Below are 54,553 nucleotides of genomic sequence, written 5' to 3'. Positions count from 1 at the left end.
CTAACATTTTCGTTTAATGAGAGCGTTGAGTTCAGCAACTCAAACCCTAAACGCAACTTGGAAAAGCCGGTTAGAGAACTGATTTCGTCAGGCTTCAACCAGACGATGAACCGGGAAACTGGAAGAACAACAGTAAGTGCAAAACAAGAAAGCAGAAACCTCCGGGAAGCGAGCAAACGACGAGTAGAGCAATTGCAACAAGTTATCCTGTCTCCGGTTGTGAACTGGGCTCTACCTATGGTTGAAGGGAAATCGGTCACTCTACATAGCTTTCAAGGGATCCCCTCGTTAGTTCTCAAGGTTGATAGCATTGATGAGAATAGCATTACTGTTGATATTACCAGAGAGACCAACGCCCCTGCAGATGCCCTGCCAATGATGGGCCCCCCCCCTAACCTGAAGGTAAGATGGTCGGAAGTTAACGGCCGTATGCGCATTAGCCGCGACGACGGCTGGATTGAAAACTTAGTACTTATTACAACTCAGAAAACCGTCACAGGTACCCCCCCCAAAAGAATTGATACGACACTCGTATTAAGGCGAAAAAGCGAACTGGTCATTGGTTCCACAGATGATTTTCTGGCTCCTTTTGAAATGGCAACTTTTCTCGCTGAGAATAACGGTTCATATGAGCTGTCTATGAGCTCTGCTGGCGAGTCGCCAGATTTTGATTTTGTTGGTGACCCTGTTGCTCATACCGAAACGGCATTCGCCATTAACCCAAAGGATAACAGCTTAGAGCTTAAGCTTGAATTTGTTGGACCCGAAGGCAAGGTTATGGGCGGGCTAACTTCCATTAACTCCCTGACTCTAATGGACAATGAAGGCAATAAGCTCAATATTCCTATGATGCTTAGATCAATAGAGCCCAATTACTCCGGGGCTAGCGAAATGAACATTTACTTAGTTCCGCTTGGCTGGGAGAAGACTGACTTAAGCAAAATATCCAGCATAACGGCAGTTATGGACTACATGCCTGCGGTAGAGCCTATTCCTGTTACGCTCCCGTTAGCCAAAGACGTCACTAGTATTCAACAAGGAAATGCGCAAGCGAGCGCAACCCCAACAGATGACGGCTGGATTATTGCAACAAGAGCCAGCGATCGCTCCTATTATATTCTTGACCAATACGCCGACTACCCCGGATTATCAGGACGCTGGAGCGACAAAGCTTTTCATGACTTAAAACCGTCAGTAGAGCTACAGCTTAGCCGAGTAGACGCTCCTGAGGCCTGGTATCAGCAATTTGTCATTAAAGGTAATGCCGACGAGTTTCCTTTAACGTACTATCAGGAACCACCAGAGGCGGACGTCAGACAAGTAAAGCTTCATTTTGCGAAAAAGCCGTTTTAATCTAAGACCGTTTCGCCTTACCTCAACGGACGCCTCCAACCTCGGCTTGATGTATTTGAAGAAGCCGGGGTTGGTACAATGACTCAAAGACTCTCTGCAGTCCAGCGCAATTGAGACCACGCAAGGCGCCGACTATTTACAGGGTATTTCAAAATCTACGTGGTAATGCTCGTCATGCCTAACCCAGGAGCGCCTTTTTGAAAACTCGACATACTTTGATAAATACTCGGAATATCGAGTTTTAAGCAAGTTAGGTTGCAACTCCGGGTCAAATATTACTCGCCAAAGGTCGTGCCCACGCTTCCTTGATTCCTTATGCACCGCAACGATATGGGCTGCGAGTGCTTCATAATCTATCGTGAAATTTTCGTAGCTGCTATTTGCATCAAACTCGATATTGTAACCAAATTTATTCAGTGGATTTGTCGGTAGGTGAACCGACTCACCATTTCCGTTTACAACGGGAACCATAAAGTCTACCGACAGCCCATTTTTATGGGTTTTATGTGGTTTGAACTGCCCCCCGTCTTTGTATCCAGTTTCTGCGTATTTATACACCTTTCCCGGTTGAGTCGTTTCCAGCTCTTTATAGGCTGCTATAATTATCTCTCTTACTTCGGAATGGACATAAGTTCTGCCCGCCAGTCTGGCTATTGTACTGTACCCCTCGAAATTTTCTCCCGATGCAGGAAGCTCTACGCCCCCTTCCAGTCTTCCGTTCGCGGTAGTACCAAAACAGGTGCTTTCACCAGCCGAAGCCAAAGATGAAAAAAAAATTAAAACGCCAGAAGAAAAGTTCATTTTCTTCTGCCGCCAACCGTTCAAACCACGCCTAGAGATAGCCCTCACGCCTTGAAGGGGGGGGCTCATTTCCAACCTTGGATCCATTTATCTTCACTTTTAAGTTCAAACCAATCGATTGAATATTCATTTCTCGAAAGCACTGATTCAATTTTGCATGAAATTACTGAGCCGTCTTCATCATACTCAACTTCTGATACCAAAAAATGCTTCTCGCGATTAAGCGGCTCTACTGCAGTCCACTTACTATTACGCAGTTTGGCTGGATTAATTTGATTCATATTGACTCCGTAATTCGTATTGCCTCACTAAAAAATCACTCTCCTTGCCTAACGCTTTACTCACCGGAAAATGACGAGCTCTAGCGAGTTATTTTTCCGGTGCAGTAACTTGTTAGCTGCCCTGTGCAAGGGTCGAATCTAATAGTGATAACGACACGAGATGATCGTAATCGCTTTATCATCAACTGCGTACACCAACCTATTCGTATCATCAATACGTCGAGACCAAAAACCAGCTAAATTTTCCTTTAACGGCTCTGGTTTACCAATACCTTCAAACGGTGACCGTCTAACGTCGTTTATAAGCTTATTTATTCGTTTGAGCGTTTTTTTGTCCTGGGTTTGCCAATAAAGGTAATCGCTCCAGGATTCGTCAGTCCATGACAGTAAACGACTACTCATCAATTAAGTCTCTGCAGGTTGCCTTACCTGCTTTGAATTGTTCAATTGAGCGATTCAAATGCTCAGCATTTGCAGGTGAACGCAGTAAGTGCACCGTTTCTATCAAACTATTGTAGTAGTCTAGCGACATAACAACAGCGTCTTCCGAATCACGGCGAGTAATGACAGCTGTATCTGCGTCATTAACGACGGAATCTAAAACCGCTTTCAGACTATTTCTTGCTTCTGTAAAAGACACAATTCTCATACAACCTCCACACGTACAATTTACAGAATAAGTATAACCGCAAACCCCAACATGTACAATATGATGAACATGTCAATTATGGCGGCTAGCGCCTCAAACACCGGAACAGCTCTGCTGCGTCCGAGTGTTTTGACTTGTTAGCAGTTGCGATATACGTTCACCAAATCGTTGAATGGATGCATTTTTAACTAAGCCATTTCGATTCACCATAAATGGAATTACCGCAACAACTGATCCTTGGCTGTTTACACCCCAGAACAGGTCGCGATCATCGATGACCTCGTGCGTCAATTCAGATCCTTCGTCATAAAAGGCAGATTGAAACTCTTTGATGTAGGTCTTTCCCAGGCAAAGTATCAATTTTGGAGCGGCCTGCTCTGCCCACTTTCGCATTCGAGGAAACCGGAACGCCGAACACCATGCAAGGTAGTCTGCTTTGCTCTGGAAGCCCGTGATAGTTGAAAAATTGTCGTGCCATCGAGTATGACTGGTGTCTTTAAAGCCGATCGGGTAAAGGTTCATCTTGAAGTAACCGCGCCCACCATCAACAAACGGTTGAGCACGTTCTGCGAACTGTCTGTACTTTGATGTGATCCCGCCGTAGAGCACAGAAAGTATCTTCATTACCTGCCAGTTAAATATATAGGCAAGGTTCTCTTTCCAGTCGGCATAGCCTCTCGGCGGGTTATTTACATCCTCTTCCATGTGGGACGCTAGGGACTCTGGGGTATGGCCACCACCCCACTCTATGCCGCATACCCAAATTGCCGGGCTCGTTGGACTTCCAATATCTCCACCGTCACACCCAGAGTAACGTAGTCCCCAACTTTCAAACTCTCTGGATACTTCCATTAGCTGCCCATTCTTGTACTGCTAACGCTCGAGCACAGCGGCACGAACAAAGTGAGTGTCCAGCGCCGCAGGCGCGTGCTGATGCGCCTTGTTAACTGCCAACACCAAGGTTCCGCTTTTTCATATATGCCGACAACGCAACACCACCTGGTTGAATACTCTCACTAAGCGCTGAGAACACCCCTTTTTGGTCCTCAATGTTGCGATGCTGACCTAGCTTTTCCTTACCATGAATGTCGTCCAAAACAACTTTAAAGCCTACTACCGCCTGTCGTAGCCTTGATTGATAATCTTCGGGCATAGTTTCTGGCGCATTAAGCAGCTCAGGCTCATATTTCGCTACGAGTTGATTCATTGCCAGCTCGTTTTCTTGCTCGCTCAAGAGCTCCAAGACACCATAACAGTGAACTGCCGCATAATTCCATGTGGGTACGGCTGGCTTTGAGGTATACCATGTCGGCGATACATAAGAATGCGGCCCATTGAAAATAACCATGACGCGCTGGTTTTCCAGTACTTTCCAATGCGCGTTAGCCCTGGCGAAATGCCCATATAGGCAGCCTAGCGATCCCTCATCTGATTCATAAATCAAAGGCAAGTGCGTTGCAGTCAAATCAGCAGACACCAGAACACCGAATCCATACTCAGCAATAAACGTGTTAATCGCGTCTTCTTCAGACATTTCCATGTTTTTGGGGATGTACATATGTTCCTTATCTTTGAAGCCAGTTAACGCCGCCGTAATAGGCGCGACGCTAGGAGCGTCCTAGGCCGCGCTTTTTGCGGCCGAATTAACGGCCTTGTTAAGTTTATTTGACTCTTACTAACTTGACATTCATAAAGCCATTACCTTGTAGCAGAGTGTCTTCATCTACAATTTTCCATGCCTCTTCTGACTCACTGTCTTTAAATACAAGGTAGCTTTCCTCTCCTGATTCACGCACAAAAATATCATCAAACTCTGTACGCTGACCTTGTGACTCTATATAGTCAGAGCCGATAACGATCTTCTGGCTTCCAGCAGCACCAGCAAATGCATTCATAAACTCATTTGATGATCCGGCTTTGCTTTGATATTCCCCTTCGTAGCCATGACCACAGCCAACAAGAGTTCCGATCAGCGCCAAAATTGACGCATATTTAATCAACTTCATTAATTTCTCCTTAGGTTGAGTTGAAACTTAACGTCGCCATAAGCGGTGAGTAACAGTCTGCTACATTGTGAAACTAAGTGGAACCCGTTCCCCCCCCAAATATACACACATGTTATTGGTCAACATTACGCGGGTACATCCAGCCCACTTGATAAGCTACCACCATTTCTTTCAGACAAATAACCCAGTAAAATCCCCCTAATCACTCAACGCAGGCAATAACGAATCAGCGTATGAAAACCAATTTAATCACCCTTGGCGGTTATGAAAAGTTACAACAGGAGCTTGAACACCTTTGGCGGGTGGAGCGTCGCGAAACGGTGGAGAAGGTGTCGTGGGCGGCGAGCCTCGGCGACCGGTCTGAGAACGCCGATTATAAATACAACAAACAGAAGCTGCGTAAAATTGATGGCCGCATTCGCTACTTAACCAAGCGTCTGGAGCAGGTGAAGGTGGTGTATTATTCGCCGCAGCAGGACGGTAAGGTGTTTTTTGGTGCCTGGGTGGAAATTGAGGACGAGAAAGAGAACGTTCGCGCGTTTCAAATTGTTGGGCCGGATGAAATTTATGATCGCAAAGACGCGGTGTCTATTGATTCACCCATGGCGCGTGCCCTGCTGAAAAAGCAGGTGGACGACGAGGCGGAAGTTAACACACCTCAGGGCAGTAAAGTCTGGTTCATTAATAAGATAAGTTACCAACAGCCCGCGTAGCCAATTCGTGATAGTATTCGTCCCCATTATTTGTCGTAAAGTTTCAAAACTAAGAGATGTACTATGAGCCAGATACCGCAATTACTTGCTAATGAACTGAAGGTTGATGAACGCCAGATTTCGTCTGTTATCCAGTTGCTGGATGAAGGCTCAACGGTGCCCTTTATTGCGCGCTACCGTAAGGAAGTGACCGGCGGCCTGGACGACACGCAATTGCGTCAGCTGCATCAGCGCCTTCACTACCTGCGCGAACTGGACGACCGCCGCCAGGTAATACTCAAGTCGATTGACGAGCAAGGCAAGTTAACCGACGAACTGGCTCAGAGCATTAAAACGGCTGACTCGAAAACCGAGCTGGAAGATTTATACCTGCCCTACAAACCGAAACGCCGCACCAAAGGCCAAATTGCCATTGAAGCAGGGCTTGAGCCGCTGGCAGACTTGCTGTGGAGAGACCCAACACAAAACCCGGAACAGGTTGCAGCCGAATATATTGACGCCGACAAAGGCTTTGCCGATGCGAAAGCGGCACTCGACGGCGCTCGCGCCATTTTAATGGAGCGCTTTGCCGAGCAGGCGGAGTTACTAAAACGCTTACGTTCGCACTTATGGCAGAACGCACACTTAACCAGCACCGTTGCTGCGGGTAAGGAAAAAGAAGGCGCGAAATTCCGCGACTATTTTGAATTTTCTGAGCTGTTTAAGACCATTCCGTCACACCGCACGCTGGCATTGCTGCGCGGCCGTAACGAAGGCTTTTTGCAGTTGTCGATGGACGCTGATCCGGGCAGTGAAGATAAGACCGCCGGCTCACATTGCGAAGTGATTATTGCCGACTTCCTGAACTTTGAGCATAAAGGCCGCGCTGCCGACGACTGGTTGCGTCAGGTTATTCAATGGACCTGGCGGGTGAAGTTATCACTGCACATGGAAACCGAGCTCATGGCTCGCGTGCGCGAACGTGCCGAAGAAGCCGCGATTCAGGTATTTGCCAGTAACTTAAAAGATTTGCTGATGGCGGCACCTGCCGGTGCTAAAACCACTATGGGCTTAGACCCGGGCGTGCGTACCGGTGTTAAGGTTGCCGTGGTGGATGAAACAGGTAAAGCGGTTGCCACTAACACGGTATTCCCGTTCCAGCCGCAGAACCAAATGGACAAAGCCATGCGTACGCTGGCTACTTTGTGCAAGCAGTACAAGGTAGAACTTATCAGCATTGGCAACGGCACCCACTCGCGCGAAACCGACAAAATGGTCGGCGATATGCTCAAGCAGCACAGCGAAATTAAAGCCACTAAAGTCATTGTGAACGAAGCCGGTGCGTCGGTTTACTCGGCCTCTGAACTGGCTGCGCAGGAATTCCCGGACATGGACGTGTCACTCCGTGGCGCGGTCTCTATTGCCCGCCGCCTGCAAGATCCGCTGGCCGAGTTGGTTAAAATTGAACCCAAGTCTATTGGTGTGGGCCAGTACCAGCACGACGTTAGCCAGTCGCAACTGGCGCATAGCCTGGATGCAGTGGTTGAAGACTGTGTAAACGCTGTCGGTGTGGACGCCAACATGGCGTCTGCCGCTTTGCTGCAACGCGTGTCGGGTTTGTCGAAAACTCTGGCTAAGAATTTGGTTGAACACCGCGATGCGCACGGTGCATTCCGTAACCGCAAACAATTGCTGGATGTTTCCCGCATGGGACCAAAAGCCTTTGAACAGGCGGCAGGCTTCTTACGCATTAGTAACGGTGAGCAACCACTGGACGCCTCTTCGGTTCACCCCGAGGCTTATACTGTGGTTGAGCGCATTGCTAAAGAGAACGCGCTACCGGTACAAGAGCTTATTGGTAACCAGCAACTGATTAAAAACCTGAACGCTAAAAACTACACCGACGAGCGTTTTGGTCTGCCGACAGTGACCGACATTTTGGCGGAGCTGGAAAAACCCGGCCGCGATCCGCGTCCTGAGTTCAAAATGGCAGAATTTAAAGAAGGCGTTGAGAAAGTCAGCGATCTGAAGCCCGGCATGCTGTTAGAGGGTGTAGTGACTAACGTGGCTAACTTTGGTGCCTTTATTGATGTGGGCGTGCATCAGGACGGTCTAGTTCACATTTCAGCACTGGCGGACAAGTTTGTCAGCGACCCGCGCGAAGTGGTTAAAGCCGGCGATATCGTGAAGGTTAAGGTGCTGGAAGTAGACATTGAACGTAAGCGTATTGGCTTAACCATGCGTTTAAGCGATGAAGCCCCAGCCAATACAGCGGGCAGCGACAAGCCTAAAGCAAAAACAGGAAGCGGGCCGAAGAAAAAGCCTTCAGGTAATGGTGGTCGTGCGCCACAGCCACAAAACTCAGCAATGGGCAGTGCATTAGCAGACGCCTTTGCAAAAGCGAAGAAAGATTAAAACAGGATTGGGGTTAAGCGGTAGCGCTGAATGAGTCCACGGAAGGACGAACGCGCTTATCGTAGAAAGAAGCTATCATCTCGCCTCGTTCAGGAGACGACAACGTCTTTTTACCCTGCTCTTCAGGCGCTACGTCCGAAGACGCTGACTGGCTCTTGCCTTCGCCCTCTAAGCTTTTATTAAACGGCGCATTAATACTAATATCCGGAGTAGTGTTTTCGCCATCTTCTTCACCCGACTTTACCTGTTGCTGAGCCAGCTCTGCACGCGCCTGGGTAGCTTTATTAGCCGCTTCGGCAGCAATTGAACGATCGGCAGCCGATGGTTGTGCTGGTGCTAATGCGGCGCGTCGTACCAGTTGCATTTTTTGAATGGTAGCTTGCGGATCACCATTAACCGGGCTGACATCTATTTGAACTTCGCCGCCCACCGCATAAGACTTACCGTCAGGGCCACGTTCGTACTCATAGGAAGGAGAACCAGCATACTGACCACCAACTGCCGCGTGGGCTTGTTCGTGTACACGCACTTCCTGGTCACGGCTTTTTAGCTCATCGACTTTTTCAACTTCTTCTTCGCTGAGCTTCTGCTGATTCCTTTCAGCATTGTCAGTAACATCTTTGCTGGCTTTGTCGGTGGCTTTTTTGCTGTCCGGCTTACCATCTGCTTTCGCGTCGGGTTTTCTGTCGGTCTGGGTATCGGCTTTATTACCGGATTGCTCTGATTTGGCAGGTTCATTCACCAGCGGCCGCTGCAAATTATCCCTGTTCATCGACTCCGCAGGTGGTGCCGACGTTACAGGAATAGGCGGTAACGCTGGTGAGATATTCATACTAGAACATTAAGCGCTGGTATCAATCATTGTGCCTAGCACCTCGTCGGCAGTTTCTACCGTACGGGTGTTTGACTCAAAGTTAGTCTGCCCTTGGTTTAATGAAACCAGAGAGTCAGTCGTATTGGCAGCCGTAACACTTTGGCTGGTTTCAGACGCAGTTTCAGTTGCGGCCTGAGCCCCATTGGCAACGGCATTGCTTTGCTGCTGAACATCATTACGACCCGATGTTGAAGCAGACGCAATTTCCTGACTCGCTTGTGATACCTGCTGGTTTGCACGTTGCATACCCTGCAGGCCTGAGTTCATTGCTGCACCAATTTCCATCGTTTCCTCCCACGCGCTAAAACGCGTTACTTCGAATCTACTTATCAGTATCGGTCATATTTTAAACATTTTCAAGTACTGACAAATGCCATTCGTCGCAATTTTAATCGATACTTATGCGTGCTGCTGAATTTGGTTTAATAGCGCTTTCCAGGAGCGTTTTTGCGTTTCCAGCGAAGCCTTCATTTCATCAACCTGACGCTTCAACGCATCAAGATCGAGGTTTACATGCTCTTTTAGGGCTTTAGCTTTGGTGTCCAGAAGCTTTTTACGAGCCTGATAGTAAGCCTTCAACTGCTGGCCCATTTGGTCATAATGTTCCTGAGCCTTTTCAAACAAAGATTCCGGCGCCGCCTGAGCTTTTTGCTGAGCACGTTTTAACTGCATTTGCAGTTTCGCCCGCTCAACCTGATACGGCGAGCTGCGCTTTAAGTTTTTCGCCAGACCCAGCCATTTACTGGCCACGATAAGCCATTTAGTTGGGTCGAACTGCCACCAGCGAATACCGTTACGATAATCAGCAGCAAAAATGTGGTGGTAATTATGATAGCCCTCACCAAACGTCAGAAACGCCAGCACGCCATTGTCACGCGCAGTGTTTTTGTCGGTATAAGGCTGCTTACCCCAAATATGCGCCAGCGAGTTAATAAAGAACGTGGTGTGGTGGTTTAGCACCAGACGTAACACGCCAATAACCAATAACCCTGCCCACACATCGCCGAGCATGAAACCGGCGGCAATTGGCCAGCCAAAGTTCACAAACAGGGTTAGCGGCAGGTAATACTTATGCTGCCACATAACAATTGGGTCTTTCTGCAGGTCTTTAACGTTATCGTAGTCGGTATAACGGCTTGCCTGATATTCACGGATCATCCAGCCAATATGCGAGTACCAGAAACCGCGCTTAGCGGAATACGGGTCTTTGTCGTTGTCATCAACGTGCTTATGATGTTCACGGTGGTCAGAAGACCAGTGAAGCGCACTGTTCTGCAGCGCAACCGCACCGCCAATGGCAAAAATAAAACGAATTACGGGGTTAGCATCGTATGTACGATGCGCCCAAAGGCGATGATAGCCCGCTGTAATAGATAAGCCGGCGAAACACGCCGTGCCAAACATAACCCACCAAAACGCGGCACCAATGCCAACGTTGTAAGCGTATAAAGGTACACCAACAATGGCGACAATAAAGGTAATAGCGAACACCAGAGTGTTTAACCAGATAATGGGGGGCTTTTCAGAAATTTTTTGCATGCATATAACCTAAAACATTCAAATAAAGGCAGGCGTCTAATAGCGTACACCTGTACGCTGAATGTACGTGTTTTGTGTTCAAATTACAAGCGGTAAAAGTGTAAAAAGCTGTGTTATCATTCTTAATATACCCGCAAAGATGACTATACGACTATGGCCGGAATTCGCGCAAAGCAAAAAGAGAAAACCCGACAGGCGTTAATTAACGCGGCAATGAACCAATTAAGTGCCGAAAACGGTTTCTCCAGTTTGAGCCTGCGTGAGGTTGCGCGCGAAGCCGGTATTGCTCCCACGTCATTTTACCGACATTTTCGCGACATGGATGAGTTAGGACTCACTTTGGTCGACGAATGCGGTCTGGCTCTACGCCAACTGTTACGCCAGGCGCGTCAGCGCATTGAATCCGGCGGCTCTATTATTCGGGTATCTATAGAAACTTTTATGCAATTTGTGGCGAACAATACTGCCACCTTCAGGCTATTGCTTCAGGAACGCTCCGGTCGTTCACGCAGCTTCCGCTTAGCGGTAGTGCGCGAAATAGACCATTTTAAGGCCGAGCTGGAAGACTATTTGGTTAACGAACAATCGTTTAGCCGCGACTTGGCCGAGTTACAGTCGGACACTATTGCTAAAATCGTGTTCAGCGCCGGAGCAGACTGCTTTGACGTAGATGAAGAAGAACGAGAAATTATTACCGAGAAAACGATTCTGCAAGTTCGCTTAGTTGCCAGAGGCGCCGAAGCGACTCGCCGATTACTAAAACGAGAGTCCTAAAAAAGTAACCTTAATCAGAACAAGAAACTGGAGAACATTATGCTTTTACGTGCTGTAGGCGGTATGGCATTAGCAATCTGGGCAGCAGATATTGATGCCCGTGAGATGACGCTAATGGAAACCGTAACCACCAAAGCCATTCGTTCGGCTCAATTGTCGCCGGATGGTCGGTTCACTGCGGTTATCCGCTCAACGCCCCGTACTCCGTACGAAGACGATGACGGTTCCAGCTACAGTGAGTTAGTACTTATTAATGCTGACGGTCAGGAAACTTCATACCTAAGCAAAGATAAGAAGTTCAGCCGGGTCAGTTTTGGGCCGCAGAGCGAGTACCTTTACTTTACCGCTAAAGAAGAAGGCGATGAGTACCAGGAATTATATCGCATGCCTGTGCACGGCGGCGGCGTTCAATCGGTTTTTGAATTTGACGGTAACATTGGCAACTATGCAATTAGTGAAGACGGTCAACATTTAGCTTTTTTATCCTCAGGTAAAGACGATATCGACAAAACCAAGTTGTCGAAAAAAGGGTTTAAAGCCGAAGTTTACGAAGAAGACTTAACCTATACTCAGGTTTATCAGGTTTCGCTGGAAGACTTAAGCAAAGAAGCAACGGCTGTGACCTCTGAAGGCCAGCACGCGCTTTCGGTTAGCTTCCACCCGAATAACGAGCAGTTACTGGTTCGTACCGCACCAACTTCACTCATTGATGACAACTACATGAGCAGCCAATACCAGCTTATTAGCCTGGATGGCGAAGTGGTCACTTCTTTTGAAAGTGAAGGCAAGCTTGGTCGTGCGGAATTTTCACCGGACGGTCGTTATTTAGCTATGATCCGCGCAGCGGACTACAACGACCCTTCAGCGGGTTCTCTGTTCGTTTACGACACTCGTGAACAAGAACATCGCAACGTATTGCCTGACTACAATGGCTCTATAAAAGACTTTAGCTGGCGTACCGATGAAGAGATTATCTGGTTAGGTCACCGCGGTACCGAAACCGAAGTGCAGGCATTAACACTTAAGTTTTTAGAAAGCCGCAGCCTGCTAGATTTGGGTGAAGCCGTTTTCACCAGTCTGGACGGTGAAGCCGGTAAATCGGAATTTGTTTTAACGGGGCATCGTCCAAGCCACCCGAGCGAGGCGTTTAAATACAGCAACGGTCGTCTGGAACGTTTAACCGACTCTAACCCGTGGCTGGCTGAGATCGACATGCCTCGTCAGGAAACCATGACCTACGAAGCACGCGACGGGCTTAAGCTGGAAGGTATTGTGGTTTACCCAACCAACTACGAAGAAGGTAAAACCTATCCGTTAATGATGGTGATTCACGGTGGTCCTGAGTCGCATTACAGCAATGGCTGGTTAGATCGCTATGCATCACCAGTTAAGCATGCCGCAGCGAAGGGTTATGCCCTATTCTTCCCGAACTACCGTGGCAGTACTGGTCGTGGTGTCGAGTTCTCTAAGCTGGGTCAGAATGACTACGCGGGTAAAGAGTTCGACGACATTGTGGATGCGAAAAAACATCTGGTCGAGATTGGTTTAGCCGATGAGTCGAGCGTGGGTATTACCGGCGGTTCATACGGCGGTTACGCGTCGGCCTGGGGCGCAACAGCACAGACCGAGCACTTTGCGGCCAGTGTTATGTTTGTGGGTATCAGCGACAACTTGTCTAAGTTTGGTACTACCGACATAGCCAAAGAAATGCACGCCGTGCATGCCCGTAGCTATCCGTGGGACAAGTGGGAATGGTACTTAGAGCGCAGCCCAATTTACCACGCAGAAAAGGCACGTACGCCAATTCTTATTATGCATGGTAAAGAGGACACCCGTGTACACCCTTCACAATCTATGGAGCTTTACCGCTACCTGAAAACTCACGGCAAGGTACCAGTTCGCCTCGTGTTATACCCCGGCGAAGGCCATGGTAACCGCAAAGTGGCGGCACAGCTGGATTACAGCATGCGCTTCATGCGCTGGATGGATACCTTCCTGGTAGAAAAAGCTGAGGAAAAACCCTCGTTTGAACTGCCGCACGCTGAACAGCTTAAATAAAGCTGGCTCCTAATAAAAAGCCGGGATACTTCATTTGAAGTTCCCGGCTTTTTTGTCTCTGCAATTTTGTTATTTACCCGAAACGGCCCGCCATATTTCCTTCCAGCCCGGTTCTTTTCCGTAATACTGAATGCCCATAGCGAACAAGCGCCCCGCAACATTTCTCATCCAGTAAACAAAAACAAGCAGCAGCGCTAAACTCAGCAGCCATTCCCACACCGCAACATCAGTTTGCAGTAAGCGTGCAGGCATCATCGCAAAGGAGCTAACCGGCAGAATACTCATAACCGTGGCTAAAGTTGAGTCTGGCGCTCCAATTACGCTAAACCCTAAAAATACCGGCAGTAAAGGCACCAGCATTACCGTACTGCGAGAAGAGTGATTCGGGTCATCAATGGTTGCCGAAAAGCCCGCTAATAACGCGTTAATTAAGACCGTGCCCAATAAAACAAAGATAAGACTCAACAGGGCAGTACCAATTCCCCAGTCCAGCCCGGAGCCACTCTTATCGGAAAACGCAGCAACGACCAGGCTGACACCCAAAATCATTAAGCCAATAAAGAGCATCGCCTTAAGGCTGTGTAAGGTAATACCAATAATTTTACCATCCATCCATTGAGTGGGTGTCACAATGGTCAGCAACTGCTCGGTTACTCGCTGTTGCTTCTCGGCGGTGATGGACATCATCATTAAGCCAAAACCAGTAAAGACCCCAACCATAATCACCGCCAACAGCATTCCGGCGGAACCATCACTGGTATCATCTATAGAGGCGTCTTCACTTTCTTCAATAGAAAATGCAATTTCCGGTTTTTCATCAATTACCGCTTTTTCTTCCGGTGCCAGTGGTAACTGCTGAATGCGCAGATCCTGCAGTTGCTCCTGCAACTCAGTGCGCAACTCTTGCTGCCAGGTTTGTGATTTTTTCACCCAGACCTTAGCGGTTAGTTCCGGAGTAATAACAATCAGCGTATCCAGCTCTTCCGGTAACTGAGTTTTCCAGTTTTCTACTTCCATAGTACCGGCGCTGCGAATATTCAGAGCTTTGGGGGCATCAAACTCAAACCCCTGCGGCTGCCCTTGCTCATAGAAAATCGCGCCTTCGTATTCCTCGGAAAAAATTTGAGTAATAGCACCCCATCCGGCACTCACTGCAAAAATCCCCACCAATAACACAATGGAAAACAGTTCCTGTTTCCACTTAAAGAAACGCTTAAACTCCCACCATGAAATGGCTTTTAATTGTTTTAGATAACCTGGGCTTGTCTGCTTCATGACTGCGCCTCCCCGGTAGCGTTCTGATTACGAATGGTATTTAAGTACAAGTCATGCAGCCCCGGCTGAATTGGCGCAAAGGCTTTAATAGACGATTGCTGTGCCAGTTGTGGCCATAACTCATCTATACCGACGTCGGCGCGAAAGGTTATCTCCACTTGTTCTTCACTCACTTTACGCATGGACTCTATTTGCTCCACGCCCTGCCAGCTATCTAAAGCAAGCTGAGCGTTGGTTGTTACCCGGTACACCGGCTTGGGCAGCAAAGTATCGCGTATTTCCTGCAAGCTGCCCTGAGCTACCGCACGCCCCTTATTCATAAGCAACATGGTGTCGGCTAAACGCTCAACCAGCTCCATTTGGTGCGCACTTAACACCACAGTTTTGCCCCGCTCGCGCAACTCGTTTAATACCGTCAGCACGTGCTCCTGGTTTACCGGGTCTAAACCCGAAAAGGGTTCATCCAGAATTACCAGTTGCGGGTCGTGCAGCAGCGTGGCAATAAGTTGTACTTTTTGCTGGTTTCCCTTAGACATCTGACGCAAGGGCTCATCTTTGCGATCCGTCAGTTCGAACCGCTCCAGCCAGTTATCCATATCGCTGCGGATATCGCTCAGCTTCAATCCGCGCAAACTGGCAATATAATTCAGGTTATCCAGTATGGTTCGATCCTGGTATAAACCACGGTCTTCAGGCAGATAAGCAAAGTCGTGATAGGTCAGCTCAACACTCTCGCCGTTGTTTTCAACGAGGATTTCACCTTCGTCGGGCTGAGTCAGGCCAACCAACATACGAACCAGAGACGACTTCCCGGCACCGTTGGGGCCAAGCAAAGCTTGTATCTTGCCGGGTTGAATATCGAGGGAGATAGCGTCTACCGCCGTTACGGTGCGGTAACGCTTAGTGACATTATTAACTGAAAGGCGCATGTTATTTTTCTGTTATTTGCTTAAGAAGCGCCTATCTTAGAAAGACAAAGGGCCCGTAACAAGTGTTACGAGCCCTTTAATTTGTTTCAAACTATGAATTTACAGCTGAGGGCCTGCGGCAACCAAAGCTTTACCGTTATCGGTGTCAGTAAATTTCTCAAAGTTTGCGACAAAACGTTCTGCTAAGTCTTTCGCGCGAACGTCCCACTCACCGTCATCTTCGTAAGTTTTGCGCGGGTCAAGAATGCTACTGTCTTCAACGCCAGCCAGCTCAGTTGGCATAGCTAAGTTAAAGTGAGGCAGCTCTACAAACTCAGCGTCCTCAATTGAACCATCTAAAATAGCGTCAATAATAGCGCGCGTCGCTTTAATAGAAATGCGTTTGCCAGTGCCGTTCCAACCGGTATTAACCAGGTACGCTTCTGCGCCAGCCGCTTCCATGCGCTTAACCAAAACTTCCGCGTACTGCGTTGGGTGCAGGCTTAAGAACGCCGCGCCAAAACAGCTGGAGAAAGTTGGCGTAGGCTCAGTAACACCGCGCTCAGTACCGGCTAATTTAGCAGTAAAGCCGGACAAGAAATGATACTGCGCCTGCTCTTTAGTTAACTTAGAAACCGGAGGCAATACACCGAAAGCATCCGCGGTCAAGAAAATCACTTTTTTCGCGTGACCAGCTTTAGAAACCGGCTTCACAATATTTTCTATGTGATGAATCGGGTAAGACACGCGAGTGTTTTCAGTTTTCGAATTGTCGTCAAAATCAACGACTCCGTTGTCATCGACAGCAACGTTTTCTAATAAAGCATCGCGGCGAATCGCGTTGTAAATGTCGGGTTCGGCTTCTTTCGACAAGTTGATGGTTTTGGCATAGCAGCCACCTTCAAAGTTGAATACGCCGTCGTCATCCCAACCGTGTTCGTCGTCACCAATGAGTGCGCGTTTCGGGTCCGTTGACAGGGTAGTTTTACCGGTACCTGACAAACCGAAGAAAATAGCCACGTCGCCTTCTTTGCCTACGTTGGCAGAGCAGTGCATAGAAGCAATGCCTTTAAGCGGCAGGAAGTAGTTCATCATTGAGAACATCCCTTTTTTCATTTCGCCGCCGTACCATGTACCGCCAATTAACTGAATTTTTTCAGTTAAGTTGAACGCCACAAAGTTTTCTGAATTCAGTTCCTGTTCCTGCCACTTAGGATTAATGCACTTAGCACCATTCATAACAACGAAGTCTGGCTCAAAGTTTTCCAGCTCTTCTTCGCTTGGGCGAATGAACATATTTTTTACGAAATGCGCCTGCCATGCCACCTCGGTAATGAAGCGAACTGCAAGACGAGTGTCTTCGTTAGCGCCGCAATAGGTATCAACCACAAACAAACGCTTTTTCGAAAGCTGCTCGGTAACCAAACCTTTCAGTTCGTTCCAGGTTTCGGTCGACAGTGGTTTGTTGTCGTTCTTGCCTTGATCAGCCCACCAGACGGTATCGCGAGTTGTGTCATCGCGGACAATGTATTTGTCTTTAGGGGAACGTCCGGTGAAAATTCCGGTATCGACAGCAACCGCACCCAGGTCCGTTACCGTTCCCTTTTCATAACCTTGCAGGTCGGTGCGAGTTTCCTCTTCGAATAGCAGGTCGTAGGACGGGTTATGGACAATTTCTTCGACATCTGTGATGCCGTAGCGGCTCAGATCCAGATTAGGCATGACGTAAGGCTCCTGAGATTACGGTCTAGATTGTTAACGTTAACAGCAGTAACACAACGTAAAGCATCCTGTTTTACAGCTTGGTTACTGGCTCATTTTCAGGGCGCGAATATTAACCTGATTGTGTAAAAAAAGATAGGGCAAAATTTTGCCAGTTCGTTAGAATGCCCGCCTGACTTTTGTAAGCAGCAGCGGGTTTCTGATCATTTATGCGTGACTCCTTTCACAGCCGAATTGGCTTTATATTAGCGGCAGCGGGCTCTGCTGTTGGCCTGGGAAATATCTGGGGCTTTCCGACTCAGGTTGCGAACCACGGCGGCGGTGCCTTTCTGCTGGTGTATCTTTGCGTAATCTTTATACTTGCTATACCCGCTTTGTACAGCGAAATGCTGATAGGCCATAGTGCGCAGGCGAACCCCGTTCGCTCTTTAACACAACTGTCTGAAGGCCGCGCGCGCCCTATTGGGCGTCTAATGGGTTACCTGAATGTACTGGGCTCCTGTTTAATGCTCAGCTTTTATCATGTGGTTGCCGGCTGGATGTTAGTTCACGCTCTGGGCTTTCTTGCCCGCGGCTTTGGTATTGAAGCGGCGGCCGAATTCTTACTAAACAGCTCACTAACTCGCGACTTAATTTTCACCACTGTATTTTTACTGGCCACCGCTTACGTGGTCTTTCAGGGTGTGGAAAAAGGTATTGAGCGCTGGTCTAAACGCCTGATGCCTACCTTAGTCGTTTTACTGGTGGCGCTAATTGCCTACATGCTGACCCTACCCGGAGCCGACGAAGGCCTGAAAAAATACCTTGTTCCCGACTTCAACTTAATAACTGACACCAGCATTTTAGTGGCCGCTATGGGGCAAGCGTTCTTCTCGCTCTCTATTGGTTTGGGCGGCATGATGATATACGGTTCCTACCTGAAACCGGGTGCTAACTTAGGTCGTTTAAGCTTGTCCGTAGCCGCACTGGACACTTTTATCGCTTTCCTGGCGGGGCTGTTAATTATTCCGGCTCTGTACGCGGGCATTCACCTGGGCGTTGATGTCGGCGACGGCTCTAAACTCATTGGTGAAGGCCAACTCATTTTTGCGGTACTGCCAGAGCTATTCAATAGTATGGGCATTGCCGGGCCCTTTGTGGCGTTTGCATTTTTCATGTTGCTGAGTATTGCTGCTCTCACCTCGACCATTGCTCAGGCCGAAGTACCGGTGTCTTACTGCATAGAAGAGCGCAAACTGAAACGGCCAGTGGCAACAGCTCTGTCACTGAGCGTTATTGCAGTGTTTTCGCTGCTACTAATACTGTTCTTTGAACCGCTGTTTGGCTGGGTTGTTACGGCAGTCACACAGTTCCAGCTGCCGCTGTCAGGCTTATTCTATTTGCTGGTGGTGGGCTGGTTATGGCACCGCAGCAATCACCTGAAAGCGATTGCTGCGGGCAGTGTCGGCTTAACTTTGTTACGCTGGCACATCCGTTATCTCTGCCCGATTCTGATGAGCATTGTGTTTTATCACGTCGCCTTTAGTTAAGCAGGGTTAACTTTTGCCCGGACGCTTACCGGAAAACTTCTGTTCCAGTGCTGACGCCACCCTGGCGTCAGTAAAGCCGGAAACGTCACCGCCATGCAGCGCTACCTCTTTTACCAGAGAAGAAGAAATAAACGAGTTTTCCTCTGCTGGCGTCAGAAACACGCTTTCCAGATTCGGCGCCAAGCGTCGGTTCATGTTGGCTAGCTGAAATTCGTATTCAAAATCAGACACCGCACGTAATCCGCGAATAAGCACTGTTGCTTCGTACTCTTTGGCAAAGTTGACCAACAGTCCGGAGAAGCCAACGACAGTGACATTATCGAGGTTTTCAGTCACTTGTTGCGCCAGTAAAACCCGCTCTTCCAGACTAAACAGCGGCTTTTTACTGGGGCTTTCTGCTATACCTACTACAATTTCACTAAACAAGCTCGCGGCCCGTTCAATTAAGTCGGCGTGGCCATTTGTAATGGGATCAAAGGTTCCCGGATAAATTGCTCGACGGTGCATAGAGTCTCCTAAACCGTTATTTGTGCAAGCACTTTATTTGCACGCTTTTTATTTGGCCTAAAGAGTACACGCAAGTGCACACTAAACAAAAGCCCGATATTCAAATTAAGGATGCGAGTTGCGACTAACATCAGTAAACTAGACGGTAACTTACGTTTTCAAATAGTGGAGTAAACAATGAGCTCAGCCTTTTATCAGCAACTGGCCGATCAACTGGCCGAAACCAAAGCCGATGGCCTGTACAAGAAAGAACGTATTATCAGTTCGGACCAAAGCTCTGAAATTACGGTTAACGACCGCAAGGTACTCAACTTCTGCGCTAACAACTACCTGGGCCTGGCAAACCACCCGGACTTAATTAAAGCCGCGAAACAGGGCCTGGACGAACACGGTTTCGGTACTGCCTCTGTCCGTTTTATTTGTGGTACTCAGGACATTCACAAAACACTGGAACAAAAGCTAAGCGAATTTTTAGGCACAGAAGACACTATTTTGTATTCCTCATGTTTTGATGCGAACGGTGGCTTATTCGAAACCCTGATGGGTCCGGAGGACGCCATCATAAGTGACGAGCTCAACCACGCCAGCATTATTGATGGCATTCGCCTGAGTAAGTCCAAGCGCTACCGCTACAAAAACAACAACCTGGAAGATTTAGAAGCTCAGCTTAAACAGGCAGACGCAGACGGCGCGCGTCACAAATTAATTGCTACCGACGGCGTCTTTTCTATGGACGGCGTTATTGCGAACTTAAAAGGTATTTGCGACCTGGCCGACCAATACGGCGCGCTGGTTATGATGGACGACTGCCACGCCACTGGCTTCTTAGGTGAAAATGGTAAAGGTACGCATGAGTACTGCGATGTGATGGGTCGTGTTGATATCATCACGGGCACCTTAGGTAAAGCTTTGGGCGGTGCATCGGGTGGTTACACGTCAGGTAAGAAAGAAGTGATTGACTGGTTACGCCAGCGCTCACGACCTTACCTGTTCTCTAATTCAGTTGCACCGGCCATTGTGCAGGCTTCGATTCGTGTACTCGATATGCTGGCCGAAGGCCATGAGCTGCGCGCTCAGCTGTGGGGAAATGCCAGCTACTTCCGTGAGCAAATGACTCAAGCCGGCTTTACGTTGAGCGGCGCAGACCACGCTATTATTCCCGTCATGGTAGGCGACGCCAAACTGGCTTCAGAAATGTCAGACCGCCTGTTAGAAGAAGATATTTATGTGATCGGCTTTTCCTTCCCTGTCGTTCCTAAAGGCAAAGCTCGTATCCGCACGCAAATGTCTGCGGCACACACACGTGAACAACTGGATCGCACCATTGAAGCCTTTACCCGTATAGGTAAAGAGCTGGGTGTGATTTAAGGAGTAAAGAATGAAAGCTTTATCAAAACTGCACGCAAAACCCGGCATTTGGATGACGGACGTTGAGAAGCCTGAATGCGGCTACAACGATTTGCTGATTAAAATTAAGAAAACCGCCATTTGCGGTACCGATGTTCACATTTACAAATGGGACGACTGGTCGCAAAAAACCATTCCTGTGCCTATGGTGGTGGGTCACGAATACGTGGGGGAAATTGCCGCTATGGGCGACGGTGTTCGCGGCTTTGAAATTGGCGACCGCGTTTCCGGCGAAGGCCACATTACCTGTGGCCACTGTCGTAACTGCCGTGCCGGCCGTCGTCACTTGTGCCGCAACACCTATGGTGTGGGTGTGAATCGTCCAGGTGCTTTTGCAGAATACTTAGCACTGCCAGCTGAAAACGCTTTCAAACTGCCAGATGACGTCACTGACGAAATGGCCGCCGTATTTGACCCGTTTGGTAATGCGGTTCACACCGCACTGGCTTTTGACCTGGTGGGTGAAGACGTGCTGATTACCGGTGCGGGTCCTATTGGCATAATGGCCGCCGCCGTTGCCCGTCACGTTGGCGCACGCCACGTGGTTATTACCGACGTAAACGAATACCGCTTGGACTTAGCTCGTAAAATGGGTGTAACCCGCGCAGTGGACGTTAGCAAGGAAAAGCTCTCTGACGTTATGAACGAGTTGGGCATGAAAGAAGGCTTTGATGTGGGTCTGGAAATGTCCGGTGTTCCGTCTGCGTTTTCACAAATGCTGGAAACCATGAACCATGGCGGCAAAATTGCCATGCTGGGCATTCCGCCTGAAAACATCGCTATAGACTGGAATCAGGTTATTTTTAAAGGCTTGGTTATTAAAGGCATTTACGGCCGCGAGATGTTTGAAACCTGGTACAAAATGGCCAGTTTGCTGCAGTCCGGTCTGGATATTTCACCTATTTTAACGCACGAAATGCCTATTGATGACTATGAAAAAGGCTTTGAAACCATGATTTCAGGCCAATCCGGCAAAGTCATACTGAACTGGGATTAACGCTTAAATGAGCAATTATCAGCTAATGGACTTACCCATCGCCGTTGAGCATTGGCAAAATGGCGATGCGGTTTTTGTTGATATCCGTGACCCGCAGTCCTTTGCCGCGGGACACATCCCAGGCTCTCAACACCTGGATAACAGCAATCTGCCGCAGTTCCTCGGTTCGGTTGATAAAAACCAAAAAGTGATAGTGGTTTGCTACCATGGCATTAGCAGTCAAGGTGCCGCTGGCTACATAGCAGGCAACGGTTTTACTGATGTGCACAGCATGGACGGCGGCTATACGGCCTGGTCCATGTCTTTTCCTGAACACACTTCTCATAAAGAAACCGAAAGGGATTAAACCATGCGACGATTGCTCAGCAGCCGCGACTCAGACTGGATGCACAAGCTGTATCAGTATTTACGTCAGCAAGGCATGCCAGTCAGCGTTACCGAACGCGGTGAGCAATTGGAACTGTGGTTACACCAAAGCAGCTATGAAGCCGCTGCTAAGACATTCATTCAACAGTTTAAAGATAATCCGGAGCTAGCCGCTGAACCAATAAAAGAACAGCAAGCTTCAGAACGAGGCTCATCATCACTGTCTTTTAGTTTGTTACAGCAAAGCGGGTGGCTAACCCGAATTGTCGCTGTGTTAGCGTTGCTGGTGTTTGGGATGGTGCAAATTTATCCCGAAGCCGTGCTGGAAACATTGAGGATAAGCCAATATTTTTCAGCGCTTCCCTACGATCAGCCCTGGCGCTTTATTACCCCGGTACTGATGCACTTTACACTGCTTCACCTGGTCTTTAACATTTTCTGGTGGTGGTATCTGGGCGGCCGTATTGAACGTTCTCTGGGGATATCCTGGTTGCTGGCTCTGCTGTTATTTTGCGGTATTACTGCAAACGTTATTCAGTACCTGTTCAATGGCCCTAACTTTGGCGGGCTGTCTGGGGTGGTCTATGGCCTGCTTGGCTTCTGCTGGATATACAGCTTTAATCGCCCCACGCCGCTGTACCTGCCACCGGGGCTCATTATTTTTATGCTGCTGTGGTTAGTAATTGGCTACACCGACATGCTGTGGGTCAATGTTGCTAACGAAGCCCATCTGGCCGGACTGCTTTCCGGCTGTTTCGCAGGCTTTTTGGTGCGTTGGTTAAACCCTGAAATGCGGCAGCTTCACTGATAAATGTACTTAGTAAAAAGAACATCGCGGATAACCGGATTACCGGTTTCCTGCCGCATCAGCTCTTTTGCTCTTTCTATACATTTTAAACGAAGTTGGTCGCGTCCCGTCATGGTTCGCACCTGACGTTCAGTCGCGGTACCTAAAATTGACACAAAGGCATTACGCAGTAAAGGCGCATGATGCTCTACCACACTAACGTAACTGGGATCCGGCACCATCACTTCAATAGCAACCCGAATAAAACCCAACCGGTAATCATTACCCTCTTTCAGGTAATTTGTGGTGATATCAGGCTCAAAGCCGTAGTACGAAACGTCGTCTGCTGACGCCACTGTTACACTGCTGAACCAAAGAAAAATACTGGCAAATACTGTTATCAGAAGTTTCATAGCCCTACCCGGCCCGATTGCTGTTCAATTAAGTTCTCTCTGCTATCATAGCAACAGAGCTTAATAACGCCAACACAAATGACAACAGAGTTTTATGCTACCCCGGCTTTTCCAGTTAGCAAAGCGCTGCAATGGACATCGCCCGAACAACTTGAATTAACCCCAAAGCAAGCCGACTGGTTGCTTTACGAAGGTTCGCTTACAGAGCGTCTGAAGCAAATAAATCAGCACTTTTCTGTTAAATTACTAGGCCAGAAATTGCTTTCCCCTAACACTGAAGAAAAACAAAGGCTAAAGGGTAAAGACCAAGTCGTTATCCGTGAAGTTCTACTATACTGTAATGAAAAGCCTTGGGTTTTTGCGCGCAGCCTATTTTCACCCAGCGCCGAAAACACCAATACACTGAATTTAGAACAGCTGGGGAATCAGTCGTTGGGCGAGTCTTTATTCGCCCGTAGCGACTTACACTGCGGGCAAATAGAAGTCGCAGAAGTTGCGTTGCCGCACCCGGTTGCCCTGCTTAATCAGCAGTGGTTTGGGCAAAACCATAGGCTGCTGGGCAGACGCAGAATATTTTCCACGGGTGGTGAGCAATTGTTAGTCAGTGAAATATTTCTGCAGCCGTCGCCACTTTACTCTTCGCCGAATAACAGGAGTTAGTATGCAAAAGTTAATCGCTTTTTGGCAGTTAATGCGTGCGGACAGACCTATTGGTACCTATCTGCTTGCCTGGCCGACAATCTGGGCACTCATGATAGCCGGCGCCGGCGAGCCGCCCCTACGTATCGTTGTGATATTTCTGCTCGGTACTTTTGTCATGCGCTCTGCCGGCTGCGTTATTAACGACTTTGCCGACCGCAATTATGACGGCCACGTACGCCGCACCCGACAACGTCCCATTCCGGCGGGAAAAATATCGGCAACTGAAGCAATGATAGGCTTCATTGCTCTCTTAGCCATTGCCTTCGGGTTGGTTATGCAGCTGAACACTGAAACAGTCATGCTCAGCTTTTTCGCGGCTGGCGTAGCTGCGCTTTACCCGTTTTGTAAACGCTGGACGCATTTGCCACAAATTGTACTGGGCATCGCCTTTAGTTTCGGTATTCTCATGGCCTTTACCGCACTGGAATCTGACCAATGGTTTATTGCTGGCTTACTATTTCTTGCCAATATTCTCTGGACGGTCGCCTACGATACCGAATATGCCATGGCAGACCGCGAAGACGACTTAAAGATAGGCCTGCAGAGCACAGCAATTTTGTTTGGTCGCTTCGACCGTCTGGCTATTGGCCTGTTGCAACTTGCTACTCTAGGCTTATTGGGCTGGGTATTGCATTTAATTACCGTTGAACTTTGGGTGTGGCTGGCATTAGCGGCTGTTTTTCTGTTGTTTGCTTACCAGCACTGGCTAATACGGCACAGGGAGCCCGGAAAGTGCTTCCAGGCTTTTCTGCATAACCATTATATTGGCATGGTATTCGCTATTGGCTTAGCCGTGCATTACTGGTTCTGATCACTCTCAGTCGGTTTTTGCTCTTCTTTTAGTGCTTCTTTTTGTTCATGTTCGGCCTGCTCTTTTAGCTGCTGAACGAACTGCTCAACCGACTGACGGATGGTTTGTAGCACCGGACCGTCAATGAGCTCATCGACCTGGTCGCTGAGCTCACCCACCGGCTCTGCAGCAATTTGCTGACCGTCGTCATTAATTTCTACCAGACCTTGCTGTTTTAAACTGGCAATCAGCGTCGACATGACTTTCTTATCATAAAATTCGGGCGCATCAATGCCGTGAATGGAACTCAAGCGTTCGGCCAGAGTAATAGATTGCTTTTCAAGATCCGCGCGCATGATAGGCTGCGCCTGTTGCAGCAACTCAAGTACAATACAGTAACGCTGCAAGGTTTCACTGGCACTGTTGGCCAATAACCGTAGCCGATACCACTGCGCACTTTCCCGTTGCGCAATGGTGCAAACGCCATCTTCCAGAGTAATTAGCTGTTGTCGCGCCAACTCTTCTGCAAGAGCTTCCGTCCAGAGTGGCAAGTCTTCAACATTATGACTCAAATAGAGCTCTGCTTTTAATGACGGATAAATTGCCTGTGTCCGCGCCGCAATTTCGGCCACGCTGACGTTTTTCTTCGCCATGATAATTGACGCGACAATACCGGGAACCACCATCATGTGAAGTATATTATTCCGATAGTATGTCATTGCTATGGCTGTCATACGCTCGAGCGACACGACTTCACCCATGGTGTCGCTATCAACCGTAAATTTGTCAGTACGCAGTGCCTGTTGCCAAAGCTCTTCCGGTGTCTCGTCCGGCACGCTCATCATATTGCTGTAAGGTACCTCGCGCAGCACGCCCAGATAAACCTCCAACTGAGCCAACAACTCCTCTTTCATCAGTGCGTGGTGCTCTGAACTCAGTAACGCCAATGCGGTAAGATTAACGCTGTTTGCCGCCGCTGAATCGTTAATGCCTTGCATAACTTGCTCGGCTAAACCACCTACCACCGGGTTTAACCAGCCTGGACGCTCCGGTTCCTGCGCCCCTCGGGTGACCGATTCATGCCAGTTAGGCGCCACTTTATCCAGATGGTGTTTTAAATTAATCGGCTGACCGAAAGTCACAAAACCCTGACCAAAGTTGCGCAGTTTAGCGACGGTTTTCAGAATTTGGAAAACCGACTCTTTTTCCTTGTCTTTCCCCTTAAGCTCTTTCAGGTAAGTAGCCACTTCCATAATATGCTCGTAACCAAGGTACACTGGTACCAGCGATACCGGACGCTGCTGGTCGCGCAACATACCCTGCACGGTCATTGCCAGCATACCGGTTTTAGGCGGTAATAAGCGGCCAGTTCTGGAGCGACCGCCTTCACTGAAGTATTCCACCGGGTAGCCTTTTTGGAACAACCAGCACAAGTATTCACGAAAAACCGCGGAGTACAATTTGTTACCCCGGAAGCTGCGGCGAATAAAGAACGCGCCGCCACGGCGGAAAATTCCGCCGACAGGAAAAAAGTTAAGGTTCACGCCAGCCGCTATGTGCGGCGGTACAAGGCCTTCTTTATAAATAACATAGCTGAGCAGCAAATAGTCCATGTGGCTTCGATGGCAAGGGACATAGATAACTTCATGCCCTTGTTGCGCCAGTCGTCGAATCGTATCCCCGCCTTTTACATGAATGCCGTTGTAAATCCGGTTCCACATCCAGGTCATAAAACGATCTAACACTCGGATAAGCGTCGAGTTATAGTTAGCGGCGATTTCATCAATATAAGATAAAGCGCGCTTGCGGGCGGCTTCTTCACTGATTTTTTTGCCTCTGGCTTCATCAGATACCGCCTTTTTTAACGCCGGAGTGTTAATGAGTGCTGACATCAGCTCTTTGCGCTGGCTCAGTTTAGGACCGGCAACGGCATGGCGCATACGTACGAAGTGAACTCGCGCTACCCGCGCTAATTTGTGCGCTATGCGCATATCGGTGCCATGGTCGCGCGCCATTGTGCCCAGGCTCACCGAACGTGAAAAGCGCAGCAACACTTGTCGGCCAGAAAAAATTATCAGCCAGAATTTACGCCAATGGCCCGGGTTATCTAAGTCACCGGTCATGGTGTTACCGGCATGCGCCTCTTCTCCCGCCTGGCGGCCCCAGAATACGCCCGCAGGTATAAGGTGAACATCCAGTTCAGGCTGGTCTTTATGCAGGGTAAGTAGTTGGTGAAATTCAGAGACGGTTTGTTCCGATACCTCATTCGCCAGTTCTTCCAGGTACATGATTCGGTTATAGGTTTTACCATTCACCACAAGAGGGTCGACAGGGTCAGGCAAGCCGCGCTTTTGCGCCGCCCGTTGCAAAATGGATAGATCCGCTTTAGAGGTTGAACGCATTACATAGACAATTGGCTTGCCAACCGTTGTTAAATGCTCTTCTTCAGTGCCATCCCAAATTTCCTGAAAACGCGTTAACCAGCGTAACGGGTATTTTAAAATAGGGAAAAAGCGGCTTATTCCTTTCATATAGAGACCTCTGTTTTAAACAGAAACACAGGATACCAACTTCGTGTAAAAATGTCGTTCAAGAAATTACTTGCGAAATCAATTTCCCTGTATATACTCACAGTATCACTGTACAAATAAACAGGTACATTATGCGCCCGTTAACACCAAGACAATCTGAAATTCTTGAGCTTATTAAGGATAATCTGCACGCAACCGGCATGCCGCCGACCCGTGCCGAAATTGCCCATAAGCTGGGTTTTCGCTCTGCCAACTCCGCAGAGGAGCACCTAAAAGCGCTTGCCCGTAAAGGCGTTATTGAAATACTCCCCGGCATGTCGCGCGGTATTCGCCTTGTCGGCGATGACTACGATATAGCCGATGGCCTGCCGTTAATCGGCCAGGTTGCAGCAGGCGAACCTTTATTGGCTGAACAACACGTTGAAGGGCATTACAAAGTTGATGAATCAATGTTTCATCCTGCCGCCAGTTTCTTGCTAAAAGTAAACGGTATGAGCATGAGAGACATTGGAATTTTAGACGGCGACTTACTCGCTGTGCATAAAACCGAACAAGCCCGTAACGGACAAATAGTCGTTGCACGAGTTGAAGACGAAGTCACTGTAAAGCGTTTTGAACAGCGCGGGAAAACTATTTTGCTTCATCCTGAAAATAAAGATTTCTCTACCATTACTGTCAATCTTGCGGAGCAAGTTTTTGCCATTGAAGGACTTGCGGTAGGTGTGATCAGAAACGGAGCGACCTTATGAAAACTCAATATCAGCAAAAATTACATCATCCAGGTCTGTGGACTGCCGAAACTGCGGTCTCGCCCTTTCCTATGGATGCGAAAAGCAGCCAGGATTCATTTGACGTCGATAACCTCTCCCCTGTTGTACAACGGGCTTTGCGACAAAAACCCAGCCAGTGGATAACCGTTATCGGGGGCGACAAAAATGTCATTCAGCAACTTATTGCCTGCGGCGTAGCTGAATCTCAAATTCGCTGGTTACGCAGCCACTCCGCCGAACGCTGTGAATGGGCACTGGAACAGGCTTTACTGGCAGGTACCAGTAGTATGGTTATTGGTTATTTAGATTCTGTTTCCAGTCGTACCTGGCAGCGTGCGAAAATGGCCAGTAAATTGAGCGAGACACAATATTTTTTGTTTGATAAAAACACACTGACATCCCACCTGCACTAACCCCACCTTTGTTAGTGTGTTTTCTTCCCCAAGGCTGCTTTTGCAGCCTTTTTTTAACAGATCCGATTATTTTTTGTTCGTTTGTGTGATTTGATCTGGATCTTTCGTTGTAAATTCGTTAATAAATGCAGTACCCGAATATAAAAATAATATAATAACGATAACTACAACAAAGAGTCAGTAGAGAAAGCGATTTCTGGGGAGAAGCTGTACCTTTTTCTGCTTACCTCTTTGTTCTTCTAATTCAGACGAGCAAAACTCGCTTTGCTGTCTCATTGAAGAATAAGAGGAGAAGCCACGTGAAAATGAAGCCTTTGTGGGCACTATTGGCGCTAACGAGTCTACCGGCTGCTGCTAAGTCGCAACTCAATATGACCCAAGGTGTCACTGAAGTGAGTAACCAGGTTTACGATCTCCACATGACGATTTTCTATATCTGCTGCGTCATTGGCGTAATTGTATTTGGTCTCATGTTTATTTCGATAATCCGCCACAGGAAGTCGAAAAACCCAAACCCTTCCAATTTCCACGAAAACATCAAGGTTGAGATTGCCTGGACTATAGTTCCGCTGCTGATTCTTGCAGGTATGGCAGTGCCGGCGACAACCACACTCATTGCTATGGAAGATACATCGGATGCAGATGTCACGGTGCAAGTCACCGGATCGCAATGGAAGTGGCATTACAAATACTTTGAAAACGAAGTTGAATATTTCAGTCGTTTAGCCACACAACAAGAGCAAATTAACAATCAGTTTGAGAAAGGTGAAAACTATTTATTAGAGGTCGATCGCCCGTTAGTTATCCCAACCAATAAAAAAGTTCGCTTCCTGGTCACTTCAGACGATGTTATCCACAGCTGGTGGGTTCCTGACTTCTCCATTAAAAAAGATGCGAATCCGGGCTTTATTAATGAAACCTGGACCAAAGTAGACGAACCCGGTATTTACCGTGGCCAGTGCGCTGAGTTATGTGGCAAAGACCATGGCTTCATGCCTATCGTTGTTATAGCCAAAGAGCCTGCTGAATACGAAAAATGGATTACCGAGAAAGAAAAAGAGCAACGCAAAGCGCGTGAGCGTGAACAAGAGTTGCTTGCCATGGAAATGTCTAAAGACGAACTCATGGATCTTGGTGAGAAAGTATACAACAGTACTTGTGCAGCTTGTCACCAGGCTAACGGTCAAGGCGTAAACGGCGTGTTCCCGGCGCTTGCTGGTTCTGGCGTTGCGGTAGACCCCGAAGCCAAAAGCAAACACATAGACATTGTCGTTAACGGCGTTACCGGCACGGCTATGCAAGCGTTCGGAAGTCAACTTTCCATGCGCGAATTAGCTGCGGTTATCACCTACGAGCGTAATGCCTGGGGTAACGATACCGGAGACCTGATTCAGGCCGCCGATATTAACGAAGTCATGAATCAATAAGGAGACGGTGATGAGCACTGCAGTGGAAGAGACACATCACGACACACACCACGATCATAAGCCGTCTGGTATTGGTCGTTGGCTATTTACTACCAACCATAAAGATATTGGGTCGATGTACTTACTGTTCAGCCTGGCCATGTTCTTTGTGGGCGGCGCCATGGCAATGGTGATTCGGGCCGAGTTATTTCAACCGGGTCTGCAATTAGTTGATCCACATTTCTTTAATCAAATGACCACAGTACATGGTCTGGTTATGATTTTCGGCGCAGTTATGCCTGCTTTTACCGGGCTAGCTAACTGGATGATACCCATGATGATTGGGGCACCGGATATGGCGCTGCCGCGGATGAATAACTGGAGCTTCTGGATACTACCCTTTGCTTTCATGATTTTATTGGGCTCTTTGTTTATGGAAGGTGGAGGCCCGGCATTTGGCTGGACAGCTTACGCACCGCTCTCCACAACTTACAGCTCCGATTCAACTGCATTGTTCGTATTCTCAGTACACATCATGGGTATTTCATCCATAATGGGCGCTATTAACGTCATTGTGACCATTATGAACATGCGCGCTCCTGGCATGAACTATATGAAAATGCCCCTGTTCGCATGGACATGGTTCATTACAGCTTTTCTGCTTATCGCGGTAATGCCGGTTCTGGCCGGTGCTGTCACCATGTTGTTGACGGACAAATATTTCGGCACTAGCTTCTTTGATGCTGCCGGGGGTGGCGACCCGGTTATGTACCAACACATATTTTGGTTCTTCGGTCATCCGGAAGTTTACATCATGATTCTGCCATCCTTTGGTATCATTTCTGCAATTATACCGGCCTTTGCCCGAAAGCGATTGTTCGGCTACTCCTCCATGGTCTATGCCACGGCCGCGATAGCATTGTTGTCATTCCTGGTGTGGGCTCACCACATGTTCACCACCGGTATGCCTGTATTTGCTGAGCTGTTCTTTATGTACTGCACCATGCTCATTGCCGTTCCCACCGGGGTTAAAATCTTTAACTGGGTAGCTACTATGTGGCGCGGTTCCATGACGTTTGAAACTCCCATGTTGTTTGCGCTCGCATTTGTGATTCTGTTTACCATCGGCGGCTTCTCCGGTTTAATGCTGGCTATAATTCCTGCCGATTTTCAGTATCACGATACCTACTTTGTGGTTGCTCACTTCCACTATGTTCTGGTGACAGGGGCCATTTTCTCGATCATGGCAGCAGCTTATTACTGGCTACCTAAATGGACCGGGCATATGTACGACAGTACTCTGGCTAAAACGCATTTCTGGACATCACTTATCTCTGTAAATGTGCTGTTCTTTCCTATGCATTTTGCAGGTTTGGCTGGCATGCCGCGGCGTATTCCTGATTATGCGACCCAATTTGCGGACGTAAACCAAATAACCAGTATTGGTGGTTTTGCTTTCGGCTTGTCGCAGCTGCTTTTCCTTTGGGTTGTTATCAAATGTATAAGAGGCGGTGAAAAAGCAGCAGCTAAACCATGGGATGGCGCAGAAGGACTGGAATGGACAGTTCCATCGCCAGCGCCTTATCACACCTTCGAAAAACCACCGAAAGTGGAGTGATGACTCATGTCTGAGCAGCGCCCCGACAACAGCATTCTGGTTAAGCGACTGTTACTGACAGTCGCCGGGATGTTTGCCTTCGGCTTTGCACTGGTACCACTTTATGATGTTTTTTGTGAAGTGACCGGCTTTAACGGCCGTACCAGTAACGAAGCGGCGGTTTATCAACAGGTTGAAGTGGACGAATCACGAACGGTTAATGTTCAATTTATTACACGAAATGCTAAAGGTATTCCGTGGAAGTTTGAACCGTCGATCAAACAGATCAAGATTCATCCTGGTGAAGTTAAAGTGGTCAATTTCTTAGCAAAAAACCCGACTTCATCAAACATGGTCGCTCAGGCTATTCCGTCTGTTGCGCCAGCTGAGGCCTCTCTTTACCTGAATAAAGTAGAGTGCTTTTGCTTCAACCAGCAACCGCTGGCCGCCGGCGCTGAAACAGAAATGCCAATGCAATTTTATCTGGATCCGGACATTCCCGATCACATTACGACATTTACCCTGTCATACACGCTGTACGATATGACAGCCAATACGTCGGCTGAGCAAATGGTTCAGCTGTTAAAAACAGAATAAGGAATCGACGTTATGGCAGAACAACAAAGTTACTATGTTCCTGCTTCCAGTCCCTGGCCTATTGTTGGAGCAATTGGCTTAGGTTTAATAGCCTGGGGCGCAGGGCACACCGTTATCGACATGAGTAAAGAGCAAGACGGTCATGGCAGTACTGTATTGATCCTTGGCTTAATCGTTATGGCCATCATGCTTTTTGGCTGGTTCCGCGATCAGATTAACGAGTCCATGAGCGGTAAATACAGCAGCCAGCTCGGCGAATCCTACAAACAAGGCATGAGCTGGTTTATTTTTTCCGAGGTCATGTTCTTCGCCGCTTTTTTCGGCGCCCTTTTCTATGCTCGCGTTATTGCTGTGCAATGGTTAGGAGGAGACAGTAACAATGCTATGACCAACGAGGTTCTATGGCCGGATTTTGTCGCGCAGTGGCCGCTGGTGAAAACGCCAGGTGGTACCGAAACTCAGGCTATGGGCTGGTATGGTCTCCCAGCTATTAACACGCTTATCTTGTTAGTCAGTTCAGTTACCTGTCACTTTGCCCACACGGGTCTGGAACAAAATAAACGTAAACAGCTGACCGTAATGCTCGCCATTACGATTATTCTGGGTTGCATTTTCCTCTACCTGCAAGGTGCCGAATATGTACATGCTTACCAGGATTTAAATTTAACTTTAGATTCAGGTATTTACGGTAATACCTTTTATATGCTCACCGGGTTCCACGGTATGCACGTAACCTTAGGAACCGTCATGCTTATCATCATGTTCCTGCGGGTTTTAAAAGGGCATTTTACACCAGATAACCACTTTGCTTTTCAGGCGACAAGTTGGTACTGGCACTTTGTCGATGTCGTTTGGTTGTGCCTGTTCGTCGTGGTTTACATACTGTAAGAAAAAATGCCCCGTTTAATAGGGGCGTGGGTTTAAAGGTAAAAAGCCACTAGCCGTCGCCGCTATCAGTATCACAAGGATAACGGCGGCCACTCCCACCCGTTTCCCTAAGTAATGGGACATGGGTGGTTTATTCGGATCGTTACGCAGCATGCTGAATAATGCGCGGAAAAGATTCACCACCATATAACCAAGCAGCAGTACAATAATGATTTTAAAAAAGACCAACATACGTTTTCCTCTTATCGCTACGTTAGTTACTCTGCTGGCAATTGCGGTGTTGGTCAAGCTGGGTTTTTGGCAATTAGATCGCGCAGAAGAAAAACGTAAGCTATTTTCCGATTACGAACAGCAACAATTGAAAGGGGACGCAGCTGCTCTGTCTCAGTTAGGAACAATATCTTCTGAGTCTGATCGCTTTCTTTTCGTTAAGATGAGAGGCGAATTTGTTAGACAACCGGTCTTTTTTCTCGATAATAAAATGACCGATGGCATTGTCGGCTACCAGGTGATTGCGTTGTTCCGTCCTGACGCCAACCCCGACAATTATATTCCTGTTAATATGGGCTGGTTACCGGCTCCGGCATCCCGACAGGAACTACCCCAAATTGATATTGCCGAGGGTAGACAGAACCTTACGGGTTATCTGTACTTCCCTTCGAATAATAAATTTGTCAGTAATACCTATGAAACCGAGTTAGCTGACAACCGAATACGAGTACAAGAGTTTCAGCCTAATGCCATTAGTCAAAAACTCGATATTCCGTTAACTCACTACACCTTTTTATTGAAATCACCAGACACCATAGGCTGGCAACGTAACTGGCAGCCCCAGGTAATGTCGCCCGAAAAACATCAAGGCTACGCGCTTCAATGGTTTTCGCTGGCCATTGCGTGCTTGGTGATTTTTGTATTCGCTGTTATAAAACTGAATAAACAACCAAAAAAAGAGGAGACCCGATGAGCTCCCTGAATCGCTCTCGCCGTTCCATGATTATTGTTTTCGTTGCCTTTATTGTCCCTTTATTAGCGGCTTGGTTAATTCTGTCGCAGAATTGGTACGAGGCGGGCACAAACAAAGGTACCCTGCTGCAGCCGCCTATCACACTCAAACAAAAGACCAACCAACTACCGGAGGGCTGGCAACTGGGTTATATCGCCCCGGAGAACTGTGAAACCACCTGTGAGAATACCTTGTACGTTATGAATCAAGTAGATGTCGCTATTGGTAAGGATACTGACCGCCTCACACCAGTAGTTCTACACCAAAACGAGAGTCTGCAGGCCGATTTTAACCATAGCGCTCCGCATATTACCCAATTAGTGACGCCAGAACTGATTTCGCAACTCTCCGAACTGCCCGAAAATACCGTATTTATTATCGACCCGATGCACAACGTTATGCTGTATTACCCAACTCATGAAGACAAAAAGCAAATGATTGCTGAAGGTAAAAACGTGTTGGCGGATCTTCGTAAGCTGCTTAAATTGTCCAGAATTGGGTAGGGAAATGACATGCGTTTACTGGTAAAAATTAGTGTCTTTTTTGCTTTTATCGTTATTGTTCTTGGTGCTTTTACCCGGCTCACTGAAGCCGGCCTGGGTTGTCCGGACTGGCCGGGCTGCTACGGCTTTCTGGGCGTTCCTTCGCAATCAGAGCAGATTCAGCAGGCGGAGCTCAGGTTCCCGGATGCGCCTGTGGAACACGCCAAAGCCTGGAACGAAATGGTGCACCGCTACTTTGCCGGCACTCTGGGATTATTAATACTGGCCATTGCCATTATTGCCTGGGTTAAAAGCCGTCGTTACAGTCATTACCCTACTCCGGTTAAGTTGCCAACTTTACTTCTGGGGTTAGTGATTTTTCAGGCGGCTCTGGGTATGTGGACAGTCACCATGAACCTGCAACCGCTGATAGTTATGGGGCATTTGCTGGGCGGCTTTTCGGTTATATCGCTGCTATACCTGCTATCGCTGCGGCTGTCATCATTCCGGCTCGCCGGTGGTGACCCGGAATTAAGGCGCTATCGGGGTTTGGCATTTTTTACGCTACTGGTGGTTATTGGTCAAATAGCCTTAGGTGGTTGGGTTGCTGCAAACTATGCCGCCGTAGCCTGCACGGAACTCCCTTTCTGCGAAGGTAACTGGACGGCACAACTGGACTTTGCCGGAGCCTTCAGCATACCCGAGGCCGACACCTATCAATACGGTGCCCATGACTACAACGACCGTATGACCATGCACGTAATGCACAGAGTGGGCGCTATTATTACTTTTTTAGTAATTTGTGCTCTACTCTTTAAATGCTGGCGAAAAGCGAAGTCGCATTTCTTCCGGCGCTCATTAATTGTTATCGGCTTGTTATTATCTTTGCAAATTCTGCTGGGTATTAGTAACGTAGTCTTTCAATTACCGCTTTGGAATGCAGTGGCACATAATGCCGTAGGGGCTTTGTTGTTGCTGTCGCTGGTCGCGTTGAATTACAACCTGTCCAGAAAAGCGTAGAGGAGTTGAAACTATGCAATCCGTTGCCACAAATACTATAACAAAAACGCGCAACGCTCATTGGCGGGACTACCTTGAACTGACCAAGCCTCGTGTCGTCGCTTTACTGTTACTCACCGCCGTGGTTGGCATGTGCCTAGCCACCGAGGAACTGGTTTCACTGAAGGTACTGGTGCCGGCGCTAACCGGTATTGGGCTGATGTCTGCCGCAGCGGCAGCTATTAACCATTTGGTTGACCGCCATATCGACGCAAAAATGGCGCGCACACTCCGACGTCCGCTACCGCAGGGAAATTTGTCACCGACAAAAGTCACCGTTTTTGCCGCATCCATTGGTGCTATTGGTTTTGTGACCCTGTATGCCTGGGTTAATCCATTAACTGCCTGGTTAACCTTTGCCAGTATGGTGGGTTACGCTGTGGTTTATACTATGTTCTTAAAACGCGCTACGCCGCAGAACATTGTTATTGGTGGGTTAGCTGGTGCCGCGCCACCGTTACTGGGCTGGACCTCGGTGACCAACGAAATTAACGCGCCGGCGGTGCTGTTGGTGATGATCATATTCACCTGGACTCCGCCCCACTTCTGGGCACTTGCGGTGCACCGCGCTAAAGATTATGCCCGTGCCAAAGTGCCAATGCTGCCGGTAACCCACGGTATTGAATTCACCAAAACCTGTATTTTTCTGTATACCGTTTTGTTGACCGTGGTTTGCCTTATGCCGTTTTTAATTGGCATGACAGGCATGATTTATCTGGTCGGCGTCAGTGTACTTAACGCTATTTTTCTGGCTTATGCCTGGAAGTTGAAATACGCGCCCAGCAAGAAAACAGCCTTTAACATGTTTGCCTTCTCTATCTGGCACCTCATGCTGCTGTTTGTGATTTTACTGGTCGATCACTACGTATAACTGGAGTAATACATGAGTCGTATCGTTACGCTGCTGGCGGCGCTTGTCGCCCTTGCTGCCGGATTCGCGGTTTACAATTTTTGGCCGGAAGAAAAACCGGAGGCTTTAATATACGAGCCCCCTCGTGCCTTAAAATCGTTTAAGTTAAACAGCACAGCCGACGGCGCTATTGAAAACGATGCACTGAAAGGGCAGTGGACCTTGCTCTTTACCGGTTATACCTTCTGTCCCGATATCTGTCCAACCACCATGTCCGACTTAAAAGGTGTGCTTCCGGCGTTACAGGAAGAAACCTCCGATCCGGTTAAAGTCTGGATGATTTCAGTTGACCCTCAACGCGATGACATTGAACGTTTAACTCAATACGTTAACTATTTTGGTGACGATTTTGTCGGTGTGCGCGCGGAGCACAAAGAACTGTTCCCTTTCGTCCGCGATTTAGGCTTAATGTATTCCATTCCCGATGAAGGCGAAGAAAATTATCTGGTGAACCACAGCGCGGCCATTATTCTGGTTAACCCTAACGGGCACCGTAAAGCCATTTTTAACGCCGACCACCAACGCGGAGAAATACCGGTAGTCGACATGGAGCAACTGGCAAAAGATTTTGCCATTATTGCCAATTAATCAGGCCAGCTACCGGTTTCGTCAGGACGGATTAGCGCTACGGAATACCAATAGTAACGAGACTCTGATGCGCTGGGTGCCGTGCAATTGACGCGTGAGCGGCCAATGTTAATGTCCTTTTCAAGCGTCACACTAAACTGAGTATCACTTTCCCACTCAGGTTTTAAAACCGAACTACCGGCAAAGCATTGCAGCGCGTCGGTACGCATATCGTCTAGTGTTTCGCCCGCTTCCAGTGTCACACTAATCGTTGGGCGCGTATTTTCATGCGCGATTAAAGGCTCTTCCGGTTGGTAAGCACTTACCGGCATGGCTTTCGAATTCAACTTGGCTTTCAACGTATTTAAATTCGCATAGATACCCGACGCCGGGAACCGCGTAATAACCGTATCTTCACTCCACTGAGACCATGGCCCCGAGTGCTGAGCAAAGGCCAGGAAGCCCCATTCATCCAGTAACGCCCGCAACTCGTTGTTATACTCTCCGTAAGGGTAGGCAAAGTACTTCTGCTGTTCGCCTAAATTTTCATCAATGGCTTCTTGTGCGGTAATAACGTCGTAACGCATGCGTTCCTGCCACTCCTCATCGCTTTCACCTTCTTGCTTACGAATAAGGTGTGCGTGCGTCTGTCCGTGGTTAGCAATAGTCGCCCCGTTCTGCTGAATCTCTTTAAGCTCTTTCCAGCCCATGTAATGACCGCTGTGCTTACGCATAAGTTCAGGGTTAACGAACACCGTATAAGGCATTTCAAACTCTTCCAGAACCTCTACAGCGTTCTCATAGACGTTTTGGTAGCCATCGTCGAAGGTTATAACAACGGCTTTTTCGGGAAGCTCTTCGCCTTTTTCAATGGCATCACGAGCGTCAGTAATATCAATTACGTTAAAGTTATTGTCCTGCAGATACTGCAGATGCTCACGAAACGTTTCAGGGTCAATTGACGTTACCGCCGGAGTTGAGTCACTGACGTGGTGATACTGCAATACCACCACACTGTCGGCGCTGCCTGCCTGAGCTATGGGTGAGCAGCCCAGCAATAAGGCTGATGCGGCACTCAACGTCATTTTGTTCAACATATTCATACTGACTCCTGATAAAGTATAAAAGCCGTTATTAACCGAGTTTACTTAAGGATAGTTATGCACAAGCTGTTTGGATTTTCATTGTCTGATCACAGCCGCGTTTTTGCGATTGCCCTGCCAATGATCATTTCCAATATTGCTGCGCCTCTTCTCGGTTTGGTCGATACTGCCATCATAGGTCATTTACCCGATGCTATCTACTTATCCGCCGTTGCCGTTGGTGCCATGGTGGTCAGTTTCATTTATCTGCTGGCGGTGTTTCTGCGCATGGCCACAACCGGTTACATAGCTCAGTCGTACGGTGCCGATGACATACATGCTCAGCGCCAGCACTTTAATAACGGCATTCTTATTGCGCTGGGTTTAGGTGTCTTAATAGCGGTTAGCAGTCCTTTAATAAATGACTTAGCCATGTGGGTTATCGCCCCTTCTGCCGAACTCGAAAGCTACGCCCGTGATTACATCGAAATACGCTTATGGTCGGCACCGGCTTCGTTGATTACGCTCGTCGCTCTGGGGGTATTATTAGGCCGCCAAAACAGCCGCAAAGCCATGCTTCTGGTGATAATTACCAACGCCGTGAATGTGGTTATGGATGTGATACTCATTCTTGGCTTTGGACTGAATGTAAAAGGGGCCGCCTGGGCCTCGCTTAGTGCTGAGTGGGTGACTGCTATTGTCGGCTTCTACTGGACCGCCCGCGCGCTGGGCTGGCACTTACGCCACTGGCAGCTCAAGTTTCAGCAGCTGCGTCAGTTTTTAGGCGTTAACGGTAATATTTTTATACGCAGTCTGATACTGCAACTGTGTATGGCAACCATGACCGGCTACGCCACTCGCTATGGCAGCACTATGGTGGCGGTTAACGCCGTATTAATGCAATTTCTTATGCTGATATCGCTGGGACTTGACGGCATTGCTTATTCTGTAGAAGCGCTGGCCGGCGAAGCTAAAGGTCAGAAGCGTTACGATAAAATCCGTTATTGGTGCAAAATTACTTTGCTCTGGTCGTCACTCTTTGCTGTGGTTTATGCGTTAGTTTTCGCCCTGGCCGGCAGTGCAATTATTCGCCTTATTACCGATATTCCTGAAATTATCCGGGTTGCCGAAAACTACCTGCCATGGATAGTAGTGTTGCCGCTTATCGCCCACTGGAGCTATTGGTTCGACGGTGTTTTCATTGGTTTGTCGTTCAGCCGTGGAATGCGTAATACGATGATATTAAGCGCTTTAATTGGCTTTCTGCCTTTATGGTGGGCGGGATTGCCGCTGGAGAACCACGGGTTGTGGTTAGCTCTCAGCGGCTTTTTACTCATGCGTGGTATTACCCAGGCAATTTGGCTTAAATACTTTTCCGGAACTTATTAGCTGAAAGCTACGATTAATAGTAAGAGTGTTCTCCGGGCTCATGATCAGTGATATCACGCACGCCTTTTACTTCTTCCGGGAAACGCTCAAGCAACTCTTTTTCAATGCCGTTTTTCAGGGTTACGTCAATCATACTGCAACCATTACAGCCACCGCCGAATTGCAGAATAGCAACGCCGTCATCAGTAATTTCTGACACCATCACCTGACCACCGTGGTTGGCAAGCTGAGGATTAATCTCCGCCTGAATCACATATTCTACCCGTTCAATTAGTGGTGCGTCGTCGGCAACTTTACGTGCTTTGGCATTCGGAGCTTTCAGGGTTAACTGAGACCCCATTTCCTGCTCTTCAAAATCAATAGCAGCGTCTTCTAAAAAAGGCGCACTGCCTGAATCCACTACGGCGTCAAAACCATTAAACGGCAGACGCTCGTCGTCCGGTTCGACCGAATCCGGTGGGCAATAAGAAACACCACACTCTGCATTCGCCATACCCGGGTTCACCACAAACACACGAATACATGTGCCGTCGGGCTGATCGGCTAATAGCTTCTGAAAGTGGGACTGCGCTGCTTCTGAAATACGAATCATAAATACTGACCTCACGGCTTATACCTGAGTAAATTACTAGGGTATAGTGTAACCGAAACGCTCTGCAGTTTCTAGTCGTGCTGGTTATAGACAACCGCCCACGCATCCACCGCTCTAGCTCCTTTTTTATAGAGCGCATCGGCTGCTGCCATCATAGTGGCACCAGTACTCAGTACGTCGTCCACGACCGCTACCGTACAGCCGCTAAAATCCTGTAAAGCGAATTGGCTGCCCCGACTGTTCTCCCAACGTAATGCCTTCGATGCCATATGCTGCATGGGCACCGCTCGTATTTTACGTAACCCGCCCTCAATGTAAGGTAACTCGAGAGCCAGTGACACATGCCGCGCCAGTAATGCAGTCTGGTGAAAACCTCTTTTTCGCCAGGCTTGTTGCGTCATAGGCACCGCAACAACGCAGTCCGGTAATACCTGTTCGCGGTAGCAAAGACGTAAATGAGCCGCTAACTGGTTTGCCAGTAAAGGCGCCAGCTCGGCTTTATGGCGAAATTTAAACTGGGTAATAAGCTGTTGTACCTGCGGCTCCCAGCGCAGTGCGCCGTGCCAGTAGCGGCATGGCTTCTGCTCCGCCACTAAATACTGTTCAATATCGGACAAATGCTGACAGCAGCGCGGATACCAACGCGGCAGTGCTTCTTCGCAATAAGAGCAAAGGCTTGCGGCGGCTACCTTAGAATAACCGCAACTCCAGCAGGTGCCCAGCTCAAAAGCATTGGCGAGACGCTGTAAAAACGCTAGCATACCACCCCTTAATTAATAACTCGGATAAGTAGTATAGTGAGCCTTTCGGTAACATGCTGTGGCACAGGAACCCCTATTGTTGTACTCCATGGCTGGGGAATGAATGCAAATATTTGGCAGCCTGTGGTACCGACATTAAGTGAGCACTTTCAGTTGTACTGCGTCGACCTGCCCGGTTTTGGTGACTCTGTCTGGTCATCAGAAAATGACGTTTCACTGGAAAGTTTTATTGAACAAATTATGCCAGCGCTGCCGCCACGCTTTCACTTGCTGGGGTGGTCTTTAGGCGGGTTAATTGCGACACAAATTGCGCTGACGCATTCTGACCGGGTTATGTCCTTAACCACCGTTGCATCGTCACCTCACTTTGTGGAAAGCAGCGACTGGGCGGGTATTAAACCGACCATTCTGGAGCAGTTTCAACAGCAACTGGACAGCAACTTTAAAAAGACCATTGAACGTTTTTTAGCGATTCAGGCTATGGGCAGCGAGGACGCGCGCGAACAGGTTAAGCAAGTAAAACAGCTGATATTTACCAAGCCAATGCCAGACCAGGGTGTGCTGAAACAGTCCTTGGCCATATTACAAACTGCAGATTTGCGTCGGCAGCTGCCCGACATTGAAGTGCCTTTTAACCGTTTTTACGGACGCCTGGACAGCCTGGTTCCGGAGCGCGCTATCGACGATATTTCCGCTCTGGCGCCGCAATCAAAAGCGGTGGTATTCACCAAGAGCGCACACGCTCCGTTTATTTCGGAGCCGGAACGCTTTGTCAGTGAATTGCTGAAGGTTGTCGAGAACTAAGAGCTAAAAACCAAACTAGCGCTGGCACTGGGTGCAGTACACGGTGCTGCGCTGACCCAGACGAATTTCTTTCAATCTGTTACTGCACACCATGCAAAGCTTACCGCCACGCCCGTAAACCTGAAGTTTTTGCGCGAAATAGCCCGGGTTACCGTCCACCTGGGTGAAATCTTTTAAGGTAGTGCCGCCCAGTTCTATCGCGCTTGCCAGTGTTTCTTTTATTATCGGTACCAGTTTCTGGTAGCGCACTTTACTGATTTTTCCGGCCGCTCGTTTCGGGTTGATACCCGCCTTAAACAAAGCCTCGTTCGCGTAAATATTACCGACACCCACGACCACTTTATTATCCATAAGAAAGGTTTTTACCGACTGCGAACGCCCGCGTGAGCGTTCAAATAAATAGTCGATATTAAACGCGTCGGTTAACGGTTCCGGGCCAAGCTGGCTTAGCAGCTCATGCCCGCTCACATCACCGTCACTGTAAAGCAAAGCACCAAAACGCCGCGGATCATTTAAGCGCAGGGTTTGGCCGTTATCGAACTCTATATCAATATGGTCATGTTTGTAGTGCATTGTTTCGGCTGGAACCACGCGCAGCTTACCCGACATACCCAGGTGCAATATCAGGCAGCCGTTATCCGTTTGTAAGAGCAAATATTTTGAGCGGCGGCTGACCGAACGCAGCACGTGCCCCTCAACCTGATGCACAGTTTCAGGGACCGGCCAGCGCAGGCGCTTATCGTGAACCTTAACCGACTTAATTGTGCGTCCTTCGATGTGCGGAGAAATGCCTAAACGGCTGACTTCAACTTCGGGTAACTCTGGCATAAATCGATAACTTCCTTAATGGCCCAGTAATTGACTAGCAGTAAATTCTATTACACGGTAATTCTGTTGCTGAGCTGGCATACGGATCATCAGCTCGGGCTCTGCATAAAGCTCAATACGCGCTTCTTCGCCCCCGATAAAACCAAAATAAACGTCCGTTATTAAATTTTCAGCTGGCTGTTCGGTTGGCGCCATGGTTAATTCCAACCAGTTTTCAGCAACGCTGGCGGCCGCTTTTTCCGATAAACGACATGGAGCCTGGCATTGCCATTGTCCATCATTTAACGCTAACTTCAGCTGGTCAATTTGTACTGTTCTCAAATTTCCGTCATTCGGTATCAGGCCAATGACCTCGCCCGAATCAGCCTCTTGCGCAATACTGTCATCCGCTTCTTCTTTAACCGGCGGAGCGACATACCAAAACACCACCATGATAATTAATATCACGTAAACCAGAACGTTGTTCCATGCCCTTCGGGTCATGGTCAGTCCAAATATTTTTCGCTTCTCATTCACTTTCATCGGATTGCGCTCTTTGTGCTAAGGTTCGAATACTTCTCTTGTTGCTGTACTTCTTGTTACTGGAGACAGAATACCCTATATTCTCGCGCGACAACAAAATACGGAGCTTTATTGCGTTATGGTGCTATCTGATATTATCGACAAAGTTGCCGACCACGGCTACTGCATTATCGATGATTTTCTGCAGCCGCTGCCTTCGCAGGCTCTGTATCAATACGCACGGCAATTACCCGCGCAATACTGGAACCTGGCCGGTATTGGCCGCCAGCAAAACCAGACCATCAATACCTCGGTTCGCAACGACCGCATTTATTGGTTAACTCCGGAAGAACCGCATCATAAAGACTATCTAAGCATTATGGATGAGTTACGCCACGAATTTAACCGCGAGCTCTTTCTTGGCCTGTTCGATTACGAATGCCACCTGGCACATTACCCTAAAGGCGCGTTTTATAAAAAACATCTGGATGCGTTTAAAGGCAGAAGCAACCGAGTGCTCACAACGGTGTTTTACCTGAACCCCGAATGGCAGGAAACCGACGGCGGGCAATTGGTTATTTATGGCGATAAAGGGCAGGTACTGGAAACCGTATTGCCTAAACAAGGGCGTTTAGTGGTGTTTTTAAGCGACCGCTTTGTGCATGAAGTACAACGTTCCGAGCGTGACCGCTTCAGTATTACCGGCTGGTTCCGTATTAATGCCAGCATTTCCGGCATTGTGGACCCTCCACGCTAAGGTCAAACGTCACCCAATAAAAAACCCAGCCGAAGCTGGGTTTTTTGTAAGCTTTAAACCAATTACTTGATTTTAGCTTCTTTGAAGATCACGTGCTTACGAACCACTGGATCGAATTTTTTGATCTCCATTTTTTCTGGCATGGTGCGTTTGTTTTTGTCTGTGGTATAGAAATAACCTGTACCAGCAGATGATACTAAACGAATCTTATCGCGCATAATTTAGTTCCTTAAACCTTAACACCACGGCCGCGGAGATCCGCTAATACCGTATCGATACCGTTTTTATCAATGATACGCATACCTTTAGTAGAAATGCGTAACTTAACCCAACGCTTCTCGCTTTCTACCCAAAAGCGGTGCGATTGTAGGTTCGGCAGGAAGCGACGTTTAGTCGCATTGCGTGCGTGCGAGCGGTTGTTACCGACTACCGGACGCTTACCTGTAATTTGGCATACTTGTGACATGTCTTTACTCCAAAATTGCTGCAAGCTCGCCTGTCGCCCAACGTGACCTTGCCTATAAATCCGAGGGCGCATTTTATACAGCAAACTGCCCTTCTAATCAAGCTTATACGACGGAAATTTGATCCTTATCGATCGTTCGGTGCGGATTTTACGTGATTTTTAATCAAACCGCCAGTACAAAACTACAACAATCCACGCTCTGCGAAAGAAATTGGATCGCCGGCGCCCACCACGAAATGATCCAATAGCGCCACATCAATTAAAGTCAGGGCTTTTTTGACCCGTTCGGTAACTCGCTGATCCGCCTGGCTGGGTTCTGCAACGCCCGATGGATGATTGTGTGCAAGGATAACTGCCGCCGCATTATACTGCATAACCAGCTTTATCACCTCACGCGGATACACCGGTGCGGCATTAATGGTGCCCTGAAACAGTTCTTCGTAACGTAACAGCCGGTGCTGGCTGTCCAGCAGTAAAATAGCAAAGATTTCGCGGCCCTGATGACGCAGTTGTGAGGTTAAATAGTCTTTAACCATGGTGGGTTCAGTAAAGCCGTCCGAACGCTCCAGCTGCCATTTCAGATAGCGTCGTGATAATTCCAGCACAACCCGCAGCTGATTCACACGGGCCGGACCTATGCCGTTACAAGCCAACAACTGCTCAGGAGTGGCTGTTAACAACGCGCCGACACCGCCGAAGTCACTTAACAGACGACGCGCGAAGCTGACAACGTCCTGCCCTCCGCTGCCGCTACCAAGTAAAATGGCTAATAACTCTGCGTCGCTCAGGTATTCTGCCCCCTGGGTCTGGAGTTTTTCTCTGGGTCGTTCTGAAACGGGCCATTCCTTGACGCTCATTCTTTTCTCCTTAATTCTTACCTTAATTCTTAAGAGAGAAGTATAACGACCATCTACCCAGTTACGGGGTCTCATGTTATCTTTACACGACTTAACACTGAGGGGTTCGCATGGCACCATTGCAGAACAAACACATACTTTTAGGTATTACCGGTGGCATTGCCGCCTATAAAGCACCTGACCTGGTGCGCCGTTTGCGTGAGCAGGGCGCAGAAGTGCGTGTGGTGCTGACTGCCGGTGCAAAAGCTTTTGTAACCCCACTTAGCTTACAAGCTGTGTCCGGTTTTACGGTCAGCGACGACTTGTTGGATCCCACAGCAGAAGCCGCTATGGGCCATATTGAACTGGCTCGTTGGGCGGATCTTGTTCTTATTGCTCCGGCCTCGGCTAACACTATTGCCCGTATTGCTCACGGCTTTGCCGATGACCTGTTGAGTACCCTGGTTTTAGCCAGTAAAGCGCCGCTCGCCATTGCTCCGGCCATGAACCAGCAAATGTGGGCGGCTACTGCGGTGCAGGAAAACATTGAAACGCTACTCAGCCGTGGTGTGCAAATGATAGGCCCGGAAAGTGGCGAACAGGCCTGTGGTGATGTCGGTTACGGCCGCATGAGTGACCCTACAGAAATTGTGCAGGCGCTAATAAAAAAAGCCCCCGAAGCCAAACAAGATTGGCAGGGTAAAACCTTTGTAATTACCGCAGGCCCGACTCGTGAAGCCATCGACCCCGTGCGTTACATCAGTAACCACAGTTCCGGCAAAATGGGCTATGCCCTGTCTGAAGCTGCTGCACGTGCAGGGGCTAAAGTCATTTTAGTATCGGGGCCAACCCAACTGCCAACGCCCGCCGGTGTTCAACGCGTTGACGTAGAGACTACCGAACAAATGCTCAACGCGGTACAACAGCAACTGCCAAACTGCGATGTGTTTATTGGCTGTGCTGCCGTGTCGGACTATCGCGTTGCTGAGGTTGCCTCGCAGAAAATCAAAAAAGAACAAAACAACCAGCCACCGCAACTCAAACTGGTGCAAAACCCGGACATTCTGCAGCAGGTAGCCAGCTCTGAAAAACCGCCTTTTACCGTTGGGTTTGCGGCCGAAACTGAAAACCTAAAAGCCAACGCATTGCGCAAGCTGGAACGAAAGCAACTACAAATGATAATCGCTAACGACGTCAGCCAGGTTGGGCTGGGTTTTAACAGCGACAGCAATAACGCCATTATTTTGAGTAAGGACAGTGAGCAGTCGCTTCCAACAATGAGCAAGCATGATATGGCTATTGCAATTATCGACGCGATAGCCAAACGTTATTTTAATACTATAGCTCGTTAATTCAGGGCTAATTAATAAGAAAGTGAGAATTCCATGACGCAAGTCGAAGTAAAGATTTTAGATGACCGTATTGGCCGGTCTATTCCGCTTCCTGAATACGCCACCCAAGGCTCTGCCGGAATGGATCTGCGCGCCTGCCTGGATCACCCATTAACTATTGAACCAGGTCAAACTCAATTAATAGGCACCGGTATTGCTATGTACATTGGCGACTCAAATTATGCGGCCACTATTTTACCGCGCTCAGGACTGGGCCATAAACACGGTCTGGTGCTGGGTAACCTGGTCGGTCTTATCGACTCGGACTACCAGGGCGAGCTCAAAGTGTCATGCTGGAACCGCAGCAGTCAGGCTTACACCATTGAACCCGGCGACCGTATTGCGCAACTAGTCATTTTGCCGGTTGTGCAGGCACAAATGTCGATTGTTGAAGAGTTCCACGAGACGGATCGTGGTGAAGGTGGTTTTGGTCATTCTGGTCGTTCGTAATTCTGGTCGTTCATAGTTAGGGCCACCCAAAAGTCCGGCCATTCAAATAAGGAAAGTTACTGTCATGGCAGAACAAAAACGTAACCGTCGTGAAGAAATTTTACAGGCTTTAGCGGCAATGCTGGAAACCAGCCCGGGTCAGCGCATTACTACAGCAAAACTGGCGGCTAATTTAGGCGTTTCAGAGGCGGCTTTATATCGTCACTTTCCGTCGAAAGCGCGGATGTTTGAAGGGCTTATCGAGTTTGTTGAAGACACCCTGCTAACCCGTATTAATATGATTATGGACGAGGAGAAAAACACCCTCTCCCGTTGCCATGCGATATTGCAGCTGTTGCTAACGTTTGCCGAGCGTAATCCCGGTATTACCCGTATTATGACAGGTGATGCATTAATGGGTGAGCATGACCGTCTGCGTGGTCGTATGGAAGATTTGTTCAACCGTATAGAAAGTTCAATTAAGCAGATACTGCGCGAGAAAGCGATGCGCGAACAGCAGCGCTTTATTGTGGACGAAGCGGTATTGGCGAACTTATTGCTAAGCTATGCCGATGGCAAAATCAGTCAGTTTGTACGCTCTAACTTTAAGCGTTTACCGACCGAGCATTTTTCGGCTCAATGGCAGGTAATGGAGCAACAGCTGGTTAGTTCCTAGGTACGTGCGTAAATAAAGGCGTAAAACAGGTCACTGTAAACAGATCACTCTGTTTTACGCTCACGGCTTAATAAGTCGATGGCGGCCTGTTGCGGTTCTTTGTCTTCATAGAGGACCGCATATATCTGCTCACAGATGGGCATTTCCACTTCGTTGCGTGCGGCTAAAGCAACCACTTCACGGGTATTACGGTAGCCTTCGACCGACTGCCCGATACTCTTCAGTGCTTCATCTACCCCTTTACCCTGACCTAAAGCCATGCCAAAACGCCGATTACGCGACTGATTGTCGGTGCAGGTCAGAATTAAATCGCCCAAACCTGCCATACCGGTAAAGGTTTCGCTTTTTGCGCCTAACTTCAGACCTAGCCGGGTAAGTTCAGCCAACCCACGGGTAATAAGTGCCGTGCGGGCGTTAGCACCAAAGCCAATACCGTCGGCCATACCAGCACCAATAGCTATGACATTTTTAACCACGCCACCCAACTGCACACCTATAAAGTCGTTGTTGGTATAAACCCGGAAAGAGCGGTCACAATGCAGAAGCCCGGAAAGCTCTTCGACAAAGGCCTGATCAGTTGACGACATAGAAATGGCAGTAGGTAACCCTTTGGCCATTTCAATAGCGAAAGTAGGACCAGATAACACCGCTAGCGGATGCTCGTCGCCCAGAGTTTCTTCTGCGACTTCGTACAAAAGGCGCCCACTGTCCGGCTCTAACCCTTTGGTTGCCCAGGCAACGCGGGCATGCTCCGCTAACAAAGGTTTTGCCTGCTTCAGCATAGATGAGAACGAATGGCTGGGAACAACCACCACCACGTTTTTCACGTCTTTAAGGGCCTCGCCTAAGTCGGCAGTAACCTTTAATGATTCGGGAAACGGGCACGCCGGCAGGTACTCTTCGTTTTCATGAGCCGTTTGCATAACGGCAACTTTATCGGCATCCCGCCCCCACAAGGTAGTAGAAATGCCTTTACGGGCAAAACAAATAGCAAGGGCGGTCCCGTAAGAGCCCGCCCCTAATACTGTCACCTGAGGTGTCTGCATTATTGTATCTGCTTACGCGTCTGCAGTTTGCTGACCCTGAGCCTGTTCAGCTTGCTGTTGCATGTGACGCTGGAAAATCGCATCAAAGTTAACAGGAGCCAGGTTCAACTGTGGGAAAGTCGCACGGTTAACAAGGTTTGAAACGCACTCACGAGCGTAAGGGAACAAAATGTTCGGGCAGAAAGAACCCAGCATATGCGCCAGTTGGCCTTCCTGAACTTCTTCACCAATAGTGAAAATACCCGCCTGATGTACTTCACAAAGGAAAGCAACGTCGTCTTCAACTTTGTTGGTTGCCGTCAGAGTCAGTACCACTTCGTAAACACCGTCTTCAATTTTTTCGTGTTTAACGTTCAGGTCTAATTTAAGGTCAGGCTTCCATTCTTTACGGAAAATAGCCGGAGAGCTTGGAGTTTCAAAAGAAATGTCTTTAGCGTAGATACGCTGGATAGCGAATTGTACTTGCTGCTGTTGGTTTTCAGCTGCGGCGCCGTTTGCTTGCTGTTCTTCAGCCATAATTTTACTTCCTATTCTTTTTTAAGTATTAGACGAATTTTATTATTTTTTCTGCGAAACCGGCAATTTGGCACTGCGCCATGTGTTCATACCACCTTGCAGCACAGCAACTTGAGTAAAGCCTTCAGCCGTTAGCTGGCTAACTGCCGATTTTGCCGTCATTCCTGTTGCACAGACTATCACAATGGGGGCTTCTTTGAACTTTTCAATAGAGGAAAGTTCTTTTTGTTTAATTTTTTCCATCGGTAATGACACCGATCCGTGAATGTGCCCTTTCTTAAATTCATCCGCACTACGAATATCAACAAAAACGCCATCGCCGCGGTTTACCCATACCGTGGCCTCTTGCGGTTCTAAGTTTTTTGTCGGTGACATAGCCGAGCGAATCGAGGTCACAATCAGTGCGACTAGCAGCACAACCCAGATACCACTCATCATCGGGTTGCTTTTGACAAATTCCATTATTTCTTGCATAAGACCTACCAGTATTCGTCGGTAACAGAAAAGAGTTGCGGGTCAAGAGTATACCTGTACAAATCGCAGTTTCCAGAAAAATCTTGGGTGGATGCGTAAGCTCTGGAAATCGAGTAGAATGTTGACTAATTTCATCAGTGAAAACACCGAGCAATGAGGCCCATTATGACTCCTACGATTAAACCTTTGGTATTGTTGATTCTGGACGGCTGGGGTTACCGTGAAGATGCCCCCGATAATGCAATAGCCAAAGCGAACACTCCGGTTATGGATCGTTTATGGGAAAAGTACCCGCATTGTCTGGTAGACGGCTCCGGCGATGCGGTGGGGTTACCGGATGGCCAGATGGGCAACTCCGAGGTGGGTCACGTTAATTTAGGCGCCGGCCGCATCGTTTATCAGGACTTTACCCGCATTAGCAAGGCCATTTCTGATCGCAGTTTTTACAATAACTCTGTACTTTGCGACGCCCTGAAAAAAGCTAAAGCTGCTAAAGGCGCAGTCCATATTATGGGCTTACTCTCTGCCGGTGGTGTTCACAGCCATGAAGACCACCTTATTGCCATGATTGAAATGGCAGTGGAAGAAGGCGCTGAAGACGTTTACCTTCATGCTTTCCTGGATGGCCGTGACACACCACCAAAATCGGCACTGACTTCCATTGAACGTTTTGAAGCTTTATTTGCACGCCTGGGCAAAGGTCGTTTCGCCACCTTAAGTGGCCGCTTCTATGCCATGGACAGAGACAAGCGCTGGGAGCGTATTGAGCAGTCATACAAAGCCGTTTATCACGGCCATTCCGGCGTTACGTCGGCTAATGCTACCGATGCATTAAATAACGCCTATGAGCGCGGTGAAACCGATGAGTTTGTCACACCGGTCGTTATTGGCCAGCCTGCTCCAGTTGCTAATGGCGATTCAGTGTTCTTTATGAATTTCCGTGCTGACCGCGCCCGTGAAATGACTCAAGCCTTCGTTGATAATGACTTTGATGGTTTTGACCGCGGGCCACGCGCTGACATCAGCGAATTTGTTATGCTGACCCAATATGCCGATACCTTAGAAGCCCCCAGCGCCTTCCCACCCGAGCCTTTGAATAATGTTTTGGGTGAATGGCTCGCTAAGCATGATAAAACTCAGCTGCGCATTTCCGAGACAGAAAAGTACGCTCACGTTACTTTCTTTTTCAGCGGCGGACGCGAGCAGGAATTTGAGGGCGAAAAGCGTGTTCTTATTCCTTCACCTAAAGTTAAAACCTACGACTTACAACCAGAAATGAGCTCAGAACAACTGACCGATGAGTTGGTTGCAGCCATAGAGTCGAAGACCTTTGACGTAGTGATTTGCAACTACCCGAATGGTGACATGGTTGGTCATACTGGTAACTTTGATGCCGCCGTTAAAGCTTGTGAAGCCGTTGACCACAGTGTCGGACGAGTGGTTTCAGCTTTAGAAGCCGTTGGTGGTGAATGTCTGATAACGGCGGATCATGGCAACGCCGAGCAAATGAGTGACGCCACTACCGGGCAGGCGCATACCGCTCATACTAACGAACTTGTACCTTTCATTTACGTTGGCCGGCCGGCTAAAGCGCAAAATGGACGTTTATCTGACGTTGCCCCAACCATACTGCACTTAATTGGCATGGAGCAACCAGACGAAATGACCGGTACTTCGTTAATGACTTTAGAGCAGGATTAACTTATGCCAATAAGGCTGTTTTGGGCAATAGCGCTGGGGCTGGTTGTTATCAGCCCCGGTTTAGCGCAGAACTATAGCGAAGATGATAAAGCCTCAACTCAAGCCGAAATTGCAGCTGTTAAAAAGGAACTCGCTAAGCGTTTGCAGGCTATAGAAGAGCGAAGCAGCGCACTAAACTCAACTGAAAGGCAACTGCGTGATCTCGAAATAGAAACCTCTGAGATAGCCGGTTCTTTGCGTCAGACCGAAACCCAACTTAAAGAAATTAACACAGAAATAGCTGACTCAGAACAACGCCGCGAAGAGCTTAAGAAAAAACAAAAGCAGCAGATGACACAACTGGAAGATCAACTGGTTTCCGCTTATATGAACGGTAATCACGACTTTCTGAAAATGCTGTTAAATCAACAAGACCCTGGCGAATTTGAAAGAATGCTGAGCTACTACCAATACATGAATGCCGCCAGAGTCGAAGAAATTGAGGTTATTCGGCGTACTCAGGAAGAAATTGCCACACTGACAGAACAGCTAAAGCAACAACAAAGCCAGTTAGCCAGCTTACAGGAAGAACAGCGAAAGCAACGCGCCCAGCTGGAACAGCAACAATACCGACAAGAAGAGAAGTTAGCAGAGCTGCAACAACAGCAACGTAAAGACCGGTCACGGGTGAATCAGCTGGAACAAAGCCGGGAGCAATTAGAGCAGGTATTAATTGCCATTGAAACCGCGCTGGCTCAGCAAAAAGACGTTCGCCTGGTTGGCCTGCAAGCGGTCAAGAATCAACTTCGCTGGCCAAGTGACGGAGATGTGAAGCGTGTATTCGGACAACGCCGCGAAGGCCCGGTTAACTGGAAAGGTGTACTCATTGAAGGACAAAACGGGCAATCCGTTCGTTCTATTGCCAACGGGCGTGTGGTATATGCAGACTGGCTGCGAGGCTTTGGTTTAGTCATCGTTATTGACCACGGTGAAAGTTATATGAGCTTGTATGGTCACAACCAGACATTAACAAAAGCGGTTGGTGATAAAGTGCGTAAAGACGAAGAAATTGCACTGATGGGCCAGTCTGGCTCACGCAATAACGCGGCACTTTACTTTGAAATTCGCCATCAGGGGCGCCCGCAAAACCCTAGTAACTGGATACGCTAATGTTAAGATGTGTGCTAGCTTTCGGTTTATTACTGAGTCTGGCGGCTCCAGTATGCGCCTCTAAAATAGCCATTGTTATCGATGATATAGGCAATAATAAAAACGATTTAAAAGCAGCTCTGTTACCCGGCAATATCAGTTTCGCCGTGCTGCCCTATACCCCTTATGCCCGCGCTTTTGCTTTACGTGCTCATCATCAGAAAAAACAAATATTACTGCATATGCCAATGGAAGCCGTGGAAAATAACCGACCGGGTCCCGGAGTGGTTACCGCGGGTATGAACAATGTGCAGATCAAACTGCAACTGGTTGATGCTCTGGACTCAATACCTTACGTTGCTGGCGTGAATAATCATATGGGAAGCAAGTTGACCCAACTGCAAACGCCCATGCAGGCAGTGATGGAAACACTGGCAGCGCGCAAACTCTTTTTTATTGATAGTCGGACATCTGAGTTCAGCGTTGCAGAACAAATGGCGGGAGAATTTGGTGTACGGACATCACATAGACATGTGTTTCTAGATAATCAGGTTGATGAACCCTATTTACGGCAGCAATTTGAGCAACTGCTGAGTATAGCCAAACGTCAGGGACAAGCCATAGGCATTGGCCATCCGTATCCGGAAACCCTGAGCTTTCTGCAAAAGCAACTACCACAATTAAAAGAGCAGGGTATTGAGTTGGTATTCGTATCTGAGTTAACCACTGTGGCTAACCGCAATGGGTATCTTCTTCCAGTGACGTCAGCAAAATAAGCGCCTCTTCGCGAGTTTCGCCACAGACATAGTCATCGGCAGAAAACTCGCCACACACTTTCGGCCGCTCTGGCTTCCCGAACAAACGACACAAATTATCGTCATCGAGTTGGACACAACGCACACCCGCCGGTTTGCCCTTAGGCATACCGGGGATGGGAGAACTAATTGAGGGGGCTATGCAGCAAGCACCGCAACCAATGCGGCACTTCATTTAACTCATTGCGACACGGAGTTTCTTCATCGCGTTTTGTTCAAGTTGGCGAACACGCTCTGCCGAAACTTCGTATTTTGCTGCCAAGTCATGCAGCGTTGTTTTGTCTTCCGATAACCAGCGAGACTGGACGATATCTTGGCTGCGTTCGTCTAAATGACTCATTGCACCCAGCAGTTTCTGCTGTGTATGGCTTTCATAGTCTTCATTTTCAATTTCTGCTGCTAAATCGGAACGCTTGTCTTCCAGATACATAGCCGGAGAATAGGCACTGCCTTCTTTCGAGTCGTCGTCATCTGAACTCAGTTCAAACGCCTGGTCGTGAGCACTCATGCGAGTTTCCATTTCCAGCACTTCTTTAGTACTGACACCCAGCTCGTTAGCTACCGTTTCAACTTCTTTCTGGCTAAACCAACCTAAACGCTTTTTCATTTTACGCAGGTTAAAGAACAACTTACGCTGTGCTTTAGTGGTTGCCACTTTAACAACGCGCCAGTTACGAAGCACGTATTCATGAATTTCTGCTTTTATCCAGTGAACAGCAAAAGACACCAGACGCACACCAACTGATGGATCAAAGCGTTTCACGGCCTTCATTAGGCCAATATTGCCTTCCTGAATTAAATCGGCTTGCGGCAAACCATAACCCGAATAACTACGAGCTACGTGTACCACAAAGCGGAGATGCGACATGATGAGTTCTTTCGCTGCATCAAGGTCACTGTTCTCGTATAATCTTGTTGCCAACGCCTTTTCTTTTTCGGCGGTGAGCATAGGAATACGGTTGACTGACTGAATATAGCCGTCGAGTCCTGCCCCCTGGGGAACCGATAATGCCATAGTGTTTAATTCAGTGCTCATTTAACAACCTCTACTTAAAATACCGACTTAATTACTGCTTTTTCAGTCAGCTTTTAAGACCCTTTTTGAGTCTAAAAGTTCCATTGTGATCATTGCAGATCGGGTAATTCAGTATAACTAAGCCTATGGCTTTCGCAACCCCATTTTACTCAGGTTCTATGCTTTGTATATGACGTCTTACAGCCAAATAAGAACCCGCTAAACCTAATCCCACAGCGACCAACCATATAATCAATAACTCTCCTAACGTCAGACCA

Annotated in this window: 63 protein-coding genes (2 of these 63 only partly in view); 32 read left to right on the top strand and 31 right to left on the bottom strand. The window is 48.3% G+C overall.

Features of this window, described 5'->3' with window-relative positions; translation table 11 throughout:
• Window positions 1-1,353, top strand: the 3' portion of a protein-coding gene (locus U0358_RS01600) for a hypothetical protein (protein WP_322406802.1). Its footprint begins 276 nt before the window's first position; 1,353 of the gene's 1,629 nt are visible here — the last part of the coding sequence; the start codon falls outside the window, past its left edge; the stop codon is at window positions 1,351-1,353.
• A 132-nt stretch (window positions 1,354-1,485) separates the two neighbouring features.
• Here U0358_RS01600 and U0358_RS01595 read toward each other — a convergent pair whose 3' ends face one another.
• From U0358_RS01595 to U0358_RS01565, 7 genes are all read right to left on the bottom strand, one after another.
• Window positions 1,486-2,241 carry a penicillin-insensitive murein endopeptidase gene (locus U0358_RS01595; RefSeq protein WP_322406801.1) on the bottom strand — a complete coding sequence of 252 codons (756 nt, stop codon included), beginning with the start codon at window positions 2,239-2,241 and terminating at the stop codon, window positions 1,486-1,488.
• Entirely contained in the window at window positions 2,220-2,435 is a 216-nt protein-coding gene (locus U0358_RS01590) for a TIGR02450 family Trp-rich protein (RefSeq protein ID WP_322406800.1), read from the bottom strand. Before U0358_RS01590 ends, U0358_RS01595 begins: the two co-directional genes overlap by 22 nt.
• Before the next feature lie 138 nt (window positions 2,436-2,573).
• Complete coding sequence (locus U0358_RS01585) at window positions 2,574-2,837, bottom strand: Txe/YoeB family addiction module toxin (protein ID WP_322406799.1); 264 nt, start codon at window positions 2,835-2,837, stop codon at window positions 2,574-2,576.
• Window positions 2,830-3,084, bottom strand: coding sequence for a type II toxin-antitoxin system Phd/YefM family antitoxin (locus U0358_RS01580; protein WP_322406798.1), 255 nt, complete (start codon window positions 3,082-3,084; stop codon window positions 2,830-2,832). The genes U0358_RS01585 and U0358_RS01580 overlap by 8 nt, the downstream gene beginning before the upstream one ends.
• Before the next feature lie 93 nt (window positions 3,085-3,177).
• Entirely contained in the window at window positions 3,178-3,789 is a 612-nt protein-coding gene (locus U0358_RS01575; RefSeq protein ID WP_322406797.1) for a hypothetical protein, read from the bottom strand.
• 238 nt (window positions 3,790-4,027) lie between these two features.
• Entirely contained in the window at window positions 4,028-4,642 is a 615-nt protein-coding gene (locus U0358_RS01570; protein ID WP_322406796.1) for an FMN-binding negative transcriptional regulator, read from the bottom strand.
• Window positions 4,643-4,745: 103 nt separating this feature from the next.
• Window positions 4,746-5,090 carry a hypothetical protein gene (locus U0358_RS01565; RefSeq protein ID WP_322406795.1) on the bottom strand — a complete coding sequence of 115 codons (345 nt, stop codon included), beginning with the start codon at window positions 5,088-5,090 and terminating at the stop codon, window positions 4,746-4,748.
• A 233-nt stretch (window positions 5,091-5,323) separates the two neighbouring features.
• Here U0358_RS01565 and greB point away from each other — a divergent pair, with 233 nt between their 5' ends.
• Together greB and U0358_RS01555 are read left to right on the top strand one after the other, a co-directional pair.
• Window positions 5,324-5,803 carry a transcription elongation factor GreB gene (gene greB, locus U0358_RS01560; RefSeq protein WP_322406794.1) on the top strand — a complete coding sequence of 160 codons (480 nt, stop codon included), beginning with the start codon at window positions 5,324-5,326 and terminating at the stop codon, window positions 5,801-5,803.
• 63 nt (window positions 5,804-5,866) lie between these two features.
• Window positions 5,867-8,197: a Tex family protein gene (locus U0358_RS01555; protein WP_322406793.1), complete on the top strand. Its 2,331-nt coding sequence runs from the start codon at window positions 5,867-5,869 to the stop codon at window positions 8,195-8,197.
• A 13-nt stretch (window positions 8,198-8,210) separates the two neighbouring features.
• Here the strand turns inward: U0358_RS01555 and U0358_RS01550 are convergent, their stop codons facing one another.
• The 3 genes from U0358_RS01550 to U0358_RS01540 all read right to left on the bottom strand — a co-directional run bounded on the left by U0358_RS01550 (window position 8,211) and on the right by U0358_RS01540 (window position 10,610).
• Window positions 8,211-8,969 (bottom strand): putative metalloprotease CJM1_0395 family protein, encoded by a 759-nt coding sequence (locus tag U0358_RS01550; protein WP_416182999.1) that lies wholly within the window; start codon window positions 8,967-8,969, stop codon window positions 8,211-8,213.
• Between the two features lie 69 nt (window positions 8,970-9,038).
• Complete coding sequence (locus U0358_RS01545; RefSeq protein ID WP_322406791.1) at window positions 9,039-9,356, bottom strand: flagellar basal body rod C-terminal domain-containing protein; 318 nt, start codon at window positions 9,354-9,356, stop codon at window positions 9,039-9,041.
• Window positions 9,357-9,470: 114 nt separating this feature from the next.
• Window positions 9,471-10,610, bottom strand: coding sequence for a fatty acid desaturase (locus U0358_RS01540; protein ID WP_322406790.1), 1,140 nt, complete (start codon window positions 10,608-10,610; stop codon window positions 9,471-9,473).
• Window positions 10,611-10,763: 153 nt separating this feature from the next.
• Between U0358_RS01540 and fabR the strand changes: the two genes are divergently transcribed.
• Complete coding sequence (gene fabR, locus U0358_RS01535) at window positions 10,764-11,384, top strand: HTH-type transcriptional repressor FabR (RefSeq protein WP_317498204.1); 621 nt, start codon at window positions 10,764-10,766, stop codon at window positions 11,382-11,384.
• Between the two features lie 39 nt (window positions 11,385-11,423).
• A complete protein-coding gene (locus U0358_RS01530; protein WP_322406789.1) occupies window positions 11,424-13,442 on the top strand; it encodes a S9 family peptidase in 2,019 nt (672 codons plus the stop codon).
• Window positions 13,443-13,511: 69 nt separating this feature from the next.
• Here U0358_RS01530 and U0358_RS01525 read toward each other — a convergent pair whose 3' ends face one another.
• The 3 genes from U0358_RS01525 to pckA form a co-directional block, all read right to left on the bottom strand.
• Window positions 13,512-14,717, bottom strand: coding sequence for an ABC transporter permease (locus tag U0358_RS01525; RefSeq protein WP_317498202.1), 1,206 nt, complete (start codon window positions 14,715-14,717; stop codon window positions 13,512-13,514).
• Window positions 14,714-15,646 (bottom strand): ABC transporter ATP-binding protein, encoded by a 933-nt coding sequence (locus U0358_RS01520; RefSeq protein WP_322406788.1) that lies wholly within the window; start codon window positions 15,644-15,646, stop codon window positions 14,714-14,716. Before U0358_RS01520 ends, U0358_RS01525 begins: the two co-directional genes overlap by 4 nt.
• A 99-nt stretch (window positions 15,647-15,745) precedes the next feature.
• Window positions 15,746-17,347 (bottom strand): phosphoenolpyruvate carboxykinase (ATP), encoded by a 1,602-nt coding sequence (gene pckA / locus U0358_RS01515; protein WP_317498200.1) that lies wholly within the window; start codon window positions 17,345-17,347, stop codon window positions 15,746-15,748.
• Between the two features lie 209 nt (window positions 17,348-17,556).
• On the opposite strand from pckA, the gene U0358_RS01510 reads away from it, so the two are divergent.
• Window positions 17,557-18,876 carry a sodium-dependent transporter gene (locus U0358_RS01510; protein WP_322406787.1) on the top strand — a complete coding sequence of 440 codons (1,320 nt, stop codon included), beginning with the start codon at window positions 17,557-17,559 and terminating at the stop codon, window positions 18,874-18,876.
• A gap of 6 nt (window positions 18,877-18,882) precedes the next feature.
• On the opposite strand, the gene coaD is transcribed toward U0358_RS01510, so the two are convergent.
• Entirely contained in the window at window positions 18,883-19,383 is a 501-nt protein-coding gene (gene coaD, locus U0358_RS01505) for a pantetheine-phosphate adenylyltransferase (protein ID WP_317498198.1), read from the bottom strand.
• Window positions 19,384-19,560: 177 nt separating this feature from the next.
• On the opposite strand from coaD, the gene U0358_RS01500 reads away from it, so the two are divergent.
• From U0358_RS01500 to U0358_RS01485, 4 genes are read left to right on the top strand one after another with little or no spacing between them, the layout of a single operon-like run.
• Entirely contained in the window at window positions 19,561-20,751 is a 1,191-nt protein-coding gene (locus U0358_RS01500; RefSeq protein WP_322406786.1) for a glycine C-acetyltransferase, read from the top strand.
• A 10-nt stretch (window positions 20,752-20,761) separates the two neighbouring features.
• On the top strand, window positions 20,762-21,787 hold the full coding sequence (gene tdh, locus U0358_RS01495) for an L-threonine 3-dehydrogenase (RefSeq protein ID WP_322406785.1): 1,026 nt from the start codon (window positions 20,762-20,764) through the stop codon (window positions 21,785-21,787).
• 7 nt (window positions 21,788-21,794) lie between these two features.
• A complete protein-coding gene (gene glpE / locus U0358_RS01490; protein WP_317498195.1) occupies window positions 21,795-22,133 on the top strand; it encodes a thiosulfate sulfurtransferase GlpE in 339 nt (112 codons plus the stop codon).
• A 3-nt stretch (window positions 22,134-22,136) separates the two neighbouring features.
• A complete protein-coding gene (locus U0358_RS01485; protein WP_322406784.1) occupies window positions 22,137-22,961 on the top strand; it encodes a rhomboid family intramembrane serine protease in 825 nt (274 codons plus the stop codon).
• Here the strand turns inward: U0358_RS01485 and U0358_RS01480 are convergent.
• Complete coding sequence (locus U0358_RS01480; RefSeq protein WP_317498193.1) at window positions 22,955-23,353, bottom strand: flagellar basal body-associated protein FliL; 399 nt, start codon at window positions 23,351-23,353, stop codon at window positions 22,955-22,957. The two genes, U0358_RS01485 and U0358_RS01480, sit on opposite strands and share 7 nt — an antisense overlap.
• 78 nt (window positions 23,354-23,431) lie before the next feature.
• On the opposite strand from U0358_RS01480, the gene U0358_RS01475 reads away from it, so the two are divergent.
• Together U0358_RS01475 and ubiA are read left to right on the top strand one after the other, a co-directional pair.
• On the top strand, window positions 23,432-24,013 hold the full coding sequence (locus U0358_RS01475) for a chorismate--pyruvate lyase family protein (protein ID WP_322406783.1): 582 nt from the start codon (window positions 23,432-23,434) through the stop codon (window positions 24,011-24,013).
• A gap of 1 nt (window position 24,014) precedes the next feature.
• The gene (ubiA, locus tag U0358_RS01470) at window positions 24,015-24,866 is read left to right on the top strand and encodes a 4-hydroxybenzoate octaprenyltransferase (protein WP_322406782.1); all 852 of its coding nucleotides are present in this window, start codon (window positions 24,015-24,017) and stop codon (window positions 24,864-24,866) included.
• Here ubiA and plsB read toward each other — a convergent pair.
• Window positions 24,854-27,376 carry a glycerol-3-phosphate 1-O-acyltransferase PlsB gene (gene plsB / locus U0358_RS01465; RefSeq protein WP_317498190.1) on the bottom strand — a complete coding sequence of 841 codons (2,523 nt, stop codon included), beginning with the start codon at window positions 27,374-27,376 and terminating at the stop codon, window positions 24,854-24,856. The genes ubiA and plsB overlap by 13 nt on opposite strands.
• A gap of 131 nt (window positions 27,377-27,507) precedes the next feature.
• On the opposite strand from plsB, the gene lexA reads away from it, so the two are divergent.
• From lexA to U0358_RS01435, 6 genes are all read left to right on the top strand, one after another.
• Window positions 27,508-28,125, top strand: a complete 618-nt coding sequence (gene lexA / locus U0358_RS01460) for a transcriptional repressor LexA (RefSeq protein ID WP_317498189.1) — start codon at window positions 27,508-27,510, stop codon at window positions 28,123-28,125.
• The gene (locus U0358_RS01455; RefSeq protein ID WP_322406781.1) at window positions 28,122-28,559 is read left to right on the top strand and encodes an SOS-response cell division inhibitor; all 438 of its coding nucleotides are present in this window, start codon (window positions 28,122-28,124) and stop codon (window positions 28,557-28,559) included. The genes lexA and U0358_RS01455 overlap by 4 nt, the downstream gene beginning before the upstream one ends.
• A 305-nt stretch (window positions 28,560-28,864) precedes the next feature.
• A complete protein-coding gene (gene coxB, locus U0358_RS01450; protein ID WP_322407444.1) occupies window positions 28,865-29,986 on the top strand; it encodes a cytochrome c oxidase subunit II in 1,122 nt (373 codons plus the stop codon).
• A 10-nt stretch (window positions 29,987-29,996) separates the two neighbouring features.
• A complete protein-coding gene (gene ctaD, locus U0358_RS01445; RefSeq protein ID WP_322406780.1) occupies window positions 29,997-31,583 on the top strand; it encodes a cytochrome c oxidase subunit I in 1,587 nt (528 codons plus the stop codon).
• A gap of 6 nt (window positions 31,584-31,589) precedes the next feature.
• Window positions 31,590-32,159, top strand: coding sequence for a cytochrome c oxidase assembly protein (locus U0358_RS01440; RefSeq protein ID WP_317498186.1), 570 nt, complete (start codon window positions 31,590-31,592; stop codon window positions 32,157-32,159).
• Between the two features lie 12 nt (window positions 32,160-32,171).
• A complete protein-coding gene (locus tag U0358_RS01435; protein WP_317498185.1) occupies window positions 32,172-33,047 on the top strand; it encodes a cytochrome c oxidase subunit 3 in 876 nt (291 codons plus the stop codon).
• A gap of 15 nt (window positions 33,048-33,062) precedes the next feature.
• On the opposite strand, the gene U0358_RS01430 is transcribed toward U0358_RS01435, so the two are convergent.
• Window positions 33,063-33,278 (bottom strand): DUF2909 domain-containing protein, encoded by a 216-nt coding sequence (locus tag U0358_RS01430; RefSeq protein WP_253616902.1) that lies wholly within the window; start codon window positions 33,276-33,278, stop codon window positions 33,063-33,065.
• Between U0358_RS01430 and U0358_RS01425 the strand changes: the two genes are divergently transcribed.
• The 5 genes from U0358_RS01425 to U0358_RS01405 are packed head-to-tail and all read left to right on the top strand — an operon-like array spanning window position 33,256 to window position 37,089.
• Window positions 33,256-34,011, top strand: a complete 756-nt coding sequence (locus U0358_RS01425) for an SURF1 family protein (protein WP_317498184.1) — start codon at window positions 33,256-33,258, stop codon at window positions 34,009-34,011. The genes U0358_RS01430 and U0358_RS01425 overlap by 23 nt on opposite strands.
• Entirely contained in the window at window positions 34,008-34,553 is a 546-nt protein-coding gene (locus tag U0358_RS01420) for a redox-active disulfide-containing membrane protein (RefSeq protein WP_322406778.1), read from the top strand. Before U0358_RS01425 ends, U0358_RS01420 begins: the two co-directional genes overlap by 4 nt.
• A 9-nt stretch (window positions 34,554-34,562) precedes the next feature.
• The gene (locus U0358_RS01415) at window positions 34,563-35,552 is read left to right on the top strand and encodes a COX15/CtaA family protein (RefSeq protein WP_317498182.1); all 990 of its coding nucleotides are present in this window, start codon (window positions 34,563-34,565) and stop codon (window positions 35,550-35,552) included.
• Between the two features lie 13 nt (window positions 35,553-35,565).
• Window positions 35,566-36,462 (top strand): heme o synthase, encoded by an 897-nt coding sequence (cyoE, locus tag U0358_RS01410; RefSeq protein ID WP_322406777.1) that lies wholly within the window; start codon window positions 35,566-35,568, stop codon window positions 36,460-36,462.
• Window positions 36,463-36,474: 12 nt separating this feature from the next.
• Entirely contained in the window at window positions 36,475-37,089 is a 615-nt protein-coding gene (locus U0358_RS01405; RefSeq protein WP_322406776.1) for an SCO family protein, read from the top strand.
• On the opposite strand, the gene U0358_RS01400 is transcribed toward U0358_RS01405, so the two are convergent.
• Window positions 37,086-38,171, bottom strand: a complete 1,086-nt coding sequence (locus U0358_RS01400; RefSeq protein ID WP_322406774.1) for a polysaccharide deacetylase family protein — start codon at window positions 38,169-38,171, stop codon at window positions 37,086-37,088. The two genes, U0358_RS01405 and U0358_RS01400, sit on opposite strands and share 4 nt — an antisense overlap.
• A gap of 57 nt (window positions 38,172-38,228) precedes the next feature.
• Here U0358_RS01400 and U0358_RS01395 point away from each other — a divergent pair, with 57 nt between their 5' ends.
• Window positions 38,229-39,539: an MATE family efflux transporter gene (locus U0358_RS01395; protein WP_322406773.1), complete on the top strand. Its 1,311-nt coding sequence runs from the start codon at window positions 38,229-38,231 to the stop codon at window positions 39,537-39,539.
• Between the two features lie 13 nt (window positions 39,540-39,552).
• On the opposite strand, the gene nfuA is transcribed toward U0358_RS01395, so the two are convergent.
• A complete protein-coding gene (gene nfuA / locus U0358_RS01390; protein WP_317498177.1) occupies window positions 39,553-40,131 on the bottom strand; it encodes a Fe-S biogenesis protein NfuA in 579 nt (192 codons plus the stop codon).
• A gap of 71 nt (window positions 40,132-40,202) precedes the next feature.
• Window positions 40,203-40,892 carry a ComF family protein gene (locus U0358_RS01385; protein ID WP_322406772.1) on the bottom strand — a complete coding sequence of 230 codons (690 nt, stop codon included), beginning with the start codon at window positions 40,890-40,892 and terminating at the stop codon, window positions 40,203-40,205.
• A 36-nt stretch (window positions 40,893-40,928) separates the two neighbouring features.
• Here U0358_RS01385 and bioH point away from each other — a divergent pair, with 36 nt between their 5' ends.
• Window positions 40,929-41,696 (top strand): pimeloyl-ACP methyl ester esterase BioH, encoded by a 768-nt coding sequence (bioH, locus tag U0358_RS01380; RefSeq protein WP_322406771.1) that lies wholly within the window; start codon window positions 40,929-40,931, stop codon window positions 41,694-41,696.
• 15 nt (window positions 41,697-41,711) lie between these two features.
• Here the strand turns inward: bioH and mutM are convergent, their stop codons facing one another.
• Window positions 41,712-42,524 (bottom strand): bifunctional DNA-formamidopyrimidine glycosylase/DNA-(apurinic or apyrimidinic site) lyase, encoded by an 813-nt coding sequence (gene mutM, locus U0358_RS01375; protein ID WP_322406770.1) that lies wholly within the window; start codon window positions 42,522-42,524, stop codon window positions 41,712-41,714.
• Between the two features lie 15 nt (window positions 42,525-42,539).
• Window positions 42,540-43,046: a hypothetical protein gene (locus U0358_RS01370; RefSeq protein WP_322406768.1), complete on the bottom strand. Its 507-nt coding sequence runs from the start codon at window positions 43,044-43,046 to the stop codon at window positions 42,540-42,542.
• Between the two features lie 118 nt (window positions 43,047-43,164).
• On the opposite strand from U0358_RS01370, the gene U0358_RS01365 reads away from it, so the two are divergent.
• Window positions 43,165-43,782 carry a 2OG-Fe(II) oxygenase gene (locus U0358_RS01365; RefSeq protein ID WP_317498172.1) on the top strand — a complete coding sequence of 206 codons (618 nt, stop codon included), beginning with the start codon at window positions 43,165-43,167 and terminating at the stop codon, window positions 43,780-43,782.
• Between the two features lie 62 nt (window positions 43,783-43,844).
• On the opposite strand, the gene rpmG is transcribed toward U0358_RS01365, so the two are convergent.
• The 3 genes from rpmG to radC form a co-directional block, all read right to left on the bottom strand.
• Complete coding sequence (rpmG, locus tag U0358_RS01360; RefSeq protein ID WP_006953863.1) at window positions 43,845-44,000, bottom strand: 50S ribosomal protein L33; 156 nt, start codon at window positions 43,998-44,000, stop codon at window positions 43,845-43,847.
• Between the two features lie 11 nt (window positions 44,001-44,011).
• Window positions 44,012-44,248, bottom strand: coding sequence for a 50S ribosomal protein L28 (rpmB, locus tag U0358_RS01355; protein ID WP_126781196.1), 237 nt, complete (start codon window positions 44,246-44,248; stop codon window positions 44,012-44,014).
• 182 nt (window positions 44,249-44,430) lie between these two features.
• Window positions 44,431-45,105 carry a RadC family protein gene (gene radC, locus U0358_RS01350; RefSeq protein ID WP_317498171.1) on the bottom strand — a complete coding sequence of 225 codons (675 nt, stop codon included), beginning with the start codon at window positions 45,103-45,105 and terminating at the stop codon, window positions 44,431-44,433.
• Between the two features lie 110 nt (window positions 45,106-45,215).
• Here radC and coaBC point away from each other — a divergent pair, with 110 nt between their 5' ends.
• From coaBC to slmA, 3 genes are all read left to right on the top strand, one after another.
• Complete coding sequence (coaBC, locus tag U0358_RS01345) at window positions 45,216-46,436, top strand: bifunctional phosphopantothenoylcysteine decarboxylase/phosphopantothenate--cysteine ligase CoaBC (protein WP_322406767.1); 1,221 nt, start codon at window positions 45,216-45,218, stop codon at window positions 46,434-46,436.
• Window positions 46,437-46,469: 33 nt separating this feature from the next.
• Entirely contained in the window at window positions 46,470-46,925 is a 456-nt protein-coding gene (dut, locus tag U0358_RS01340; RefSeq protein ID WP_322406766.1) for a dUTP diphosphatase, read from the top strand.
• Between the two features lie 64 nt (window positions 46,926-46,989).
• Window positions 46,990-47,580: a nucleoid occlusion factor SlmA gene (gene slmA / locus U0358_RS01335; protein ID WP_317498168.1), complete on the top strand. Its 591-nt coding sequence runs from the start codon at window positions 46,990-46,992 to the stop codon at window positions 47,578-47,580.
• A gap of 44 nt (window positions 47,581-47,624) precedes the next feature.
• Here the strand turns inward: slmA and gpsA are convergent, their stop codons facing one another.
• Genes gpsA through U0358_RS01320 form a run of 3 tightly spaced genes read right to left on the bottom strand, consistent with a single transcriptional unit; the run spans window position 47,625 to window position 49,616 of the window.
• A complete protein-coding gene (gene gpsA, locus U0358_RS01330; protein ID WP_317498167.1) occupies window positions 47,625-48,626 on the bottom strand; it encodes an NAD(P)H-dependent glycerol-3-phosphate dehydrogenase in 1,002 nt (333 codons plus the stop codon).
• A 12-nt stretch (window positions 48,627-48,638) separates the two neighbouring features.
• The gene (gene secB / locus U0358_RS01325) at window positions 48,639-49,142 is read right to left on the bottom strand and encodes a protein-export chaperone SecB (RefSeq protein ID WP_317498166.1); all 504 of its coding nucleotides are present in this window, start codon (window positions 49,140-49,142) and stop codon (window positions 48,639-48,641) included.
• 42 nt (window positions 49,143-49,184) lie between these two features.
• Window positions 49,185-49,616, bottom strand: coding sequence for a rhodanese-like domain-containing protein (locus U0358_RS01320; RefSeq protein ID WP_322406765.1), 432 nt, complete (start codon window positions 49,614-49,616; stop codon window positions 49,185-49,187).
• A gap of 165 nt (window positions 49,617-49,781) precedes the next feature.
• Here U0358_RS01320 and gpmI point away from each other — a divergent pair, with 165 nt between their 5' ends.
• From gpmI to U0358_RS01305, 3 genes are read left to right on the top strand one after another with little or no spacing between them, the layout of a single operon-like run.
• Window positions 49,782-51,317, top strand: coding sequence for a 2,3-bisphosphoglycerate-independent phosphoglycerate mutase (gene gpmI, locus U0358_RS01315; protein WP_322406764.1), 1,536 nt, complete (start codon window positions 49,782-49,784; stop codon window positions 51,315-51,317).
• A 3-nt stretch (window positions 51,318-51,320) separates the two neighbouring features.
• On the top strand, window positions 51,321-52,466 hold the full coding sequence (locus U0358_RS01310) for a murein hydrolase activator EnvC family protein (RefSeq protein ID WP_322406763.1): 1,146 nt from the start codon (window positions 51,321-51,323) through the stop codon (window positions 52,464-52,466).
• Entirely contained in the window at window positions 52,466-53,221 is a 756-nt protein-coding gene (locus tag U0358_RS01305) for a divergent polysaccharide deacetylase family protein (protein ID WP_322406762.1), read from the top strand. The genes U0358_RS01310 and U0358_RS01305 overlap by 1 nt, the downstream gene beginning before the upstream one ends.
• Here U0358_RS01305 and U0358_RS01300 read toward each other — a convergent pair.
• The 3 genes from U0358_RS01300 to ftsX form a co-directional block, all read right to left on the bottom strand.
• Window positions 53,178-53,435 carry a YkgJ family cysteine cluster protein gene (locus U0358_RS01300; protein ID WP_317498162.1) on the bottom strand — a complete coding sequence of 86 codons (258 nt, stop codon included), beginning with the start codon at window positions 53,433-53,435 and terminating at the stop codon, window positions 53,178-53,180. The two genes, U0358_RS01305 and U0358_RS01300, sit on opposite strands and share 44 nt — an antisense overlap.
• On the bottom strand, window positions 53,436-54,296 hold the full coding sequence (gene rpoH / locus U0358_RS01295) for an RNA polymerase sigma factor RpoH (protein ID WP_322406761.1): 861 nt from the start codon (window positions 54,294-54,296) through the stop codon (window positions 53,436-53,438).
• A 145-nt stretch (window positions 54,297-54,441) separates the two neighbouring features.
• Window positions 54,442-54,553 carry the final stretch of a permease-like cell division protein FtsX gene (ftsX, locus tag U0358_RS01290; RefSeq protein WP_322406760.1) on the bottom strand. The gene runs 878 nt beyond the window's last position, so the window shows 112 of its 990 coding nt (coding positions 879-990); the start codon falls outside the window, past its right edge — the gene reads right to left on this strand; the stop codon is at window positions 54,442-54,444.

Source organism: Idiomarina sp. PL1-037, from assembly GCF_034422975.1.
Lineage (GTDB): Bacteria > Pseudomonadota > Gammaproteobacteria > Enterobacterales > Alteromonadaceae > Idiomarina.
The sequence above is the reverse complement of the archived record's forward strand: the minus strand, read 5'-3'. Positions and strand labels throughout refer to the sequence as shown.

What these genes read in the sequence shown, in the direction of transcription:
- U0358_RS01525 (WP_317498202.1), bottom strand. Translation starts at nt 14,717, where the DNA reads ATGAAGCAGACAAGCCCAGGTTATCTAAAACAATTAAAAGCCATTTCA.
- U0358_RS01575 (WP_322406797.1), bottom strand. Translation starts at nt 3,789, where the DNA reads ATGGAAGAGGATGTAAATAACCCGCCGAGAGGCTATGCCGACTGGAAA.
- U0358_RS01510 (WP_322406787.1), top strand. Translation starts at nt 17,557, where the DNA reads ATGCGTGACTCCTTTCACAGCCGAATTGGCTTTATATTAGCGGCAGCG.
- U0358_RS01440 (WP_317498186.1), top strand. Translation starts at nt 31,590, where the DNA reads ATGTCTGAGCAGCGCCCCGACAACAGCATTCTGGTTAAGCGACTGTTA.
- dut (WP_322406766.1), top strand. Translation starts at nt 46,470, where the DNA reads ATGACGCAAGTCGAAGTAAAGATTTTAGATGACCGTATTGGCCGGTCT.
- U0358_RS01415 (WP_317498182.1), top strand. Translation starts at nt 34,563, where the DNA reads ATGCGTTTACTGGTAAAAATTAGTGTCTTTTTTGCTTTTATCGTTATT.
- cyoE (WP_322406777.1), top strand. Translation starts at nt 35,566, where the DNA reads ATGCAATCCGTTGCCACAAATACTATAACAAAAACGCGCAACGCTCAT.
- rpoH (WP_322406761.1), bottom strand. Translation starts at nt 54,296, where the DNA reads ATGAGCACTGAATTAAACACTATGGCATTATCGGTTCCCCAGGGGGCA.
- lexA (WP_317498189.1), top strand. Translation starts at nt 27,508, where the DNA reads ATGCGCCCGTTAACACCAAGACAATCTGAAATTCTTGAGCTTATTAAG.
- U0358_RS01540 (WP_322406790.1), bottom strand. Translation starts at nt 10,610, where the DNA reads ATGCAAAAAATTTCTGAAAAGCCCCCCATTATCTGGTTAAACACTCTG.
- U0358_RS01400 (WP_322406774.1), bottom strand. Translation starts at nt 38,171, where the DNA reads ATGAATATGTTGAACAAAATGACGTTGAGTGCCGCATCAGCCTTATTG.
- U0358_RS01405 (WP_322406776.1), top strand. Translation starts at nt 36,475, where the DNA reads ATGAGTCGTATCGTTACGCTGCTGGCGGCGCTTGTCGCCCTTGCTGCC.
- gpsA (WP_317498167.1), bottom strand. Translation starts at nt 48,626, where the DNA reads ATGCAGACACCTCAGGTGACAGTATTAGGGGCGGGCTCTTACGGGACC.
- plsB (WP_317498190.1), bottom strand. Translation starts at nt 27,376, where the DNA reads ATGAAAGGAATAAGCCGCTTTTTCCCTATTTTAAAATACCCGTTACGC.
- coaD (WP_317498198.1), bottom strand. Translation starts at nt 19,383, where the DNA reads ATGCACCGTCGAGCAATTTATCCGGGAACCTTTGATCCCATTACAAAT.
- U0358_RS01580 (WP_322406798.1), bottom strand. Translation starts at nt 3,084, where the DNA reads ATGAGAATTGTGTCTTTTACAGAAGCAAGAAATAGTCTGAAAGCGGTT.
- pckA (WP_317498200.1), bottom strand. Translation starts at nt 17,347, where the DNA reads ATGCCTAATCTGGATCTGAGCCGCTACGGCATCACAGATGTCGAAGAA.
- U0358_RS01555 (WP_322406793.1), top strand. Translation starts at nt 5,867, where the DNA reads ATGAGCCAGATACCGCAATTACTTGCTAATGAACTGAAGGTTGATGAA.
- U0358_RS01595 (WP_322406801.1), bottom strand. Translation starts at nt 2,241, where the DNA reads ATGGATCCAAGGTTGGAAATGAGCCCCCCCCTTCAAGGCGTGAGGGCT.
- fabR (WP_317498204.1), top strand. Translation starts at nt 10,764, where the DNA reads ATGGCCGGAATTCGCGCAAAGCAAAAAGAGAAAACCCGACAGGCGTTA.
- U0358_RS01570 (WP_322406796.1), bottom strand. Translation starts at nt 4,642, where the DNA reads ATGTACATCCCCAAAAACATGGAAATGTCTGAAGAAGACGCGATTAAC.
- U0358_RS01425 (WP_317498184.1), top strand. Translation starts at nt 33,256, where the DNA reads ATGATTTTAAAAAAGACCAACATACGTTTTCCTCTTATCGCTACGTTA.
- secB (WP_317498166.1), bottom strand. Translation starts at nt 49,142, where the DNA reads ATGGCTGAAGAACAGCAAGCAAACGGCGCCGCAGCTGAAAACCAACAG.
- glpE (WP_317498195.1), top strand. Translation starts at nt 21,795, where the DNA reads ATGAGCAATTATCAGCTAATGGACTTACCCATCGCCGTTGAGCATTGG.
- rpmB (WP_126781196.1), bottom strand. Translation starts at nt 44,248, where the DNA reads ATGTCACAAGTATGCCAAATTACAGGTAAGCGTCCGGTAGTCGGTAAC.
- U0358_RS01520 (WP_322406788.1), bottom strand. Translation starts at nt 15,646, where the DNA reads ATGCGCCTTTCAGTTAATAATGTCACTAAGCGTTACCGCACCGTAACG.
- U0358_RS01435 (WP_317498185.1), top strand. Translation starts at nt 32,172, where the DNA reads ATGGCAGAACAACAAAGTTACTATGTTCCTGCTTCCAGTCCCTGGCCT.
- U0358_RS01455 (WP_322406781.1), top strand. Translation starts at nt 28,122, where the DNA reads ATGAAAACTCAATATCAGCAAAAATTACATCATCCAGGTCTGTGGACT.
- U0358_RS01310 (WP_322406763.1), top strand. Translation starts at nt 51,321, where the DNA reads ATGCCAATAAGGCTGTTTTGGGCAATAGCGCTGGGGCTGGTTGTTATC.
- U0358_RS01480 (WP_317498193.1), bottom strand. Translation starts at nt 23,353, where the DNA reads ATGAAACTTCTGATAACAGTATTTGCCAGTATTTTTCTTTGGTTCAGC.
- rpmG (WP_006953863.1), bottom strand. Translation starts at nt 44,000, where the DNA reads ATGCGCGATAAGATTCGTTTAGTATCATCTGCTGGTACAGGTTATTTC.
- U0358_RS01395 (WP_322406773.1), top strand. Translation starts at nt 38,229, where the DNA reads ATGCACAAGCTGTTTGGATTTTCATTGTCTGATCACAGCCGCGTTTTT.
- U0358_RS01370 (WP_322406768.1), bottom strand. Translation starts at nt 43,046, where the DNA reads ATGAAAGTGAATGAGAAGCGAAAAATATTTGGACTGACCATGACCCGA.
- U0358_RS01590 (WP_322406800.1), bottom strand. Translation starts at nt 2,435, where the DNA reads ATGAATCAAATTAATCCAGCCAAACTGCGTAATAGTAAGTGGACTGCA.
- U0358_RS01365 (WP_317498172.1), top strand. Translation starts at nt 43,165, where the DNA reads ATGGTGCTATCTGATATTATCGACAAAGTTGCCGACCACGGCTACTGC.
- mutM (WP_322406770.1), bottom strand. Translation starts at nt 42,524, where the DNA reads ATGCCAGAGTTACCCGAAGTTGAAGTCAGCCGTTTAGGCATTTCTCCG.
- gpmI (WP_322406764.1), top strand. Translation starts at nt 49,782, where the DNA reads ATGACTCCTACGATTAAACCTTTGGTATTGTTGATTCTGGACGGCTGG.
- U0358_RS01305 (WP_322406762.1), top strand. Translation starts at nt 52,466, where the DNA reads ATGTTAAGATGTGTGCTAGCTTTCGGTTTATTACTGAGTCTGGCGGCT.
- U0358_RS01500 (WP_322406786.1), top strand. Translation starts at nt 19,561, where the DNA reads ATGAGCTCAGCCTTTTATCAGCAACTGGCCGATCAACTGGCCGAAACC.
- U0358_RS01300 (WP_317498162.1), bottom strand. Translation starts at nt 53,435, where the DNA reads ATGAAGTGCCGCATTGGTTGCGGTGCTTGCTGCATAGCCCCCTCAATT.
- U0358_RS01430 (WP_253616902.1), bottom strand. Translation starts at nt 33,278, where the DNA reads ATGTTGGTCTTTTTTAAAATCATTATTGTACTGCTGCTTGGTTATATG.
- radC (WP_317498171.1), bottom strand. Translation starts at nt 45,105, where the DNA reads ATGAGCGTCAAGGAATGGCCCGTTTCAGAACGACCCAGAGAAAAACTC.
- U0358_RS01485 (WP_322406784.1), top strand. Translation starts at nt 22,137, where the DNA reads ATGCGACGATTGCTCAGCAGCCGCGACTCAGACTGGATGCACAAGCTG.
- slmA (WP_317498168.1), top strand. Translation starts at nt 46,990, where the DNA reads ATGGCAGAACAAAAACGTAACCGTCGTGAAGAAATTTTACAGGCTTTA.
- U0358_RS01530 (WP_322406789.1), top strand. Translation starts at nt 11,424, where the DNA reads ATGCTTTTACGTGCTGTAGGCGGTATGGCATTAGCAATCTGGGCAGCA.
- U0358_RS01550 (WP_416182999.1), bottom strand. Translation starts at nt 8,969, where the DNA reads ATGAACAGGGATAATTTGCAGCGGCCGCTGGTGAATGAACCTGCCAAA.
- U0358_RS01320 (WP_322406765.1), bottom strand. Translation starts at nt 49,616, where the DNA reads ATGCAAGAAATAATGGAATTTGTCAAAAGCAACCCGATGATGAGTGGT.
- tdh (WP_322406785.1), top strand. Translation starts at nt 20,762, where the DNA reads ATGAAAGCTTTATCAAAACTGCACGCAAAACCCGGCATTTGGATGACG.
- U0358_RS01565 (WP_322406795.1), bottom strand. Translation starts at nt 5,090, where the DNA reads ATGAAGTTGATTAAATATGCGTCAATTTTGGCGCTGATCGGAACTCTT.
- U0358_RS01420 (WP_322406778.1), top strand. Translation starts at nt 34,008, where the DNA reads ATGAGCTCCCTGAATCGCTCTCGCCGTTCCATGATTATTGTTTTCGTT.
- U0358_RS01385 (WP_322406772.1), bottom strand. Translation starts at nt 40,892, where the DNA reads ATGCTAGCGTTTTTACAGCGTCTCGCCAATGCTTTTGAGCTGGGCACC.
- ctaD (WP_322406780.1), top strand. Translation starts at nt 29,997, where the DNA reads ATGAGCACTGCAGTGGAAGAGACACATCACGACACACACCACGATCAT.
- nfuA (WP_317498177.1), bottom strand. Translation starts at nt 40,131, where the DNA reads ATGATTCGTATTTCAGAAGCAGCGCAGTCCCACTTTCAGAAGCTATTA.
- U0358_RS01475 (WP_322406783.1), top strand. Translation starts at nt 23,432, where the DNA reads ATGACAACAGAGTTTTATGCTACCCCGGCTTTTCCAGTTAGCAAAGCG.
- U0358_RS01545 (WP_322406791.1), bottom strand. Translation starts at nt 9,356, where the DNA reads ATGGAAATTGGTGCAGCAATGAACTCAGGCCTGCAGGGTATGCAACGT.
- coaBC (WP_322406767.1), top strand. Translation starts at nt 45,216, where the DNA reads ATGGCACCATTGCAGAACAAACACATACTTTTAGGTATTACCGGTGGC.
- ubiA (WP_322406782.1), top strand. Translation starts at nt 24,015, where the DNA reads ATGCAAAAGTTAATCGCTTTTTGGCAGTTAATGCGTGCGGACAGACCT.
- coxB (WP_322407444.1), top strand. Translation starts at nt 28,865, where the DNA reads ATGAAGCCTTTGTGGGCACTATTGGCGCTAACGAGTCTACCGGCTGCT.
- greB (WP_322406794.1), top strand. Translation starts at nt 5,324, where the DNA reads ATGAAAACCAATTTAATCACCCTTGGCGGTTATGAAAAGTTACAACAG.
- U0358_RS01585 (WP_322406799.1), bottom strand. Translation starts at nt 2,837, where the DNA reads ATGAGTAGTCGTTTACTGTCATGGACTGACGAATCCTGGAGCGATTAC.